Below are 57,671 nucleotides of genomic sequence, written 5' to 3'. Positions count from 1 at the left end.
CCGGTAAAGATTTCACGATCAAAAACAATCTTCCTTTCCTCGTTTTACAAGACAGTGGACGAGAAACTTACGACAAATTTGGTTGTACAGGTGTCCCAACAACTGTATTGCTTAATCAAGATCACCAAATCGTACATGTGTTCGATGACAAATCATCATTTCTTGATATCGCAAAGGCACTGCCCGACATCATGACATCAAAATAACCACACCATAAAAAAAGCCAGAGGAATCCCTCTGGCTTAAAATAATGAAAATAAAATAAATAATAGCATGTTGCGTTATTTGTCTTTTTTATCTTTCTTATCTTTCTTATCTTTCTTGTCCTTCTTGTCCTTCTTGTCTTTATCCTGCTTTTCGTCTTTCTTTTTGTCCTTTTTATCCTCTTTTTCTTGAGCTTTTTCTATTTTTTTATCCGATTTTTCCTGAGATTTCTCTATTTTCTCGTTTGCTTTTTCAGCCTTCTTTTTTTCTTTGTCTTGTTCTTTAGCTATTTTAGAATTAGCTTCGTCTTCGTTTTTCTCTATTTTATCTTTTTGCACTTTGTTGTTATCTTTAGATGCTTCAGTTTGATCTGACGGGCTAATTTCTGGTTCTGAAGTCGTGTCCTTTTGTTCTTTCTCCACATTTTCAACCTTATCAGAAGAGCTTTGCTCAGGCTCCTGAAGAACTAAATCACTATCTTCTTGATTCTGATTAGGTACCGTCTTATCGTTCAACTGGACGACAGAATCTTCTAGTTCCAAAGAGCGATCTTTCGACTTTGATTCCACTGCGGTCATGCTTTCGGTCTCTAATTCATCCATGTTTTTGACAGACAAATTCCGTACTTCCTCTATTGATAACGTAGCTCCCCGATCAACAGCAGCAAGATAAGTCATATATTTTCCTGGTGTTATCCCATTTTCTATAGCTTTTGCTCGAGTACTATAGTCAGTATCAAATATCGTTGTAATAGCAACTGCTTGATTGACTAATGCTTGATTCTGTTCTATTCCTTGAATCGTATTCTCAAGCTGATCCTTGATCGCCTGATAACGCTCTTTCTTCTCTACATTTGAGGCGACAATAAGCAGTTTTCTATCTTCTGTTAGATACCCCTCTTTGTCGAGTTTCGAGACTAGGAGCCCTCCAAATTCGCTTAGAGGCATGTTCGTTACCTCTTGATCTAAGTTTAACCCTTCACCGTCCGAATTCCACGCTTGATATTGAACAACTTCAAGGTCGGAGTTGACTCCAACCTCAATACTTGGATTGATATCAAAGCTTACATAGGCCGCAACTGCGTCATTTTGTCTAACAGGAATCACACCTGTCACGATTACAACTAATAACAAAATTGCTGCCATACCGGCCAGGGTGGGCATAGAGGGGGTAAAATAACCTTTTTTCTTGTTTAATGGTTTTGGTGTAAGTTTAATTTCAGAGCCGATTGTTAACGTATGATTTCGCTTCAAATTGATCGTAGTAAACTCCCCATCGGGTGTTAATACAACCGCTTTACGTCCACGAATGTCCATAATGACCCCATTTTTCATCCCCTGGCCCCCTTAATTCAACTACTGTATATAAGATTTCAGCGCATTAAATCCACCCAGATGAATTAACGCCACTGCTATTATATACTTTCGATTACGTTCAATCGTTTTTCGACTGCATGTAACGAGCGCTAGCAAATCTTTTATAGGGAGCTGCTTTTTTTCTAACAAATAACTTGAAAGAATGTCATCTTGAGCAATCAATTGCGCAATCATCTTTGCATTTTCTCTTGCATCAATATGTTTAGGACAGTTTTTGCTCAGAACTTTAAACGTAATGCTAAATTTCTTTAACAATTGTTCGTATTCCTCAATTTCATACATTCTTACTTCACGCTGTCTGTCCATTTCGTATACATCAAGTGCAGCTTTCTGTTCTGCAAAACTATCTTCTAGTCGGCCTTCCTCATCAAGTTCCTCAGGCTCAAGATAAATATACTTATTTTGTCTTGCTTCTTTACGGATATGGTCGATGACTCTTCTTCTAATCACCATATCAGCAAAGGTTAAAAATCTACTTCCTTGTCCTTTTCGAAACTGATCCATCGCTTCGTTAAAAGCTGAAAGTCCAATACTGAACTCATCCATCGAATGATTGATATAACGATTGCAAACTTTGGACGTGATTTTCTTAATAAACGGTTGGTAATCTTCTAATAGCTGGTTTCTTAATAACTGGTTTCCGTTTTGTATACTATCAATTTTATCTTCTAATGTAATACTATCTTTTTTATTTTCTTTATGATTTGCGAAATTTCCCATTGTGCTGATTGAAATGGTTGTCATGTTATACACCTCTCATCTTGCAGTCAATTTCTAATTGATTGCTTCTCGGGTTGGATTCTTAGATGTTTTTAGTTTGAGAATTCTAAATTAGTAATTAAAATAAAAATGCGTCACCATTCGTATCAAACATCGGAAAGGTGACTCTATTCAGTTATACCATTCAATCAGCATGAACGAAAATACAATTTTATGACAATGTTACTGTTTCTTTACTTCCTGTTATATTAATTTATCATTATTAATCTTGCTTAATTTTCAGCGAATTGCGTATTCATTCAAGCCCGTCTTGAAGCGATTTTCTAAATCCAGAAAATAACGATAAATTGGTCAAATTTCATCAAACGAATTTGTGTTCACTAAGAAATGCATCCACAGTTACGACTGATTCGAAGGCAAAAAGGGTGTTATTCCCGCCCTTCCCCCTAATAACTGTTAATGCAGGTACACTTTGTATTTTAAATGCTTCCGCTACCCAAGGAAAATAATTTAAATTACATGAGTAGATATGTGATTCAACCCCTTTAGAGCTCGAAACAATTTGTAACATTCGCTCTGCAATTTTGCACGTCTGACAAAAAGGCGTGTAAAAGAAAAAAACAGTGCCTTCCTTTTGTAAAAGTTCACTAACCATGGATTCATCGGTTATGTCTTGCATGTTTATACCCCATTCTATGTAAGAGCGAAAAGGAAGCTTCGTTAAGCTTCCTTTTCGCTCATTTCTTGATTATTGGACGGTCACTACTTTAAATTTCGCCGCCCTTAAAATCCTATTTAAATAATTTAGAGGTGTTTCTGCTACTTCACGATGAAGCATTGTAATGTAGAGATGTTCGGCATGTGGAATTTCTTGTGTAAGCTGCCGTCTTAATTTCTCTCCGGCATCATCAGCATCTACAAGAACATATACATCCTTCTCCTCAAGCTCTTCACTAAGTTCTTCTAGCCTGTCAAAACTAATCGTTCCATAAGTGCAGATAATCTCCACTTGCTCATCTAACACTCTCATTAACTGTTCCTTATCTGTCTTTCCTTCTACAATAATTACTTTATCAGTCATGGCACAACGCTCCATTTCAAGCTGTCGTATCAATTCATTTACTATAGCATATGGTAGTTGAAGCATTTCGTTTCAAGGCATATGATTTAATTTATTCATTTTGAAGTGTTAGATACAACAGCTACTCATTGAGCCAGATGAATGAAAGCTTTGTTAATCATTGCCTTGATCAGGATCGTCCTCTTCTAAATATGTTTCAGATGTTGAATTACCGTGTTCATTCTGGAGGTCATCCACTGTGCGAAGGCGATCATCGACTCTATTGCCTGACGTTTCAAATGTAGCCTCATCATCCGGTCTATTACTTTCTTTGGCCTCTTCCAATTGATCTTGTGCTTCTTTGGTGCGTATCGCATAAGGAATGGCTTCAAGACGTTCTTTATCAATTTCTTCACCAGTATCTACACAAATTCCGTAATTACCTTCTCGAATACGATCAAGTGCTGTATTTATTAAGCTTAATCGTTCTCTAGCTGCATCTTCCAGTGTAATATCTTTCTCGCGCTGATCCAATTCAGAAGCCATATCAGCGAAATGATTGTCGTACGATGTTAATTCTCCTGTTTCCTCAGATAGAGCAGCATTTTCATCTCGGTGACTTGCACCACCATCTAAAAGATCTTTCTTTTGATCTAATAATTGTTTTTTAAATTGCTGTAATTCTTGTTTCGACAAAGCCATAGTAATTCCCTCCATAGGTCATTTTCTTTTCCAGTACCTATTTTCCCTTAACCCTACTCACACTAAACCACACAATTATGTTTTATCATGCTCAACTGGTGGAAATAAATCAATAAGATTAAAGATTGGAGTGGTCATAATGGCAAAGTTAAACCTTGGACAGGAAGTACCATCCTTTTCGTTAATTAATACTGAAGGTGAACTGTTTCAATTTGAACAGCACCTTAAGGAAGACAAGCGTTGGCATATGCTCTTATTTTTCAGAGGAGAATGGTGCCCTGTATGTAATGAGCAATTAGAAGAGCTTCAAGAGCATCTAGGTGCTTTTAGAAAGTTAGACGTCCATCCAATTGCCATTGCAAAAGATAGCTTAGAATCTCTTAGAAAAATGAAAGAAAAGCATAACCTCGAGTTCCCAGTAATAAGTGACAAAGAGAATGCGGCAATTGATTCCTATGGTGTTATGATGCATCGAGAAGATGACCCCTATGAAGATCACGGTGAGCATGGAGAGCCTGCCATCTTTCTTATCGATGAGAACGGCAAATTAATGGCACAATATTTACAGTCGAGCCCATTTGGAAGACCATCAGCTGATGGTTTAATCAAAACGATTAAATATATTCGCAAAAACAAAGCATAAAAAAACCGGCCAAATGGCCGGTTTTTTATGCAGTAATAAAGTCGTTGGCGTTAGAAGAGAAGTGCTTGTCGGGCCTTAACGAGCGTATTCGCTTTTCTTATTAACACCAGCCGAGGTCGCAGTCTTCTACATACCTTCCATTTTGCTCGATTACTTGTTCGTAATGATAAATTTTGTTCTGCTCCATCTCAAATCCTTCAAGAAACTCATATTGATTTCCTTGATCTGAGAATAAGATACGGCCAATTCTTTCCTTGTCCATAAACAAGTTCATCGCTTGTTGATCAAATTTACCATATACCTTTCGAGTAACGTCGATTCTTTGCATTGGGCGAGGTGTCTCAATCATTGGTATCATCCCCTCTTTATTGTGTCATTCCGTAAAGCCATCATTGGTTCATTATATGACTGAAATTAGGAAACACATTCATTAATAAGAGTTTACGATGATGAGTGGACTTTTACGCTCATAATTCGACTAGCAATGGAGAGCTATAAAATGAATGACTGATTTATTCGTCTTCGCTTACCATTTTTTCGTATGCTTCAGCTGTCATTAGTTCTTCTACTTGAGAAGGCTCAGAAGGTTCTACAACAACCATCCATGCTTTTTCGTATGGTGAATCATTAACGAATTCAGGGCTGTCTTCTAAATCTTCATTGACAGAAAGAACTTTTCCTGAGATTGGTGCGTATAGCTCAGAAACAGTTTTTACAGATTCCACGCTACCGAAAGGCTCGTCAGATTCAATCGTGTCGCCTTCTTCTGGAAGCTCAACAAAAACGATATCTCCAAGTTCTGATTGTGCGAAGTCTGTAATACCGATGCGGATGTTTCCGTCTTCTTGTACTTGCACCCATTCGTGTTCTTCTGAGTAGCGAAAATCTTTTGGTAAGTTCATTAGTAATTCCTCCCTGAAATAATTCCTCTTAATAAAGGTTAGTAGTTAATATTATTTACAATAACTATCGTATAATAGTTATTATTAATTAAGCAACTATTTTATCGTTTCCATGTTTCCTCAAATACATCCTCTTTAAACCCAACAGTAACTTTTTCTCCGTCAGTTACGATTGGACGTTTGATTAACATCCCATCAGAAGCAAGGATTTCAAGCAATTCGTCTTGAGTCGATGTAGCGACCTTATCTTTTAATCCAAGCTCTCGATATTTCTGCCCACTCGTATTAAAGAATTTCTTAATTGGTAAGCCGCTATGATTAAGCAGGACAGCTAACTCATCTTTTGAGGGCGGATTTTCGACGATGTGTACTTCATTTACTTCAATATCGTTTTGCTCGAACCATTTCTTCGCTTTACGACATGTACCACATTTGGGATATGCATAGAATGTAATGGGCAAATCTGTTCCTCCTTAAAGACACTCAAGTGATTATAACGTTAGTTTACCACATGAGAGGAGTTGGACAAATACAGATGCACCTAAAAGTAAATTTCGTCATCTATTAACAAAATCCTTTCATTATTCCACTCACTATTTTTCCTAATTAAGAGAAAAAAATCCCCCCATTTCTGGAGGGACAATAGAGAACATGGTTTGGAAGTTAGTTTTGATCCTGCCGGTTATGACCAATTCAAATTGTTATTTTACATTAGTATAGCGATGATAGCTTATTAAACCGTAAAACGCTGTTGTCCAAGAATGCTTGCAGCGATTTCACGTTTCTTCGCAATAACATTAATTGGAGTATAACGTGATAGTTTACGAAGAGCAGATATCATCATGCGAAGTGAATCGCCTGTTTCGACGGCAACCAAAGTCTCTTTAGCATGAGCTTCAATACGGTTGAAAGCTTCCTGACAGAAAACTTGTGTTAGAAGAAGTTTATTTTGTTGCTTTTCTGCACCAGTTTTATTAATCGCTTTCTCTGTGCGAAGTACGGCTGATTCCATAGAGTAAATTTCGCTTACGATATCTGCCATGTTTGATAAAACTTCTTGTTCTTTATCAAGAGCCTTGCCATATTTTTGAACAGCTGTACCTGCAGTCATAAGCATAATCTTCTTTGCCATCTTAACGAGATGCTTTTCCTGTTCAAGTGGTGCATCACCAATTTCTTGTGGCGTTAACATCATGAGCTCTTCTTGAAGTGCAGTAGCCTTTTCAAGGAATGGAAGCTCGCCTTTCATTGTTTTACGGACAAGCGTGCCTGGAACTAGAAGGCGATTGATTTCATTCGTTCCTTCAAAAATACGATTGATACGAGAATCACGGTACATTTTCTCAACTTCATATTCAGACATAAAGCCGTATCCACCGTGAATTTGCACAGCCTCATCTACAACATAATCTAGCGCTTCTGAAGCAAACACTTTATTTAGTGAACACTCAATCGCATACTCTGCAATCGCTTCTGCGACTTTCGCTCCGTCTTTTTGTTCTTCATCCGAAAGCTTTCCTAACTTCTGCTCAAAAAGACCTCCTGTGCGGTAAGTAGAACTTTCTGTTGCGTATGTTGCTACTGCCATATTCGCCAGTTTCTCTTGTATGAGAGAGAACTTTGCAATTGGCGTGTTAAATTGCTTACGCTCTAACGCATACTTAGCGGAAAGTTCGATCGAACGCTTCATTCCACCAATTGTACCTACCGCTAGCTTATAGCGACCAACGTTCAAGATGTTAAATGCAATGATGTGCCCTTTACCTGCTTCTCCAAGTAAATTTTCTTTTGGCACGGCAACATCTTCAAGAATCAATGTTCTTGTAGAAGAGCCTTTGATTCCCATTTTCTTTTCTTCAGGACCAGTTGAAAGACCTTTGGAATCCCTCTCAACAATGAAAGCAGAGAAATGTTCGCCATCAATTTTCGCATAGACAATGAATACATCTGCGAAAGCGGAGTTCGTGATCCACTGCTTTTCACCGCTTAGAAGATAATGTGTTCCTTCAGCATTAAGCTTAGCTGTGGTTTTAGCCCCAAGAGCATCAGAACCTGAACCAGGCTCAGTCAAAGCATAAGCAGCAATTGTAGCTCCTGACGCAAGACCTGGAAGATACTTTTTCTTCTGCTCTTCGTTTCCAAAAAAGACGATAGGTAGAGAGCCGATTCCAACATGGGCGCCATAACTTAGGGAAAACGAACGAGCACGAGCGAATTTCTCAGTAATAACAGATGAACTGATTTTATCAAGGCCAAGACCGCCGTATTCTTCTGGAACGTCCGCTCCAAGAAGTCCGAGATCACCAGCTTTTTCGAGAAGCTTCCGTGAAATTTCAAATTCATGATTCTCAATTTTATCAAGTGCTGGAACGACTTCCTTTACTACAAAGTCTTCCGTCGTTTTCCCCATCATGACATGCTCATCTGAAAAATCCTCCGGTGTGAAAATATCTTCTGCCTTTTGATCCTCAATCAAGAAGCTTGCACCTTTAACCGTTTTGTTCATTGTATTAGACATGCTTGTTTTCCTCCCTTGTTTTCGTTGCCTTTAAAGAATTTCAAACACTCCGGCAGCGCCCATTCCTCCGCCAATACACATCGTCACAACACCAAATTGTTCTCCGCGGCGTTTCATCTCATGAATTAAGCTTAAGGTTAACTTCGTCCCTGTACATCCAAGTGGATGACCAAGTGCAATTGCTCCACCATTTACATTCACTTTGTCTTCATCAAGTCCAAGCTTTCTAATGACGCGAAGAGATTGCGATGCAAAAGCTTCATTTAATTCGAATAACCCAATATCAGATAGCTCAAGTCCAGCGAGTCGAAGAGCTTTAGGAATCGCTTCAATCGGTCCGACTCCCATTATTTCGGGTGCTACACCAGCAACAGCAAATGATCTGAACTTAGCCATAGGCGCTAAGCCTTCACTTTCAGCTTTTTCTCGATCCATGACGAGAACACTTGCTGCTCCGTCACTTGTTTGTGATGAATTTCCGGCGGTAACAGAGCCTCTAACATTAAATACTGGACGTAACTTACCGAGAACATCAAGTGACGTATCTGCCCGAACACCTTCATCTTGTGAGAAAAGGACTTTCTTTTCCTGTAATTTGTTTTTCTCATCAATCCATCTTTTCGTCACTTCGATCGGAACAATTTCATCCTGAAACTTCCCATCTTTGATTGCCTGAGCTGCACGCTGATGACTCCTTAGCGCAAAAGCATCCTGATCTGCTCTGCTAATCTCAAAGCGACGTGCGACTTCTTCCGCTGTGTGTCCCATTCCCATAATATATTCAGGTTTTTCTTCTACAAGAGTAGGGTTGGGCTTTATCACATGACCGCCCATCGGCACAAGGCTCATAGATTCCACTCCACCAGCCAATATGGCACCAGATTGGCCAAGCATTATGCGTTCTGAAGCATAAGCGATACTCTGTAAACCTGAAGAACAATATCGGTTGATTGTAATGGCTGGAACCGTCTCAGCAAGACCTGCTCTAGCTCCAATCATTCTAGCTACATTCAGTCCTTGTTCTGCTTCAGGAATAGCGCACCCCATAATCACATCATCTATTGCACCATCATAACCGCCGGCACGCTTTAACGTTTCCTTAACGGTAAGTGCTCCAAGATCATCTGGACGCATATTGGCAAGCGTTCCACGATTTGCTTTTCCAACAGGTGTTCTAGCACCGGATACAATAACTGCTTCTTTCATCAAACTTCCCTCCTCCATACTAGTTGCGCAGCGGTTTTCCTTTAAGTAACATATGCTGCATTCTTGCTTGCGTTTTTGGCTCTCCTAGCAGGCTGAGGAACGCTTCACGCTCAAGATCCAGAAGATACTGCTCATCGACTAATGTTCCTTCTTTTACTTTTCCGCCTGCAATGACGTGAGCAAGTTTGGTCGCAATTGTTAAATCGTGATCGGAAAGGTAACCGCTCCATTTCATCGTTTTCGCTCCCATTAGCATTGCAGCATAACCTGCTTCTCCAGCAACTGGGATCTTTTTAGCAACAGGTGGCTGATAGCCTTTTTCAGCAAGGAAGAGTACTTTTTCTTTTGCATCATGAAGAACGTGATCCGCGTTAGCACTAATACCATCTTGAGGTCGAATGAATCCTCGTTCCATTGCTTCATGTGCTGATGTTGAAACTTTCGCCATCGCAATCGTTTCAAAAACGTTGGCGGCAATATCAGTTAAGTTAACATTAACTCCTGGAGGCGTTTGCTCTAGCTGACGCATATAAAGTTCTTTATTTCCGCCTCCACCCGGAATCAAGCCAACACCTACTTCTACGAGGCCCATATATGTTTCTGAAGAAGCTTGAATGGAAGCTGCTGGCATACACACTTCTGCCCCACCACCAAGCGTCATCTGAAACGGCGCTGCTACGACTGGTTTTTGAGAGTAGCGAATACGTGCCATGGACTGTTGGAACTTCCTTGCAACCATTTCGATTTCAAAAAAATTATCATCTTGAGCTTCCATTAACATATACGCGACGTTGGCACCAACACAGAAGTTTTTGCCCTGGTTTCCAATCACGAGTCCTTCGAAGTTTTTCTCCGTTTCATCAACGGCTTCATTAATCATCTGGAGAATATCCATTCCAATTGCATTGTTTGGGGAATGGAATTCAAGTCCTGCAACCCCATCTCCAAGATCAAGAAGCGTTGCCCCGGTATTTTTCTTAATCACGCGATTTTGCGCTTTTAATCCTTTAAGGTGGATAACTTTCTTACTTTCCTCCACTACTCTTTGCTCACCATTATGGTAGAAAGATTGAGTGGCACCTTCCTGCTTATAGAAAGACGTTTGCCCTGAGGCAAGCATTTGATCAACCCATTCAGGAATCGTTTCGCCTTCTTCCTTCATTCGAGCCACTGATTTCTCAACTCCAAGAGCATCCCACGTTTCAAAAGGACCCATTTCCCATCCAAAGCCCCATTTCATGGCACGATCGACGGCGTCGATATCATCAGCAATTTCGTAGGTTTTCTTAGCAGAATAAAGCAAAACAGGCTTCATGATGTTCCAAATTAATTCACCTGCGCGGTCATTCGCATAAGCAAGCGCTTTCAGTTTATCCGCTTTTGACTTCGCTTGTTTACTTGCCTCAACAGAAGCTGTTTTTAATTTCTGTCGTGGTTCATATTCAAGCGTAGATGGATTTAACTCTAGAATTTCGCTTCCTTTTGCCCCTTTTTGTTTTATGAAAAAGCCCTGACCTGCCTTTGCTCCAATCCAGCCTTTTTCTTTCATCTGTTGCATAAATTTAGGAATCCGGAAAACTTCTTTCTCATCACCTTCAACCTGTTCAAAAACGTTGTTCGCTACGTGAATAAACGTATCAAGTCCAACTACATCAAGTGTTCGAAACGTTGCACTTTTTGGACGGCCGATTGCTGGGCCAGTTACAGAATCTACTTCTCCAACTGAAAAGCCGCGATTCATCATTTCTCTAACTGTGACAAGCAGGCCATACGTTCCAATTCGATTGGCAATGAAGTTTGGCGTGTCTTTCGTTTCTACGACACCTTTGCCGAGAATATCTTCACCAAATGTTTTCATATAAGAAAGGACGTCTGGATCCGTGTCTTTCGTTGGAATCACTTCAAGAAGCTTTAAATATCTTGGTGGGTTAAAAAAGTGCGTACCAAGGAAGTGCTTCCTAAAATCTTCTGATCTACCTTCAGCCATTGCTTCTACGGAAATACCGGAAGTATTGGAACTAACAATGGTTCCAGGTCGTCTATATTCATCTACTTTTTCATATACTTTTTTCTTGATCTCCAGGTTTTCGACAACAACTTCAATAATCCAGTCAACTTCTTGCAAGCGCTCCATATCGTCTTCCATATTTCCTGCTTCAATTAATTGAATGTGATCTTTCTTAGAAAGCGGTGCCGGTTTTTGTTTCTTAAGTTTCTCAATCGCTTCAGCCGCAAGTCTATTTCTGACAGAACGGTCAGCGAGTGTAAGCCCTTTGGCTTTTTCCTTTTCATTCGGTTCCTTTGGTGAAATATCCAATAGCAAACTTGGAATTCCTACATTCGCCAGGTGGGCGGCAATGCCTGATCCCATTACTCCTGCTCCTAATACAGCTACTTTATGAATGCTACGTGTCATAGCGAACCTCCCCTGTTGAATGAATGCTCATTCATTTTTTATTCAAAAAAAAGAGCGAGATCATTTCCTCTGTCTATACTATAAAATATATTCTGAAATTTAGCAATATATCACACGGATTTCTTTGACGAAATTTTATAAATTTAAACAAAGCTTATTTTAAAGCGGACATTCGTCCGCTTTTCACTATTTCATTATCCCTTTAAGGACGAAAGCTACGTTTGCAGGCCTCTCAGCAAGTCTTCTCATAAAATATCCATACCAGTCTTTTCCATAGGGTACGTAGACACGCATTTTGAAACCTTCTTTAAGGAGCTCATCTTGTTTATCTACACAAATACCATATAGCATTTGAAATTCAAATTGAGAACGCGGGATATTGTATTCTTCTACGAGCTTCTTTGTGTATTCAATGATGCGATCATCATGGGTAGCAATGGCTGTGTAATTTCCATTCAATAAGTGCATTTTAATGATTTTTTTGAAATTCTCGTCGACATCCTTTTTATCCGGAAATGCGACTTTTGGTGACTCTTTATAAGCACCTTTAACAAGTCTAAGATTTGGAGATAAATCGTTCAGCTTTTCTACATCTTCAGCTACACGGTATAAGTAGGCTTGAAGAACTGTACCAATGTTCGTATACTCCCTCTTTAAGTTAGTAAAAATCTGTATTGTTTTTCCGCACCTCTCGAAATCTTCCATATCAATCGTTACAAAGACATTGTGCTGATCAGCAGCTTCAAGAATTCGGCGCATATTTTTCATCGTCAGATCGTAATCAATGTCTAACCCCATTGATGTGAGTTTAAGAGAAAGCTGAGAATCAAGATTTTCTGCTGCAATTCGCTCAATTGCTTCAATACAGTGGTTTGTCATTTCGTCAGCTTCAGCGGCGTTATCTACAAACTCACCAAGATGATCGATTGTAACAGAAAGTCCCTTTTCATTTAGTTTCTTAATAGCATTTACAGAGCTATTAAGAGACGCACCGGCTACAAACCGGCTAGCTCCAAAGCGCATACCATACCGTTTCGCTACTTTTGTAGCTACTTTATTCTTCCCCATGTATAAAAAGAAATTACGCATTACTTGTTCCATCATAACCCCTCCATGTAAACGCATACAAAACGCACAAAAAAATATATATTGGAGAAAACCGGCATATAGTATCAAATACCGCCATATTTCGCCTTTAATGCTATTCTACCATGATATGCTGTCGTTTAGTCTATTTTTGATAGATTTTCTCTGTAATAAATTTTGTTAAATATTTACTTGAATTAGTATTCTATACCCCGCTCTTCACGAAAAAAACTGGAATTTAAAATAGTATATTTAAATGTTACAAAATCGGATACTTCTCTTCTCATCTATTTTCACAACCTTTTTTCTTAACAACCATCTCATTTCTCAATGGATAAGCTTCTGAAATGATACTAAATTCTATATTAGCTTAAATGGTCGATTCTCGAATAAGCTATAATCAAAAACACTTGTTAATGTAGGCAAAAAAAAAGAAACCAGGGAAGTCCTGGTTTCACTTATCTGATTCTTTCTGGCTATCCTGTTGGGCTTTACGATGCTCTTCGTTCATAGTTTTGATTTCGGTCACTAGCTCTTTCATGGCATCCTTCGCATCAGGATACGTTTGATTCCAATGTTTCGCAAGAGGTGGCATCGTTTTTGAAAGATGCGTGTACATCGCCCATAGCTTCACTTTTTCCTTCAGCTCAGGGCTCGTATCTCCAAGGAGTAGCTCGGTGTATTTATCCATCAATCCATCGACTTGTTCCTGAAGTGTTTCAAGACTCATTTCATTCACTCCAATCACTAGCAGAATATCCTGATTATAGCATAATTAATGGGATACTCGACCATTCACCTGAACTTCTCTTAACCTTCCATAATCAATGCGTTCTTGATTTTCTTTAATTGCCTTTATCAACTCTTCTATAAGTACCTTTTCATCCGTCACAATAAAGAAACGGCATGATATCATCGCGAAGTCGCCAAAAAATGCTCTGCAACCAGCATATCGTTTTGCATCACGGACTGGCTGATAAGGAAAAATAAAATTTCCACTTTGTTCAAATGCAGGATCAAGAGGATGTTCTTCAAGTTTCTTAATCAGCTCTCGAATCGTCAACTCTCGTCCATGCTCATTTGTACCTATTTCGATAATTTCAAGCAAGGTTGATTCCCCCTTCTTTACAAGATTCGAAAGCAAACTGCTCTGATAGAGGGCCGAAATTGGAATGCACTCATTTCATGCGCTTTGATCCGAATTAATAGGCTAATATACATGCATTATCTAACATAGCCAAAAAAAAAAGAGTCAGAATAAATTCTGACTCTAAAATGGGTCACAAAGAGTGAGTATATACAGAGGGGGGGACCTGACCTCACTCTTTAATTTATCTTATGTTTCTTTTAACTTTATGGCTGGACAAGTACCCCGGTACAAACATGGAAATTTATCATTTATTAAGCTACTTCTCGACACACTCATACATGATTTGCACCATCATACCTATTATAATAGATGGTATCAAGCTCTGACCATCTTGGAGGGATCATTATGGATATTGTGGTTATTGGCGGTGGCATTGGCGGACTGACTGCTGGAGCATTACTGACGAAAGAAGGCTACAACGTAACAATACTTGAAGCATCGAATGAATGGGGTGGATCAGCAGGAAAATTTAAGCGAGGTAATTTTCTCTTCCCTGTTGGAGCGACAATGGGGATGGGGTTCGAAGAAGGTGGATTACACTATCGCATTTTCCAAGAACTCGGTTTAACCTTCCCTGTTTTTTCGCTCGATGAAATTATGAGAATATACGATGGCAATCGCGTCATGCCTTACTATACAGATCGAAATCGACATTTATCAGAATGCGCTACCCAGTTTCCAGAACACTCCAAACAAATTGTTTCTTTCTATCGAGAAATATGGAAAATTGGAGCCGAAGTACGTAAGTTAATTGGACCTCTCCCTGTTGTACCTCCAGTCACCCTATCAGAATGGAAAGGGCTTCTCCTATCTCTCAAACCAGGAACTCCCGGACTGGTTCCCTACCTTCGGAAAACAATGGGAGATCTTCTAAAAAAACATCATCTTAATGATGCACTAGACTTTCAACATTTTATTGATGGCCAATTAATTGATAGCATGCAAACAACTAGTGAAGAGTGCTCAGCACTTATGGGTGCTCTTGCTCTCGATATTTATCACGAAGGGGCATATTACTCTGAAGGTGGATTGTATCGCATCGCTGAAACACTACAGCAATATATTGAACAGAACGGTGGGCGAACTTACCTGAGAAAGCAAATTCAATCGATTCGGCGTGAAAACAATCGTTGGGTAGCTGTCGATCAAAAAGGGGAGAGTTGGAGAGCTGATCACCTTATTAATAACTTACCTGTACAGGGCTTTGTTCCACTTCTTCCAGAACCACTTCAAGAACAACTCCCCACTAAGTTAAGAAAACGAAGTCAAATGACTCAGTGGGGAGCTTTTACGATGTATCTTGCTTTAGATGAAAAAATCATCCCTGAATATACGTCCCTCTTTAGTCAAGTCTTTTCGGATAATGGAAAAATGACCGAAGGAAATCATCTCTTCTTGTCACTTTCAAAATCCAATGATCTCTTTCGTGGGCCAGAGGGCTTTCGCACATTAACAGTCAGTACACATACAGAGCTTCACCATTGGGATACGAAAGAGAAATACGATCAATATAAAAAGGAGCTAACTGAGAAAATGCTCACAGGTATTGAAAGAGTGATACCTAATGTAAGAAGTGGAATCGAATTGCAAATGACAGGTGCACCACGAGCATGGGAAAGATTTACGAAAAGACCTAAAGGCATGGTTGGAGGTTTCCCACAAACGAATGAATATAGCTTGTTCAACAGTCTTTCTCACCGTACTGGTCTCAAGGGATTATGGCTTTGTGGCGACAGCGTTTTCCCTGGAGCAGGTACTATTGGGGTATCTACTAGTGGATATCATGTCTATCGCTCTATCACTAAAGAAATGGTGAAAATAAAATAAGTCATTTTAGAATAAAATCGCTTCCTTAAGGCACAATGAGACTATCATTTAATGTTGAAGGAGCGAAGCAACCGTGGATCAAAAGAATAAATTAGTTACTACTGACAGTGAAAAGTTACTTACTTCAATGCGAGAAGAAATTGCGGAAGAGTTTCTCGTTATGGAAGCTGCCACAGAACAAGTAGAAGAGAAAGATTTTTACACTTATCATCTCTTAAAAGAAGCAGAAAAACTACGTAACCTTAAGAAATAAGGTTCGATCAGAAATGACGTTCGGGGAATCATGTAGTATACTTCTAGTAATTGATCTAAAGGAATGATGCGAATCATGACAACTCATACGTTTACAGTTGGCGAGGAGCGAGCAAATTATATTACTCACGGAATTGGAGCTATCATAAGCGTTGCCGCTCTAGTCATCTTAATTGTGTTTGCGTCTCTCTATGGAACTGCCTGGCATATTGTAAGTTTTACACTTTTCGGTACAACGATGCTGATGCTTTATACGGCCTCTACACTCGTTCACAGCTTTCCACCTGGGAAAGCGAAAGACTTTTTCGAAATACTTGATCACTCTTCTATCTATTTCTTTATCGCTGGTACTTACACTCCCTTCTTGTTTATTGTAATTGAAGGTTGGCTAGGTTGGACACTATTTGGCATCGTGTGGGGACTCGCAATTATTGGAACAGTATTCAAAGCTTATTTTGTAAAAAAGTTTCTATTTATCTCAACCATTCTCTACGTCTTAATGGGCTGGCTGATCGTTCTTGCCTGGAATCCACTCACGCAGAACTTGGCTCCAAACGGAATGATGCTTCTCATTGTTGGGGGTGTTCTCTACACAATCGGAGCGGTATTCTATGTCTGGAGAGCTTTTAAATACCATCATGCAGTTTGGCATCTTTTCGTGGTAGCTGGAACACTTGCTCATTTCTTCTGTGTTCTCTTCTATGTATTACCTCTTTAAAACCAATCCTCTGCACGCATCGTGCAGAGGATTTTTGTTTACCCTAACAAAACCTTTTATCGACTATAATCGTCTTAGCCATAGAATACTAGTAAAAGGATGAACGATTTTGATTGAAGTATCTCATCTAACTAAACAGTTCAAAAAAGAGAAGATTCTACATAACCTCACTTTGTCCATCGAAGGAGGCATGGTAGGGCTTATTGGCCCAAATGGTGCTGGAAAAACAACATTTATGAGAATGCTAGCTGCGGTCTCAAAGCCTTCTTCCGGAGAAATCTATCTTAAAGGTTATTCACTTAACCGAGAAGCTTCAAATGTTCGAAAAGAAATCGGTTACCTCCCTCAACATTTCAAGCTGTATCCACAGCTTACTGCATCACAGTTTTTGGACTATGTTGGGAAGTTAAAACGAGACCACCATTATGATCATGAGCGAGAAAAAAAACGATTGCTTCATGCCCTTAATTTAGAAAAGCAACGGAATCAAAAAATCAAGACGTTCTCAAATGGAATGCAGCAACGTCTTGGCATTGCCCAGGCGCTTTATGGAGAACCCGCTGTGATGATATTCGACGAACCTTCTGCTGGACTTGATCCTGAAGAACGCTTACGCTTTCGCAACTTACTAGCTGATGTTTCTAGCCGAAAAACCGTCATTCTTTCTACGCATATTGTAGAAGACATTGAAGGAAGCTGTGATACACTGATCGTTCTAAATAAAGGGCGCATTCTTTTTCAAGGCACACCAGATGAGCTTCAACGTAAGGGGAATGGACTTATTTGGGAGTTCGACCTCTTTGATACTAACTGGGACCAATTAAATGGATTGCAAATGACGCTTACAAAACGAAAAGCAACAGGATTAAGGTGTCGAGCAATATCTCCAGTAGCACCATTTGAATTTGCCGAAGCCGTGGATCCTACCCTTGAAGAAGGGTACATGGCACTGATTGGGCGTGATGGACTATGAGAAAATGGCTTATCCAGTTTAAGCTTGAACTTTCTTTTTTGTATAAAAACTGGGTTTTCGCACCTCTTCCTTTCTTTTATTTAATCTGGTTACTTTTTAGCATGAGTGCAGATCAAAAAGGAGGACATGGCAACCTCTACAGAACAACATATGAAACAACGCACTCTCTTATATTTATTCTCGTTATTGGCTTAAGTATTCTGATTGGCGTTTATTTAATACGACGAGACGTTGGGAATGAATCATTTGAGTGGCACCAATCATTTCCCGTGTCCAATTTCGTATTCATATCAGCAAAATTGATGTCCGCGCTCATCTATATGACGATATATACGGTCCTGATGAGTGGAACCTACTTTATCTTTGCTATGAGAGATAACATTCCGGTGGAAGAAACGTTCACAATTCTGCGTTTCTATGGGACTCAATACGAAGTAGCGTTCTTTATTAGTTTAACTCTTGGCATGCTTTTATCGGTACTTATTAAAAATCGCTTTGTTTACTTAATCGCCTTCTGCGCCTGGATGTTTGGTACGCTATTCATGGAAATTTTCATTATTGATCAAGGCGGACACTTTTATCTTAAAGCGTTCCATCTAACCTACTTATTTGTCGATTCTGTTCTTGTTAATGGCACCTGGGGAATTGAATTAATGAAAGAAGAACTACAGTTACAGCGCATTTTTGTTTTAACGGTTTCTTCCTTTCTCCTGGTACTCATCATTTTCATTCTCAATAAACGCAGACCTCATCCATATACGTGGCTGTGGAAGGTTGCACTCATGATCAGTATAGGAATTGTCGTGATCTCGTATCTTCCATATGCTTCTTTCTGGAAGGAGCGAACTGATGAATTTAGTAAGATTAAACAAGAATCTCCATTGATAACAGACGAACAAAACGGTCAAGCTAGTTACATGTCTTTCCCTTCCCTTTCTTCTCCTAATACTCTTATGAAAGAGGAAGAAGAGCTCTATCAACCAGAACGATTTGAAATAAAACAGTTTGACTTATCCATTCAGCATGAAGATCAATCACTTTTCATTGATGCATCTCTCACTCTACCATCAGCAGAATTTCAAACAAAAGAGTTTATGAAATTCACATTGAATCAGACATTTTCAGTTAACCAGGTCACGATTGATCAACATCCAATTCCATTTACTCAAGAGAATGATTTTCTGACCGTTACTTTACCTGAAAATATGAAAGAACCTGTTATTCGTATTCAATATGAAGGACCATACAAACTATGGGCATCTAATAATGGTCAGGAATACTATCCGGGCCATGTAGGAAATGATCAAATGATTATGCCTTCTCAAACAGCCTGGTATCCATTGCCAGGGCATCAATATTTATATGACATGAACGGAGAATCACAAACGAATATTGGAATTTCGAATAGAGCCACTTTTAATGTCGAAGTTTCAGGTATGGCACTACCCTTATATGGCACAATCGACGAACGTAATACAAATGTTGAAACCTATAAACTTCAAGGGGAAACTTCTAAATTAGACCTTTATGCTGGAGATCTGACTGAAGTTGATTCTACTTATTATCCAATGTCAATCGTAACGGACAGTTACAATCGGGATCGCGCTGTTGAGCTCATGAAGGAATTGGACAAACGCCTTCTATACACCAACCACTATTTAGCGAAAAAAATAGAGCCTATGCGTCATTTTTTTATCGTTCCTGTAGAGAATATTCGCTGGGCCAATTACGTGAGACAACAAGGTTTTATTGATCAAAACTATATCCTAAGCGAATCCACTTTCTATCAAATGGATGAAACTTATCTTATGAAATTGCTCTTTCAAGTGAGTCTATTCCATGATGGAACTGAGATTTATGGGTATGAGGAAGGCGAGCTAGTAACAAGTGCCATCCAAAGTGCTTATACGTACATTTATGAATTAGAAAATGGAAATAAAAAAAAGGCCAGTCAAATCCGCGACCTTGTTATCCCGATTCAAGATGATATCCCACTGGAAGACTACAGTGAGGAAGAAATCAAAGCTAACCAGATTTTCACAATGATCAACGAAGCCATCGCTGATGGAGATAGTAAGCAAGTGAAAGAAGTCCTAGATCGAATATATAGTGAACGCTGGGTAGACCCGGGATTCGCAGCAGATTTCACCTTATTTCGAGAACCTTCTACTCTCATTCTTTACGAAGAATGGCAGAAAATATGGGATGAAGTGATGCAAGATCATCAGACTAGAAAGGAGGATGGTTTATGACAGATGAGGAACTAGTAGTCGCTATGGCACGTGGAAATCAGGCTGCTTTCGAAGCCCTTATTCATCGTTATCATGCTCCGCTTCTTGGTTATCTAGAACGGATGTTACGTGATAGAAGAAAGGCCGAAGATGTTGTCCAAGAAACCTTCCTGAAATTAATTAAACAACTAAAAACAAAGAAAACCCCAGAAAAGATCAAGCCCTGGCTTTACCAGGTGGCCACAAATCAATGCCGAGATTATTGGAAAAGTGCAGGATTTAGGTCAGAAAAGCAAATTCTCGACTTCATTCCAGATCAAGCTGATCAAGAACCATCAGTAGTGGAACTATTTGAAAGGCAAGAATCACGTGTGGAGTTTCTCAAGCAGCTCGATACGCTTTCTGAGACGCAAAGAGAAATTGTGTATTTACGGTTTTACCAGGAATTAAAGTATCAAGAAATTGCCGAAGCTCTGGAACTTCCACTCGGTACAGTAAAGTCGAACTTATTTCACGCCTTGAAGAAACTAAAAGCTTCAATAGAACGAAAGGAGGAAGTTAGCCATGCAAGACATCGATCTTGAATTAGAAAAGTTAGAAGAAGATCTAGAGCAGCCGATCAAGTCATATCTGGCAACGTCACCCCGTTCAGAGGATACACAGAAGCTGCTTCTTTCGTTACAGGATTCTTTCGATGAACTTAAACCTTCTCAAATCGAATTTGATTTCGATGAAAAACCTGAGCCTGCAAGACCGTCACTAACAAAGCAATGCCTTAATCAGTTCCGTTCTTATCACTGGGCCTACTGGCTGATTAGCGTATTGATTTTTGCAATGTTAACGATGATTTCGGCTGGAAGCATGGAAGCAGACAGTTTATTTCCTATCGTTGTTCCCATTTATCTATTATTTGGTGTGCTTTATAGTTATAAAACTTGGAACAAAGAAATGCGGATGGTCGAATCGATTACACCTTTCCCTCCAGCACTTCTTCTCTTAAGTAAATTGCTTGTTGTCTTAGTCGTAAACATTGGTTTGGCCCTGTTATCTACCTTATATATTGTGAAAGATAATACGATGGTTAACCCCGCTACGTTTCTTTTGCATTGGTTTGCGCCACTTCTCTTTCTGACAGGTTTGCTTGCCTTTGTCATGTTCCATAAAGGGGTAATTGCCGGATTTATCGCCTCACTTGCTGGATGGGCGCTTACTTTTCTTGTGTTACCTTATACTGTTTTCGAACTATCTGGTGAAGCACTTCAACAAGACTTACTCTTTGTTGTCTCCTACCTTATTATACTTGGACTTGGAGTTGCCATGCTCTTCTTATCGTATCGGAAGAGTTTGCATCTTCAATATTTGTGAGATTAGGCGATGATTCAACTACAAAACATCAAATATACTCGAAAACAGTTCACACTTGCTATTCCCGAATTAACACTTGGTTCTGGGATCACCATTCTAGTTGGTAAGAACGGCGCTGGTAAATCTACCTTGCTTCAACTTCTAGCGACAGCAATAAGGCCCCAAAGAGGCATCATTGAATATGGTGGGAGAACAGTGGAAACCTCCCTCCCCTTTATTCGTAAGAATATCGGCTTTCTTCCAACAGGTATCGAATTATATGAAGAGATGAGAATGAAGAGGTTTCTTAGGTATATGTGTGAATTAAAAGGGGTCATTTATCAAGATGCCGTTGATCAAACGATGGAAGCCCTTCATATTCACAAATGTAAAAGAAAGAAAATAAAAGCTCTCTCTCAAGGAGTGAAGCAGCGTGTCGGTATTGCACAAGCCATTCTTGACTGTCCTCCTATTTTGTTACTTGATGAACCATTAAACTACCTCGATAGTCGTGAACGAAAAAACGTCGTCTCCCTTCTATCAAGATATGCCGAAAAAAGACTTGTTCTTATTGCGACACATGAGTTAAATGAATGGGAAGATATTGCTGACGATTTAATCTGGCTTCATGAAGGAGAAGTTCTTTTTCATGGGTCCATTTCTCTTTGGAAAAGAGAGCTTCCTTTACGTGTGTGGCAAGGGAAAATCCTTCTTAACGAAATCGCTCAACTTGAGCAGGAGCGGATTATTCACATGAAACGATTAAATAAACAGTACATGATTAAATACATTGATATCACAAAACCCTTCGATCATTTTCATGAAACGGAAGCAACCATTGAAGATGCCTACTTCATTCGCAAGAAATCCTGGGATGGAGACCTCATCCCAATCTAAAGTTCTTTCGCTTTTATCAAAGAAGCTTAACTTCAGTCCCCCAATTTATGGAGGACTTCTTTTTTTTGCAGGGTGATTCTTCTTGATAGCGAAATAGTGATAAATAGACAAAGAAGGTGATCCATTGCAAAAGCAATCTCTAGGAATGATTTATGAATTTGTACTCGCCCTTCTCCTTATTTTTTCACTCGTCATTGATTTACCCGATCGCGAAGGCACTGCGCTCGATTTTTTTATTTGGCTCTTATTCTTACTTGATTATGCAACGCGACTTTTTTTAAGTGATCACAAATGGACTTTTATCAAACAGCATCCGCTGGATTTGATTGCTATTATTCCGCTCGATCAATTGTTTCGGACCGCAAGACTTGTCCGCTTTATACGGGTGATACGATTAGTCGCACTCATTAATCACCGCACGTCTGTTTTTGAACTCTTTCTAACGAAATATAAAATTGATCGTGCGTTTATCTATGTTATTTCACTCCTCTTCATTTCAGCGCTTTCGATGAAATGGATTGAACCAGAATTTGAGACATATGGTGATGCCCTTTGGTGGGCAGTTGTGACTACCACTACGGTGGGGTATGGAGATCTCTATCCTGAAACAGCTGCAGGCAAACTGGTTGCCGCGGTATTAATGATGGTCGGGATTGGAACGATCGGTGTTATTACAGGAACCGTTGCGGCTATGTTTTCAAATAACAATCGAAATAAACTCCCAACTGAGTTAGATGACATTAAAAGAAAAATCAATCATTACCCTAATATTAGCCAGCTAGATTACAAGCATATGATCGAACAACTTGAAAAAATAAAGATACAAGAAGCAAATAGAACGACTGACGCACAAAACACGGAAGAAAATGATGATTTCTTTTGAAGTTATACATACAATTAGCACAAATATGATTTCACCTCAGAAGAGCTAATGTTTTTTAAGCTCTTCTGAGGTGAAAAATTTCTGTTAACCAATTCGAACCCTAACCAAACTACGACCGTAGAGCACCTTGTTCATTTTTTTAAGCTATTTCTACATATTGTTGCTTTGTTGAAGAAGTTTGGACTGTCCAGTTCGCTCCCAATCTTCCACTATTTCATAGGCTTTTTCAGGAGAGTAACCCTTTCCAACAAGCACTCCCATTAGAATAAACTCTTGAAGAATGTGTGTTGCATTTATGCCTCTGTCGACATCTTCCAACCCTTCATTTACTAAGAATTCCGTGTATTTCACCCATTCATCTGGCGTTTTGCCAAACACAGTTGAGTTTCGATTATGCTCACCTTCTTCCGCCGCTATAGCCTCCTCTTTTGTCTCATGAACCGTTCCAAAAGGATGATTAGGTGGAGCATAGATCGAGTAAAGCTTAATCGGTACATCTCCAGTATTTGTTAGATTGTGCCATGTACCAGCGGGTATAAATACAGCATAATCATCATAAACCTCTCGTTCATAATTCAAGGAATCTTTGCGTTTCCCCATTTGCACCTTTCCCTGTCCTTGTTCAATTCGCAAAAATTGGTCAACGTTTGGGTGCATTTCCAATCCAATGTCTTCACCAACATCGATACTCATTAACGTTAATTGTAAATGTTCACCTGTCCATAAAGCTGTACGAAAAGTATCGTTTTGCTTCGTTGCTTCATTAATATTAGCGACAAATGGTTTCGGTCCATAATCTTTAAATTCCCTACTTCCAGCATTATTGGAAGATCGAGATGTAAACCCCTGCTTTGTCACTTGAGGCAAAGGTTCGTATCCAGGCTGTCTCTCCTCGTTATAAGTTGGCGGACGTTGATAGTGATGATAAGGATGCATAGAAGGATCATAGTACATAGTTTCTCAATCCCTTCACAATGTATAAATTATCCTATGCATCTATCATGGGTGTGTACTTAAAATGTATTAAGTAAATAACACCTAACCTTATGAAGATCCTCCCAGCTCACATTAAAAATGAATGCTTTGTTGCATAGTGAATCCTTTTACATACTTTTTCTCAAGTCCACTTCTTTTGAACCTGATTCACCACCTTAGATTGGTTTTGTCATGCATCAACATATTTATATAACACAAAAATCGTAGTGCGAATCTTAATTCGCACTACGATTTTTGATGTAAATGATAATATTGATTTCACTTTACTTGTGAAGTTATTTCGTTACTTTTTCTGATTTCACTTCTGTTTGATCCCACGCGGTTGTATAAATATTAAAGAGCGATTCGAGCTGATTCATAAAATTTAAAGCGAGAAGGCCATTTCCTTCAGCTTGCTTTGTACAACCGATTGGCACGGTTCTCTTGATAAGCTGTGAATAAATTTCAGCTTCACTAAGCGTGCGCTTAAATTCCTTCTCAGAAACATTCATGAGAAGCGCCAGTGCCCCCGATACGTGCGGAGCAGCCATTGAGGTTCCAGAAAGAACAGCATATTCACTACCCGGATAAGTTGAAAGAATATCTACACCTGGTGCAATTAAGTCAATCTCATTATTGGTATTGGAAAATGGAGCGAGCGTGCGTTGGAAAGAGGCCGCTCCTACTTCAATTACCTCATTATAGGCACCAGGATAAGCGAATTCAGATGTGTCTTCTCTATCGTCTCCTTCATTACCAGCGGCGCACACAACTGAAATATTTTGATTCACGGCATCTTTAATAACATCGTGAAGTTCTGGTACATCAGATGGTCCACCGAGCGACATCGAGATCACATTTACCCGTTCGCCTTCTGTCCCCTTCCAATCGATGGCATACCGAATCCCATTGATGATAGATTGATATGAACCACTTCCGGATTCATTCAGTACTTTAACGATCAAGAGCTTTGAATCTGGGGCAACACCTTGAACCCCTTTTTCTCCGTTCGTTGCTGCAATCGTTCCGGCGACATGCGTACCGTGGCCATTATTATCATCATAACGATCTGCATCTCCACCGAAATCTTGCGTAAAGTTCTTACCTCCAATAATACGTGATTGAAGATCAGGATGATCAATTTGACAACCTGTGTCTATTACCGCAATGATTCGTCCTTTCCCTTTTTCAGATTCTTCCCATACCGCTGGTGCTTGAATCATTTCAATCCCATCTGGAAGAATTCCTGCTTCTTGAACGACTGCATTAACCTCGAATGGTATTAATCTAACATCACTCATGTTTAGCGCCCCTCTCTTTTAACTGAATTATCTGATAAAAAAGATCAGTTTGTCTAGTTCCATATGGTCTAATTTCCCATTTTATTTCATGAGAATATCGTCCCTTCGTACTACTTAAAGAAATCGAGCAGCTTTTTCAGCAAGCTTACTTCGCTCTGTACTCGTTAAGTGGACAATCCCTACCTCATCTTCCTGCTTTAACCGTTCAACAGCGTACGTTAAACCATTGTTCACTGAATCAAGGTAAGGATGGTCAATCTGTTCGGGGTCCCCGATTAGAACAATCTTCGTTCCCTCGCCTACTCTTGTTATAATCGTTTTCACTTCATGAGGAGATAAGTTTTGAACTTCATCAATAATCACAAATTGACGAGGTATACTCCTCCCTCTTATGTACGTTAACGCATCGACTTTTAGCGTCCTCAAGCCAGTTAAAATGTTTGTTAACTCTTCTTCATTACTGGCATCAAATAAAAATTCTAGATTATCATAGATTGGTTGAATCCAGGGTCTAATCTTCTCTTCTTTCTCTCCAGGCAAAAAGCCGATATCATTTCCAACTGGTACCACAGGCTTTGAAACAAGTAGTTTTTGATAATGTTGCTCGTCTTCCGTCTGACTAAGTCCTGCAGCAAGCGCAAGAAGCGTTTTCCCCGTTCCCGCCTTTCCAGTTGCACAAACAAGTGAAACACTTTTATCCATCAACAGCTCCATTAACATACGCTGCTGGACGTTTTTCGGTAGGACTCCCCAAATATGTTCACTCTCTCGGTTCAGCCCTTGGATTACTACTTTCTGATTTCGAAATAGTACTCTTCCAATCCCAGAATGACTACTTCCAAAAATATCTTTTAACAGGATAAAATCCTGACTATAAACTTCTGTGTTCATATACTCACGCAGAATATTCATAGAGAGTTCGCCGCTCTTATAAAGAGAGTCAATGATTTCAGGAGGCACTAGAATTTCATGATAGCCTCTGTGAAGACGATCGACGTGCTCAATAAGACGATCATTCTCATATAGTTCAGGAAAAAAAGCTGGTAACTCAAGTGATTTTTTTAAGGCATCTGCTTTCGCAATCATTAACATATCATTTGAAACAAGAACGACATCTCCTGTATCATCCGTGCTTAAATTAATCGATACTGCAATAATGCGGTTATCATTGGAATCTTCACTAAACTCATTTCTTAGTTTATCAAAAGAGCGATGATTTAACTCAATTCGAAATGTTCCTCCAGATTCAAGTGGAATTGGTTCATCGAGCTTGACTTTGTTTTTATCTCGCAGTTTTTTGTACATTCTGCTAAATTCTCGTGCATTACGACCTACCTCATTCATCAACCGCTTCTTAGAATCGATTTCTTCAATCACAATCGCTGGAACCACAACGTGATTGTCACCAAATCGAAAAAGGAAGTGAGCATCATGCAAGAGAATATTGGTGTCTAGAACAAAGGTTTTCAACAACAGAACAGCTCCTTTTTAACAAAAGTTTAAGAAGGTGAAGGATTAACCCTTCACCTTGGAGTGTTCCAGATTCTATATTCGCAATCCTACCTTTTTACAGAAACACAATGAGATTTACAGCATCTTCATAAAAGATTGGCTACTGTTTGCGCTTCTATTCTCGGATATATTGCTTATACTCCGCATACTCCCTAAACCCCAGCTTTCGTAAAATAGGTTCAGAAGTACCGACTCTCGCTTGCGTCACCGCTATCTCGCATCCTCTTTGACTCGCTTTATATAAACGTGCCTTCAGCATGTTTTTGTAAATCCCTTTCCCTCTATATTCAGGCAGAACCGCTGCTCCATTTAAATAAAGAGTTTTCCCATCCTTACTATAGCGATAATTCGAATAACCGATTGGATACTTTCCGTCTAGCAAGAGCGTATAGCCTCCTCTTCGCTCAGAGAACTGAAGATAAGAAGCTCTTTCATTAATAGCAGCTTTCATCGCCTGATTGTCATAACCCCAAACCTTCCCTGCGATCTCTACATGCTCAAGAACGTCTTCTTTCGTTGTCACTTCTTTATGGATATATTCTGATGATGACGGAATTTCTTCTGTTACTTCCTTTGCTAATCCAACGTATGTATCTGCGTGCTTCATCCCCAATTTAATAAGCTGTTTTTCAAGTTCACTAGACTCAGAATTTGTTTGAATCCACCAGGAGAAGGGGCTGTTTTGAAAATACGCTATCGCTTCTTCAACCTTGTTAAGAGTTTGACTGAAGCGAACAACCTTATTCGCATAGACACTTGCTGATTTATCATTTTTGATCATCACTAGGTCATCTTTTTGAATATAGTGAATAGATTCAGGTACAAGAGCTTCTTCGTAATCCCATTGAATGGCTTCAATTGCACAAATAATTTGCTCCTTATTCATTGCTCATCACCTCATTTCTATAAAAAGCTTCACTTCTGTATAAGGCGCTCTACGAATCCTACTGGTCCTTTGTCCAATCTGTCACATCTAATTTTGATTAAAATGCATAGCCCCAGGACATACTGGGAATAAAAAATCGTTAAGGAGGGTGTGCTCATGGAAACCAATCAGCTCAGAAAAGCACTAGAGCAACGTAGAAATTACTACATTTCGAAGCTTATTGAGGCAGGAGCCTATTCCACCGCTGACCACCATCTGTATCAATGTACACTGACGGACCTTCAGAAAGAGTACAAACAACTATCCAACTATTAATATCCTATAATCAACGGAGATTCGTTAAGAGTCTCTTTTTTATATTCTTTTATTCATGATGTATAAATCACTGATGTACTGGCGAAAATAGTGCCATAGCATTGAAACTAGCAAATTTAGAAAGGATGAAACATAATGAATAAAGCGGAACTTCTAACGACAGTTGCGGAAAGATCGGAAATGTCAAAGAAAGATACTGCGAGAGTGGTAGACACGTTAATGGATACGATTGCTGAGGCACTTGCGAAAGGGGAAAAAGTACAGCTTGTGGGATTTGGTAATTTTGAAGTAAGGGAACGCTCTGCCAGAAAAGGACGAAACCCGCAAACTGGTGAAGAAATTCTCATCCAAGCTTCAAAGACACCCGCTTTTAAACCTGGGAAAGCATTAAAAGAAAAAGTTGTTTAACATTCAGATAAGCTGGATCCCCTCGGTTCCAGCTTTTATTTTAGGAGAAATCAATGGAACTGATGCAGATTGTTAAATACACCGTTACATTCGTTACAATCATTATGCTGATCGTCTTTTATTATCGTATGGCTAAAAAATAATGGCGCGCAACTTAAAGCGCGCTCAACTGTTTACTTAGCTTGTTATACCAGTTTTCATTCAGTTCTTTTGCAAGTAATACCTTTTCGAGACCAGCGCGATCTTTTCGATCATTGTACGTAACGCGATTGACTAAAGCAACAGTTACATCATGATCTGGACGACTCTCAAGGGTTATTTCATCCCCAGCTTTAACTTCTCCCTCTTCTAACACTCGGAGATAATAACCACTATACCCATTTTCCATCACAAATAAGTGCATGTTATCAACTTCAAATTTCTTTGCAAGTTTAAAGCATGGCTGCCTTGGTAAGCTAACCTGTACTTGAATCTCACCAATTCGATAAATATCACCGATACGTGCTTCTGTCTCATCCATTTCAGCTACTGTAAAATTCTCACCAAATGCACCAGCCTTCAGTTCACATCTTAAACGTTCTTCCCAATAGGCATAATGCTCCATTGGGTAAACACAAATGGCTTTCTCTGATCCTCCGTGATGAACAAGATCCGCTTGTCCATCTCCTTCTACTTGTAATTTAGATACATAAACTGATTCAATCACTGGTTGTTTGTAGATACCTGTAGAGATCAACTTCCCTTTGTAGCTCGTTTCAATAGGTTTCCCTACATTCAAACTTACTAATTTCGACATTCGATCGCCTCCTTTCTATAGTTTAGCACAGGGAGAAACAACAAATATGAGCCTAATTTATGCAAAAAAAACAGTCGCTTGACGACTGTTTCCTTTGAATTAAACGTGTCTGTTATCAATACGTTTTTCTATTTCAGCTAGTTCTTTTTCATTTTTAAGTAGTTCTGCTTTATTTTGATCAACGAGCTGTTTAAAGGTTAACTTTTTCAGCTTTTTCAACAAAATTCACCAACTTTCCCTCTGTATGGCTTCATTATACAACAGGTGTGTGTTAGATAAATTAACAAACTATTAAAATTTTGTGAAAATTTACACACATTTCAGTTTATGAATGATTATTCAGATTCATTCCTACTAGAAACTGGACCACCACTTAAACCATAAAAGAATAGTTGAAGAACATCGTCGAGAAAGTCCTTTCGCTCTGACCATGTTTCGGCTGGAATACGCTGCACCTCTGTCTTTAAGGCATTGAGATATAGCATAATCGACTCCATCGAAAGTGAAGCATTAATTTCTCCTCGTTCACGTGCCTTTTCTAAGAGTTGTACAAACAATGGAAGTGTCTGAGTTCGATAAAAACGTTCTACGTAATCCTTTAGCTCTTCATCTGTCGTTAACATTTCTGCTAGAAGCGATGGATTAAGGCTTTGGACTGCCTTATGCTTTTCAAAAATAATCAATTCAATCACTTCAGCGAAAGAATGATCCTGCTGAACAATCTCTTTAAAGGCTTTAAATTGATTGTTCATATAGTCTTTTAGCACTGCTCTTACAAGCACTTCCTTACTCGTAAAATGATTATAAATCGTGACCTGAGAGACATTAGCAAATCGAGCAATGTCACTAATCTTCACCTTTTTTATACCTTCTTTGTTAAATAACGTAAAAGCTGACGCCATTATATCTTTACGCTTCTGTTGTTTACGTAATTCAAATCCATTCATTCTCATCACCATCATTAGTATATCATTTATTGAACTTTTTATTAAATATGAGTTCAATAAATGTTGCTTATTATCATAGAGTCATTTATGATAATAATGAAATATATAATAAGATATAGTTCAAAAATTAACTGAGGGGGACACCTCAATGATCGAATTAAACGGGTTAACAAAACAATTTCCAAACGGAAAAGGGATTTTCGATGTTACGTTCTCCATTCCTAGAGGGGAAGTATTTGGATTTCTCGGCCCGAACGGTGCTGGTAAATCGACAACGATACGTCACTTAATGGGATTCATGAAGCCTTCAAAAGGCACGGCAATGATAGATGGAATGGATACGTGGAAAGATGCTGCCAAAATCCAGAGGAAGATCGGATACCTCCCTGGTGAAATAGCCTTTCTTGATGGAATGGATGGCATCGGTTTCCTTCAATTAGTTGGCGGAATGAGAGATCTAAAAAACACCGCATACCGTGATCAGCTAATTGATAGGCTTCAATTCGATGCAAAAACTCCTATTCGTAAAATGTCCAAAGGAATGAAACAAAAAGTGGGGATCGTAGCTGCTTTTATGCATGAACCTGAAGTTATTATATTAGACGAACCAACCTCTGGTCTTGACCCGCTCATGCAGCGAATTTTCATTGAAATTGTAATGGAGCAGAAAGAGAAAGGCACTACATTCCTAATGTCTTCTCATAGCTTCTCTGAAATTGAACGAACGTGTGATAGAGCTGCAATCATTAAAGATGGAAAAATTGTTGTCGTCGAGAATATTCATGATCTGCAGCAAAAGCAGCGTCGTCTTTTTGATGTTACGTTTGCTACTGAAGCGGAAGCAAAGCGTATCAAAGAAAGTAACCTCGAGGTCATATCAGTCATAGATAACCGCGCAGAAATAGCGGTTCAAGGTGACTACAATCAATTTATTACTGCTTTAGGAGATTATCAGATTCGGAACATTGATATTCATGAACAAAACCTTGAAGAAGTCTTTCTTACTTATTACGACAGGGAGGCAGAGAAATCATGAATATGACACTCTATGCTAGGATGCTAAAAGGCCATGCCAAGTCCATCTCTAGCTATGCAATTGGCTCTGCTCTTTACCTGCTTCTTATCATCGGCATCTATCCTTCGATTGCAGATGCACCTGGTTTGAATGAATTAATGGAGTCTATGCCCGAAAGCTTTCTAGCTGCATTTGGAATGGAAGGTGGATTTCAGCATGTAAGTGACTTTATTGCAGGGGAATATTATGGATTGCTGTATATAGTCATTTTATCGATTTTTTGCTTAATGACAGCTTCACAGCTAATGGCTCGTCACATTGAAAGAGGCTCAATGGCTTACATTCTCGCAACACCAAACTCACGAAAAAAAATTGCCTTCACTCAAGCTCTTGTGCTGCTCACCGGACTTCTTATTATCGGATTAACAACTGCTCTTGCAGGAGTCATTGGAACAGAAATATTAATTGATGATAAGCCGTTTGAAGCCATGACGTTTATGAAGGTTAATCTCGTCGGTATTCTTTTGTTCTACGTCATCTCAGCCTACTCGTTTCTATTCTCTTCCTTATTAAATGATGAGCGACAAGCACTTGGACTTTCTGGATTACTCACCATCGTCTTCTATGGAATGGATTTAATCGGGAAAATGAGCGATAAACTCGATTGGATGGTAAATCTCTCTCTCTTTTCAACATTTCGGCCAGTTGAGATTGCCAGAGGTTCTGTAGAAATCTGGCCATCAATGACGTTCCTTTTCTTACTAGGTACCGTCCTTTATGCCCTTGCCATCATGATCTTCGCTAAAAGAGATCTTCCTTTATAATAAGAAGAAAAGGAGCGATAGGCATGAATTATGTGAAGGAATTGCGTGACGTTGTTGGTCATCGGCCACTGATCTTAGTCGGGGCCGTCGCAATAATCTTAAACGAAAATGGAGAAATTCTACTCCAACAACGTAACGAAAAACAAAAACGCTGGGGGTTACCTGGTGGATTGATGGAACCAGGAGAATCAACGGAAGAAACAGCCGTAAGAGAGTCTTTTGAAGAAACGGGTTTAACAATCCAAAAGCTCACTCTTTTTAAACTCTATTCTGGTGAAGAATTTTTCACGAAAGCAGATAACGGTGATGAATTCTACTCTGTCACAACGGCTTATGTTACAAACGAGTATGCTGGAGATCTCACCCACACAGAAGAAAGTATAGCTTTGGGATACTTTTCTTCAGACCATCTTCCAGAGCTGATGGTTGGAAGCCACAGACGAATGATACGAGATTATATTAGAAATAAAACACAATAAATACCCAAAAAGCAGTGGAACTCGTTCCACTGCTTTTTGACATTTCAACGCATTTTCCAAAACAGCACTGACTTTTCAATCAATTGTTAATAAAGGGTTTACATAATATGTACCTTTTCTTATACTTAATGAGTGATAATGATTATCATTACTATCCAAAAGGGGTTGCTCGAATTGATACATAAAAAAAAGACGATTTCTGCTATATTAGCTTCAACGCTTTTAATTGCTGGCTGTTCTTCTACTACGAGTGAAGAATCAAGTAGCTCAAAGAAAGAAGAAGAAAAGAAATTAGCTTATAATGTTGAAGTAGCTGATTATCATTTTGATACATTCGGAAATATGTTTGCTTATGCGGAGTTTGAACTTTCAGGTGAACCGCTAGCTGAAAGCCTGGGACTTGATCTTGATGTTCTTGACTCTAAGAATATCGATAGTCCCACTCCCTTCGATTATACAGCCGGAATTGAATCATATGAGTATTCTGAGGAAGCGATGTATGAAGTGGTTGAAAAATCCGGGCTTGGTCTCCACCTGATAAATGGTCCAGTCGTAAAATCAGCCTCAAAGGAAACGAATCAAAAACCTGAAGAATGGCTTTCAGAAAGATTCCTTTCTCTAGCAGACTCAGTAGGCTATCCACAGGATGAAATTTTCCGCAATATGTATCCGACTACGATTGAATACTCTAGCGGAGATCCGCATTATGTTGAACAAGTGGATACAGAAGAATACGCATCTGGCGATGATGATACGTATGTTCCAAACTATCAGGTGAACTTTGACTCTCTCCGCTGGGCTCGCGATGGAATGGATAAAGTCTTGACTCCTTCTGCATACGGCGCTACTTTCCTGAAGCAGACTCTATGGGCCGGTGATTTTCTTGGTGGATTCCACACAGTTGATGGTGATGAAGAACTTGCTGGTGAAACAGCGAAGGATGACGATGATGAGAATATTGCTCTTGGTGTAAGTTCCGCTGATGGCATGCAGGGGATGATCTTAACAGAAGAAATCTGGAATAAGATCAATTTTATCCATGACGATTTATTCTATGATTCTACTAATAACGAAGCATCTTCAGATATCAGTAACTACGATCCAACAAATGGTTTTGTATACTTACCTCACGAAGTTAGCGTAACTGAAAACACTGAAGGTGTTGCTCCTGATGCAGAGAGCCTTGAAGTAACCGATACAAACTCTCTATTGGAAGACCAATGGGCGATGCTATGGCCAACTTCTGAATTCTTTGGTATGACCGATCAGCGTTCAGAAAACAAGCAGGTTGCTCCATCTTTCCAGGCACTGTTTGACGGAGAACCATTTACATCTGCACCTGAAGCAAACCTTGATGCCGATCCAGCTAATGATGAGGATTCGAATGATGCTTATACCGTGAATCGCGATATTATGCTTGCAGTCTTTCATAATATTGACGCCATGCATTTTAATCAAGAAGTCGGTACCTTTGTAAGTGAAAACAACGGTCAAGACCAAGGAAAGACGATGAACACTTTCGATGCAGGCTATACAGTTGAATCCCTGCGTATTTTCCAAAGAGCAATTGATGGTCTTCCAGTCGGCTATGCAAGCGGAGAAGACGCGGAAGGTTTAGGAACAGATGAAGGAAAACGTGCGATTGAGATGATTACGAAGCAAGCAGACTTCATTATGAAAGAGCTTATCCTGGACTCAGGACTTGCAGCAGCAAGTTATGACCTCAATGAAAAGAAAGCAAGTAACAACACGACTCTTGAAGCTAACCTTGGTGCGATTCGCGGCTTAACAGCGGCCTACCTTGCAACAGATGATGCGAAATACCGTGACGCAGCGAGACAGCTATACGTCACAATGGATAATGAACTATGGAATGACGAAGCAAAAGCGTACTATACATCTGATGACGCTATGTCATATAACCCAAAAACAGCCGGCGCCGTATCAGCAGTCTTGAGAAACGCTTTATTAACTCTAAATAATACAGGATCTGATCAGGATGCTCCTGAAAATCTCGAACGTGAAATTATCACCCAGCGCTATACTGATTTCTACAATCAAGTCATTGACGGTCCAGCCCTTGATCAAGGAATGCAGGCAAGTGAGTTCTGGGATACTGGAGACTTCTATAAGAAGGATGATGATTCAGGAAATACAGATGGTGACATGGTTCCACAAATTCAAGCAGGTCACGGAGAATACGGCATTTCCCCAGTCCTAGTACCGGTGGAAATTAGCAAATCAAATTAGGGTGTATGTGATGATGAAAAAGCTCTTCTTCCCACTCTCATTTATCCTCCTTCTGATCCTCACTGCGTGCAGTGAGGATCCTGAAGTGATAAGGGAGCAAACAAGTACAAGTACAAATACGCTTCTTGATGAAAGTGGCGAAGTTCTTTATATTGCCAACATAGATGTCAATACCGTTTCGATTGTCGATCCATCAACGAAGGAAGTCATGGACGAAATTCCTGTTGGGAAAGAACCAAGACAGCTCGCATTAAGTCCTGATGGAAAAACGCTCTATGTTAGTACGATGTACAGCAATCAGATCGATGTCATTGATCTGAAGAAAAAGAAAGTGACAGACTCGATTCCAACAGCTAATGAGCCATTTGGATTAGTTACAAGTCCTGACGGCACAACATTATATGTTGCAAATTACCGCTCTTCTTCTGTCTCTGTCATTGATTTACAGGAAGAGAAAACAACAAAGACCATTCAAGTGGATGAACGTCCTCGTACGCTCACAATGACAAAAGACGGGCAGAAAATTTACGTTCCTCACTATTTGTCAGGAAAAATAAGTGTGATTGAAACGAATGAAGATGCCGTTACTTCCATCATCAAACTAGTAGATTCACCAGATCAGAACGATCCTAAAGTGAGTCAAGGAATCCCAAACAAGTTAGAACAGTTTGTCATAGCGCCAGACGGCAAAACCGCATGGGTTCCCCATCTTGTGACAAATGTGGATACACCGATCAATTTTGAAGAAACCGTCTTTCCAGCGATCTCGGTCATTGATCTCGAAGAAGATAAAGAGCTTGTGGATCAACGGAAAGAGCTTTTTGATGAAATAAATGTGTTAGACGTGGATAATGAAACGTTAATTGTATCTAATCCATACGATGTTGCATTTGACCCAGAAGGTAAAAAAGCATACGTCGTTATGGCAGGTAGTGAGGACCTCGTTGTATTTGATCTTACGCGTGGCGGTAATGCGACTCAAGTATTAAGAAGAATTCCTGGTGATAATCCAAGAGGAATCGCCATCTCCCCGGATGGAAGTGAGCTTTACGTTCACAATGCGATGAGCCATGATCTCACAACAATCAATACTGGTGGCGATAGCGCTTATGCTCGTGCGAAACTATCTGGTGATAATCTAGCACTAATCAAAGAGGACCCCCTCTCCCCTCTTGAGAGAGAAGGAAAACAAATTTTTTATAGTGGGAATAGCGATGATTATGCGACAGATATCACAGGAAACAACTGGATGAGCTGCGCTTCTTGTCATGCTGATGGCGATATTAATGGGTTAACATTAACGACACCGAAAGGACCTCGTAACGTGCCCAGTAATGTGAAAGCAACCGAAACCGGTTTGTTCCTATGGGATGGAAGTCGAGATGATTTCACGGATTATATCTTAACGATTCAGGGAGAAATGGGCGGTATGCTTGATTACGATGCTGGAGAAGAGCTTCCTGACGACGTGCAGCATATGTTTGATGCGCTCTTCGCTTACCTGGATCAGCCAGAATCATTTCCCGTTCCAGAAAGTCCTTATCGAGCTGATGATGGTAGTTTAACGGATCAAGCTGAACTCGGGAAAGAACTTTTTGAAGGTGCTGGTAACTGTCTTTCTTGCCATGGCGGATCGCAATTTACAAATAGTGCGAATGCTCTAGATGCAAACGGAAAGTTATCAACTGATAACACCGATTTCCTCTATGATATTGGAACAGCGAATGAAACAGATCAACCATCTGATGGCGATGCAAGAGCTCACTTCCAAAATCCTAGAACACCTTCTCAGTTTGATGTTCCGACGCTACTTGGCGTCTTTGCGACAGCACCTTATTTACACGATGGAAGTGCTGAAACCATCGACGACGCCATTGAGCGCCATGAATATGAAGCAAAGCCTCAATTCGAAGAAGGCGAAGTTGCCGCAATCGCTGAGTACGTCCGTTCCATTGACTAAATTGAATGAACCTCTACATGTAAAATTGTTTCACCTGCCAATATTACTTTAAAGCTGCCATCTCTTTAAAAGGACGGCAGCTTTTCTTTGTAGACGATCGCTTTTGAAATGAAATATAGTACTGATTACCTCATTTTACCTTATTACCCGTCTATTCGTTCGGTTTTACTCGGGATGTGTTAGAATGAGAGGGTCGTTTTGACAAAACTATGAATCTCATTAACTTACATAAGGAAGTGAACATCATGAGGAAGCTATTCCTTTTCCTTCTCGTTGCTTTAGTGGCTTTAGTTGCCGCTTGTTCGAACACCGCATCAACAAACGAGCAAACTGACGAAAAAACTGATCAGCAAGCAACGAATGAAGATGAAAGCAAAGAAAACGAAGACAAGACGGAACAAAAAGAAGAGACCACTCAACCTTTCGAAGCCATGGAGCCTTCTGAGAACGCTAAACCGCTTGAGGAAACCATGACTGAAGAAGAATTAGCGAAAATGCCTGTCGTTGAAGCCCACGGTGAAGATCGCACAAGAAAAACACCTGTTGGAGAAACATTAATGGAAGGCACAACTGATGAAACGGATGGTATTCTAAAAGATTACCGCCTTGTTGCTTACTATGGTCAACCGAACTCCACTCAAATGGGTATTCTCGGTGAGATGGAACCTGAAGCCCTGATGAAGAAATTAAAAGAACAAACACAAGCTTATTCCGATGCTGATCCAAACCGCCCAGCGATTCCAACAATTGAGTTAATCACAACGATTGCTCAGCGCGATCCAGGACCGAATGGTAAATATTATCACATGACCTCAGAAGAGGATATTGACGAATACGCAGAGCTTGCTAAGAAACATAATGCCATTTTAATGCTAGATGTTCAGCTGGGTCGTGACACTGCTCTTCATCAAGTGAAGCTTCTTGAAAAATGGCTTAAGCTTCCTTACGTTCACGTTGCTATTGATACGGAGTTCCATGTAGAAGAAGGTCAAACACCAGGTATCGATCTAGGTAGTGTGGATGGCTCAGAAGTACAGGAAGTTGTCGACTATGTATCTAAATTTGTTGAAGATAATGATTTACCCGATAAGATTGTTCTCGTCCACCAGTTCACTGATCACGCTGTGACGAACAAACAGGCAATCAAGCCAACAGATAACGTAGAGGTTGCTCTAAACTTTGACGGATATGGCGACTATGGAACGAAAATGTCGCTTTACCGTAAATTTGTTCGAAATGAGCCTGTTCAATACGGCGGATTTAAAATTTTCTATAACAAAGATAAACCGGTTCTAACTCCATCCGAAGTGTTGCAACTTGATCCAAATCCAGCAATCATTAATTATCAATAATGGATCTCCCCAAAAGCGCCTCACCCTTTTCTATAAGGGCGAGGCACTTTTTTAATCTTAGTTGTTTATAAAACAAGTCTCACAAATGAACGTACCTTTGTTTTTCAGAAATAGTGGTTATCCGGCTCATTTAAGAGGTATACTTTTTCCATGATTAGCCAACCTATTCAGTGGAGGTGAATATCATGGACAAAAAGACACCAAGCAAAGAAGAAATAAATCAAAACAATAGGAACAAATTCACGAATGAATATGGTGCGGATTTAGATGAACAGGCGATGAATGGCGATTACGGCATGCTCGAAACAGAGGAAGAAGATCGAGCGAACAAAAAAGCGAAGAACTGATTAGAAAGGGGGCATCTTATCAAATTAGAAGGTGACCCCTTTCTTTTTAAAAAGAGTTCTGTATTTTATGTACGTTTCTATTCACCTTTGAATGGGCCCATCACAAGCGTATTTTTATTACTCCTCCATCAAAAACAGGCTATTGTTGCAACCCTATAAACGCATTCTATATTAATCCGGTTGCTTCCGATACATCAAAGTAATCATATACGGAAAGAGGAAGAACAATAATAGTAAGAAAACGACACAACCTCCAATAAACAAAGACACCGTGAATTTCTCACTATAAAAAATAAAGAAGATTAAATAAATGTGAAAAAGAATAAAGAAAGGAATATAGCGAGATTTTCTTAATTGAGAATAATGAGGTTCCTGACAGTTTGGACATGTTATTCCTGAAATAAACTGTTTCATTCCAATTGTTTTCTTTGTCATCACCATCCACTCAGATTGGTAACCTCAATTTTTACATTTCGGCATGCTCCATTCCTTCTCTATTTAACATTCATTTATAGCATCATCTACCCTTGTTAAGCTATAAATGAACTACTCAAGATAAGATTAAAATCTGCTAATCTACTTCTTTTATTTTGTTTTTAATCTCTCTTAATAACACGTTTTGCACCTGTAGTTGATCCGTTATTTTCGTCCCAACTTTTTCTAAATTGTTCGGTAAGGACCAGTGTGAAATGAAATTAAAAACAATCATGGCTCTTTCCGCCCACTCTCTTTAGCTTATTTACCTCAGTTTTATTGTTCCATAACTTGCTCGCCCTGATTAAACGGTTGTAGAAAATCTTTTCTTACATATATGGTATAAACGAATACAACCACTGAAAAAAGCATATTCCCCAAAAAGGGTTGCTGAGATTGATTCGAAACAAGGATTGAACTAATGAATCCGAAAACAACGGAATAAGTGATCATCATCCAGAATCCCCACTTTTTCAGCCTCATATATCCATAAATCATCCCTAAAGTAAGAAAAGCGGTACATACTCTCACTAACCTTTCCGGTGCATCCGGCAGTCCAAATCGATCTGCTATTCCGATAGAATTCGCATTCGGATCATAAAAAACTGACGTTAACAGTAAAACAACAGCTCCAAATAAATAGAAATAACTTATGAGTGAAACGCCTATAGGTCTCCTCAACGATCTCCTCCTTGCTCGTTAACTGTAAAACGGTTAAAATTCTTCATCATCTTCTACTTCCTGTTCTGGGTTTTGATTGTAAGTTCTCTTCTTTTCATCTTCTCTTATAAAAATAACTAGGTGCAACGCGATACCAAATACAATAATGCTAATACCTAGCTCGTCAAACCAAGTCACATAAAACCCATCAAAATAAGCAAACGAAAATAATAAAAACCCTAACGTTACATAAATCGCTGCTACAATATGTCCCACTATGATATAACCTCCGCACATTTTGTCCTCACTCCCAATTATTTCAAAACAGTATCTTGCTGGCAATCATTTTTTTAGCAGCATGAATTTTTCTTTGTCACCTCCGTCATTGCTACGTAACAGAAACGTCGCCAGATGCATCTTATCCTGAAGATATGACCACTTACCTTCATTCTAATGACATTCATCTTTTCCAGATCTATACTAAACCATAAGAAGGACGCGAAAGAAAGGATGTGAATAAGTGAAAATTTCACTCGACGTTGACGGGAAGTATCGAGAAACTAGCGTTACGATTCACTGCAAAGAAGTGGATGATTCAATTAAAGAGATTCTCGATTATCTTAATGCACAAAGAACAGAGTTCATTGTAGGTAAAAAAGGCGAGCAGCAGCACATTATAAAACCAAACGATGTGCACTACTTCCATTCAGAGGGGGATCAGGTCATGGCGACAACTTCCGATGGTGTTTTTAAAGTAAAGGAGAAATTATATAAGCTAGAAGAGAGTCTTCCATTTAATACATTTATACGCCTCTCCAAATCCGTTATTGCTAATCTGCACGAAATCAATCATTTTGAGCCATCTTTTAACGGAACACTTGCTGTACACTTCCACTCTGGCAAAAAAGAATATGCTTCAAGACACTATGTAGGAAAATTGAAAGACGTTCTAAAAATGAATAGGAGGAACAAATAAATGAAAACATTTCTATTTAGAAGTATGATAGGGCTATTTTTCGGGGGATTCCTGGCTGTTTTGCTGACGTACGCTGTGATCTTTTTCGGAGAACAAACGACACTTGATTCAAGTCTTTTTGTGACAAACTCCTTAGGTGCCATTTTCTGTGGATGGTTATTTACCGTGACACCCCTATACTTTGAAATTCGTTCACTAAAACTTCCACAGCAAACGGCTTTACATTTTTGCACAGTAACGGTCGTTTACTTTATTCTAGCGTATGGAATCGGTTGGATCGAAGGTGGAGCAATAAACATTCTTATATTCCTCATTATATCATCCGTTTTTTATAGCGTGATGTGGATAGCTTTCTATCTCTACTTCAAGCATGAATCAAAGAAATTAAATGATGACCTTCAACATATTAAATAACCTTCCTATTTATCTCCATCCATAAAAACTGAAAAGGTGATCAAGCGCTTTTTACAATGCTTGATCACCCTTTTTATTTTTTTATATTTAAATACACTTTAAAAGTAGCTCCTTCGCCGACTGAACTCTCCACTTCAACTGAGCCTTTATGAGATTCCACTATTGATTTCGTAATAGAAAGACCTAATCCGGCTCCACCATATTTCCGCGTTCTAGAGTCATCTACACGATAGAAACGATCAAATACATGGGCAAGATTATCTTTATTTATTCCTGGTCCGTTATCTTTTATACTTATAAGAGCTTTATCTTTTTCTACTATTAGTGATAACTGAATGCTTCCATCACTATGATCTGTATGATGAACGGCGTTATGAAAGATATTTAATATAACCTGCTTGATTTTATCAGGGTCCGCCATTACTTTTAACCCTTCTGTAAGATCGAAATGAACGGTTCGCTTGTCAGCTAGTAAAGTTAGGTTAGGAATCATATTCCGCACGAGCTTTGTTAAATTGGTCTCTTTTAAGTGAAGTTCAGGAGCTCGATCTAACTTGGCTAATAATAAAAGTTCTTCAACAAGAGTAATCACTCTTTTCGTTTCACCATGCATGCTATTTAGAATTATAGCTAACTGTTCAGGCTTCTCAGAAGCTCCTCTTAAAAGAACTTCAATGTAACCATAAATGGATGTTAGAGGGGTTCTTAATTCATGGGAAGCGTCCGCAATAAATTGTCTCATTTGGTCTTTTAATTCTTTCTCATGTTCAAAAGAGATGTCTAATCGCTCTAACATCTCATTAAAAGACCTACTTAAGCGATCTATTTCTTCTTGCCCTTGATAATCAGGGACTCTATTCGTAAGATTTGACGCACTAATACTCTTCACTTGATCAACAATTGTCGAAAGAGGGTTAAGTGTTTTACGAATGACAGATAAGTAAATACCGAGCCCCGCAAGTAATGCAACTAATGAAAGCACCATAAACGTTAGAAGCTGCCTCCACAAGATTAGTTGAAGTGAAGCAGTACTAATCCCCATTTGCAAAAATCCATCCTTATTAGTAGGAAAATCAGGAGGAATTGGTCTAAATACGACTATCTGCTCTGTTCCATTCGAATCCTCAACGAGAAGCGGGTCACTTGGCAGATGACTATCAAAATCGTTCCGGAGCTTCATACGCTCACTTTCTGAGATTTCTGGTACCGCTAGTCCCTCTTCTGATAACAAATCGGTATATTCCTCATCTAATATAGCTAATGAAAACTCTTCTCTTGAAAGGAAACCAGGATCACCAGCATTAGGGGGTTTTGTAAGAATATCTTCTGTTAATAGGGCTTCAATAGGAATGGTCATTAGCTTTGATCGTAAACTTGCCGCTTCATTTTCATAGAGAAAATCCTTCATGATAATAAACTGGAGTAAACCAATGACCATTAAAATAAACGATAGTATAAACAACATTCTTATTAATAGCTGATACCTTAACGATTGCGGCGCAAATAATCGTTTAAAAAATTGGCCATTAACCTTCTTCATTGGATATCCAACCTATACCCTGACCCTCTTATCGTCCGAATCAGCTTGTGTTCTTTATCTTGAAGCTTATCTCTTAGTGCTCTAATATAAACTTCTACAATATTATCCTCGCCTTGAAAAGTATATCCCCATACTTTATCTAGAATCATAAGTTTACTAAGAACCATGCCATGATTAAGAATAAGGTATTTTAGTAATTCATATTCAGTGGGTGAAAGCCCCAAAAGTGTGTTCTGATAAAATAATTCCTTACGACGATCATCAATCTTAAAAGAACCATAAACCACTTCGCCAAATAGATCAGGAAACTGATTACGAAGTCGTGCCTGAATTCTCGCCAATAGCTCTTCGAAACTAAATGGTTTAACTACGTAATCATCTGCGCCTAGACTTAAACCTTTCACACGATCTTCCACTTCATCTCTTGCAGTTAACATAATAACTGACGTTTGAACACCGCTTTTGCGAATCATCTTGCATACCTCGAATCCACCGATACCTGGCATCATGACATCAAGAATCGTGATATGTGGTTTGAACTCCTTCACCAACGTCACCGCACTCATTCCTTCGGCAGCTGTCTTCACCTCATATCCTTCGTTCGTAAGACCCATTTCTAAAAACTGCAAAATATGTTTTTCATCATCAACTAATAAGACTCTAATGGCAGTTACATTCATTTTGTTACCTACTTTCTAGACAGAAATCATAGAACTCATTCTTTGTTTTTCATTATAAGGTCTTTACTTAAAAAGAAATACAGCTTTCAGCTAACTTTCAGCTAGTTTTAAAGTCTACATCAGTTTCATCATGCACAATACATTTATAGCTACAAACAACGAATGAATAAAAAATGGAGTGATAAACGTTGATAAACAAATTAAGATCTCGATTGGATGTACCCCTTGTCTTTATCTTCATACTATCGGCATTTCTAAACGCTTTTAATATTTGGAAGGATGAATATGTTAATACCTATTACACTATGACTGTGGGAAGTATGATGGAAAGCTTCCATAATTTCTTCTTTGCTTCACTTGATTCTGCCGGATCAGTAACCGTAGATAAACCACCATTGACATTCTGGATCCAAACGGTGAGCGCGGAGATTTTTGGATTACATGGTTGGAGCGTGATTCTTCCACAGGCGCTTGCTGGGGTTGGATCAGTCCTTCTGCTTTATTTTCTCATTAAACCTTCTTATGGAACGACAGCAGCTCGACTATCAGCCCTAGCGATGGCAACAACCCCTATTGCAGTTGCTGTTAGTCGAACAAACAATATTGATAGCATGCTTGTTTTTACTCTTTTACTTGCAACTTATTTCTTATTTAAAGGGGTGAAAAATAATAGCACATGGAGCTTGATCGGTGCATTTGCAATTATTGGTATCGGTTTTAATATGAAAATGCTTCAAGCTTATATGGTATTGCCTGCTTTTTACCTCTTCTATCTCCTAGCAGCCAAAACCAATTGGAAGAAAAAAGCAAAAGTTCTTGCAAGTGCAACAGCCATATTACTTGCTGTTTCGCTCTCATGGGCCGTCATTGTTGATGCGATTCCCGAAGATGAGCGACCTTACATTGGAAGTAGTGATACAAACTCTGTACTAGAACTGGCATTTGGATATAACGGGCTCTCTAGACTAACAGGTGACCAGAATGGGACGCCTGGCGATGGTGGCACCACCGGAAATAATACGCCTACAGGATTGAATGCTCCAGAGGGTGCTAGTGATCAGGTTATCGTCAACAATGGTAGAATCCAACAAGGCCCTCCATCTAACCAGAATGGAAATCAAGGAGATGCTGCGCAAGCAACACAAGGTGGTCAACCCGGAGGCTCACAAGGAAATATGTTTGGAACTGGTGAAGAAGGTCCACTACGACTCTTCCAATCTGAACTGTCTGGTCAAGCTAGTTGGCTACTACCGTATGCAATTCTATCTAGCATCGGTTTATTGATTGGTTTCCGATTGAGAGAGACAACTATGAAGCAGATTGAAACAATCTTTTGGTTATCATGGCTCATCCCAGTCGGTATTTTCTTTAGCATAGCAGGCTTTTTCCACCAGTATTATCTCATAATGTTAGCTCCACCGATTGCAGCTCTCTTCGGTACTGGCGGGGTTCAACTCTTTGAATATTATCGCAATGAAAGCAACTGGAAAGCTTGGCTTCTACCAATTTCTATTGGACTCACCTCACTATTCCAATGGGTTATTATGAAGCCTTATGATGAGGTTATTGGTGCAGGATGGTCATTAAGTGTTCTTATTTTAGGCATACTTTCCACTCTCCTATTAACCATTTTGAAATACCGTAAATCGCTTCATACATCAGCTATCAGTATTGCCATGTTGCTTATATTATTCATTGGTCCATTGTATTGGGCAACAACACCAATTGTATATGGTGGAAATAGCGCGCTACCCGAAGCTGGACCTAACACAGAGCAAAGTGTTGGAGATGGAGTAGCCGCTCAGAGTCACATTCAGCTTGATGAGTCTCTCCAAGATTCGGCACAGGATAATCGTCCCCAAATGGGCTCTCCTGGAGGAATGGAGGACATCGAGATTGACGAAAAAACTCTTACTTATTTAAGATCAGAAAATACAAGTGAAACATATTTATTTGCTACAACTAGTTATCAAGTGGCAGCTCCTTACATTATTGACGAAGAAGAAGCCGTCATTACTACAGGCGGATTCTCTGGAACAGATCCTGTATATTCTGTCGATGAAATGAAAGAATTAATCTCAAACGGAGAAGTCAGCTTCTTCTTACTATCAGATCAAGGAGGAAGAGGCGGAAGTTCTGAACTCGCAGAATGGATTACTACGAATGGAGAAGAGATTCCTGAAGAAGAATGGAATTCAACTGTTTTGAACGATGGGAACACAAACAGCGGTCCTCGGGGTGGCTCAACAAAGTTGTATAAACTAACAGCTTCTGAAGGAGGAAATACAAATGAATAAACCTATAAGATATTCGATTATTATTCCGATGTATAACGAAGAAGAAGTCATCGTCGAGGCCTACAGAAGACTGAAGAAAGTAATGAATGAGATTGGAGAATCTTACGAGCTTATATTTGTAAATGATGGGAGTCAGGATCGTAGTCTTGAGATTGTGAAAGATTATAGTGAGTGGGATAAAAAGGTGAAAGTAATCGATCTTTCTCGTAACTTTGGTCATCAAATAGCAATTACTGCTGGCATGGATTATGCTAGCGGTGACGCAGTTGTCGTCATTGATGCGGATTTACAGGATCCACCTGAGCTTATTAAGCAGATGATTCATAAATGGAAAGAAGGATATGAAGTCGTCTATGCAAAAAGAACAAAACGGAAAGGCGAAACGTTCTTTAAACGAGTAACAGCTTCTCTATTCTATCGTACGTTACGTAGTTTAACGGACGTTGATATTCCAGTAGATACAGGAGATTTTCGTTTAATTGATCGTAGGGTATGCGACCAAATGAATCAGCTCCATGAAAAAAATCGATTTGTTAGGGGACTTGTTAGCTGGGTGGGGTTTAAACAAACAGCTGTTGAGTATGAACGGGATGAACGGGTATACGGAGAATCAAAGTACCCTCTAAAAAAGATGTTAAAGCTTTCATTAGATGGGATCACGTCCTTTTCTTATAAGCCATTGAAATTAGCCACATATGCTGGTGTTCTTCTATCCATTACTGGTTTCCTCTATATGTTCCTTGTTATCTATCAAAAGCTATTTACTGAGTCTACGGTTATGGGATGGTCCTCCTTAATCGTGATCCAGTTAATCTTCTTCGGATTCGTTCTCATGATATTAGGTGTGATGGGAGAATACATTGGGCGTATATATGAAGAAGCAAAAGATCGCCCGGTTTACATCGTACGTGAAATGTACGGAAGAAAGGAACAGCTTCGAAATGCTGATCAAGCCGTTATTACCCAAAAATAAGTCAAATAAACTCGTGAAATTTGGAATTACTGGGATCATCAACACTTTCGTCGATCTAATTGTTTTTTTCTTATTCTCAAGTATCGGAATGACTTATTGGATTGCTCAAAGCATTTCATACAGTTCAGGTGTCGTGAACAGCTATATGGTTAATCGCAAGTGGACTTTTCAACAAACTGGTAAAAGAAATAGAAAGGAATTCAGTCGTTTTGTAGCGGTGAACCTTATAACGATCGTATTTTCAACGCTCGTTATAAAAGTTGGACTGCAACAGCTAAACTTGTCCCTCTTCAACGCCAAATTGATTGCTACTCTATTCGGTATGGGAATTAACTATAGTCTTTTGAACACATGGGTCTTTACAGCACCTTCTATGAAAAACGAGTGATAAAAGCGGATGCCATCGGCACCCGCTTTTTTAGAATTTCTATAATAATACTTTTTGCTTAACTTCCGAACCAATTAAATTACCCTCCAATATAAACGCTGCCACATGTTCCAGGTGCTGGTTCATAATAACAATGATTTTTATATTGACCAGCGAAAGGCTGACCGTACCATGTAGGAGGACATGGACCATATGGATTGAAATACCATAGAGAATATTTCCCTGGGTGTTCTCTCCAATAATCCAAATTCTTTTTCGCTAACCTTTTCTCAGCCGATCTTGCTCTGTTATAGAAGACATTCCCCTTTTGAACTGCTTCAAAAGAATAATTCCCTCCCTGGACTTGATAAATAACTTGAGGAATAGTTCTCACATCTTGGAAATCTAAACAATTCGCTTTTGCACGATTCACAATGACATTCCCTACATATAGCATGCCTTGCTTTCCTTCACCCTCGGCTTCTGCTCTCATCATCCTTGCCATTAAGTCAATGTCTTTACTTGTGTATTTCACTCTTGGCATTTTTCCCACCCCAAAAGTATTGTATGAAAGAAGGCTGGTTTGATGTCATTATATTTATATATTGCTGAATAAAAGAAGAAATGAATCATTGCTTTTAAGATGAAAATGCTAACTTGAAAAATCATTAAAATGGCACTTATGCCCATTCGCTCAATATTAAGTAAGCTCTTTTAGATGACCTTCTGGTGCTACGTTATCAAGATATTGATTTTCAATCAGAATTGTTTTTCCTAATAAAAATCCCTTCCAAATGGAATGAGCTTCTCAGAAATACTTCGTATAGAAATCGTACCGTAATTTCCCACTAAGCTGGGCGTACAATTTGGTTGTTTCACTTTTCTCGTGCCCCATCAAACTCTGGATTACCTCAAGAGGAGCACCGTTGTTAATCATATGCGTCGCGTAGCTATGTCTCAATTGATGAGGGTGAATCTCTTTTTTTAACCCTGCATTTCTAGAAATTCGTTTAATGATGTAGCGAATAAGGTCAATACTCATCCGTCTTTTTGGCCTTCTCTCAGTTATAAATAAGCAAGGTTCAAAATCATCACGCTCATCAAGATAGCGTTTCAACCAGATTGAGCAGCGAGTGTTAAAATACACTTCTCTCTCCTTATCCCCTTTTCCATGAACAATGACTGAATTAGTATGAAGGTTAATATCTTCGCGATTGAGCTTCACAACTTCACCAATACGACAACCAGTTGAGTAAAAGAATTCAAACAAAGCTTTTTCCATCGTGTTCTGACAACCCTCTCTCAAGAGTTCAATTTCTATTTCAGTAAGAAACTTTGGTATCCTTTTACCAAGCTTAGGTTCTTTCAATTTAGCAGCTGGATTTTTCTGAATAAATCCCTCATCATAAGTCCATTTAAACAACGATCGTATACACCGGATACGATGCCCTAAGCTAGAAGGCTTTAAATGACTCCCCATTTTCAATAAATATGATTTAAGCTGATCTGTCGTAATCACATTCATATCAACATTACCAAAGTGACATAAGAGCTGATTGTACTGAAAATAGTAAGTCTTGAGCGTTAATGGAGAATATCCTTCAATTTTCTTATCAAGATTATACTTTTCCCAAACAAGCGATAACAACATTCTCTTCACTCCCCCAAGTTACGAATCTAGTAATCTTGATTTTATTATGTCCAGGAAATAGGAAGTTTATGCTAGAGTTATTCAACAATCCGCTCCGAGTTTGTGGAAGTCTTGATATCAAAATATATTTTTTAGATAAACGTTGCTACCAATATTCCAAAAACCTTTAAAGACATAAATACAAAAAATCACTACGAGAACTTTTGCATTTTTTCATCAGAAAAAGAGCTGTCTAAAACAGCTCAGTAATGTTTTATTAATTATTCTTCTTAACGGGAATCCAAATCTCACTTTTTACAGAGGTAGAAGTTAAATCTTTGCTTTTAATCGACACGATTTCGGGTCCTTCTGTTACTTGATAGGTGGAAGATGGAAACCAGTCTGAATAAATCTTTCCCCATGTTTCTTGTAATGTATTAGGGAATGGTCCGGTTGATTCAAATATCGCCCAGGTTAATGCAGTTACTTCAAGTTTAGTAAAATTTCCGGGGCATTCTTGGGTTGTTGCTACTCCTATATATTGATCAAGTTCCCCTTTTTCTTCCATACGCCCTTCTGAAAAGTTACTTGATGCTTGAATCATCCCTTTAGGTTCAACATTTGATAGTTTTTTTAATAGTTCTATTTTATCCATAGTCAAGGATTGCCACATCCCAGCTATTTCCGGATTTTCTCCTTCAAAAACAATTGGAACTCGTTTCATAATACCAACGATGTTAAATGCTTCTTGTTGTTCGATTCGATAATTCATTTCAGTTCCTCCTCTAATTGATAATTGGAAGGTCATAAATGGATATGCTTTTAAATGCTGACCTTTGTTTCTTGCTTCTGTTGGTGTGACGCCATGTAAATTGAGAAAAGCTCTCGTGAAGGAGTCCGGTGATTTGTATCCATATTTCATCGCAACATCAATTACTTTTACATTACTATTTTGAAGCTCAAATGCTGCCAAACTAAGTCGTCTACGGCGTATATATTCTGATAACGTCATTCCTGCAAGAAAAGAAAACATTCTCTTAAAATGATATTCGGAACAATAAGCTAAACTTGCCACTACTTTGTAGTCTATTTCGTTAGTAAGGTTATCTTCAATATACTTCATTGCAGTATTCATGTCCTTAAGCAAATCCATTAATATGACCTCCTTTCATCAATAGAATAACAGGAGTTTACTCTAATCATCCGACATTCTGTGCACCATTTTGTAGGGTTATTTAACCGAAACTGCTCCGTTAGTTCAATTCTTTCATCCGCATAGTTACACAGCATTGTTTATGAATAGCTCCGATTTAAAGGAATAATCCTTCTAAGAGTTATCTCCTTTTTCTCATTATAAGAAGTATGGCAACTACTATTAGAATGATTGGAACTAGAGAAATTAATGCTATGGTCATTCCGCCCATCCCCATATTATCCCTCCTATCAATACCGCACGCCCTGCACTATCTGTATAGAGCGCTTACCTTATCTTCAGCAAAAGCTCCGAGTTTGTGGAAGGTTTAAATTCAAGATAATCGGAATAAATATGAACGGTTCTTCTTTTTCTCTAATTATTCTTTCCTTTAGACCACTCTTTCTCTAAGATACTCATCTCCCACAAACTCCAGTATTCTTCACCAATTTTTCTCGAATCTCTTATTAAGCCTTCTTTTATAAATCCAGCTTTTTCATAACAAGCAATTGCAGATGAATTAAAGTCGAACACACCAAGACTCACTCTATGTAATTGTAGTTCATCAAATGCTACTTTAAGGATTTCAGTCATCATTTGTTTGCCTATCCCTTTTCCTCTTACATTCTTATCTCCGACTAATACTTTTCCAACTCTTGCTGACTTATTTTCTCTATCGATCTTACCCAATGATATATGTCCGATTACTGTTTCAGTATCTTTATCAATAACACTATAAATCAGTACATTAGAGTCGCCAGTATTAGCGTTCTTCAAATAAGCTTCAAGCTGATCTGCATCTAAAGGAAAAGCGAAGTTTGGACCTCCCCATTGTAGTAGGAACTCAGGAGAATCAATCCAGTTTATAAGTTTATTAAAGTCAGCACGTTCAAAAGGTTTTAGTTCAATCATTAAAAAAGCTCCTCTTTTCATTTCTAATCTGTTTAGTCACCTATAAAAAAAACACTTATTAATCTATTCTTACTTTGCTCCCGTTTGCTGAAGTATTGAAATCATGATATCAACTGTTGTGAACCACGTGCCCTCTTAAAATATAAGGTACAGTGTTGTTTAATAGACCTTTTAATCCCTCAGGTAAATGCAAAAATTTTTCTGCCAACTCTAACTCCATCCAAGTAATTTCTTCAATTTCATCAGGAAATGAGATGTTTATTTCTCCACCAACTATAGTCCCTTGAAAAGTGAAAAAGACTGCGTGATGGTCCCTTTCTTCAAAGAAACCTTCCATGACTGAAAAAACACCATTTACCTCAACATCTAATCCAGTTTCTTCTTTTACTTCACGAATAGCAGCATCTTGCATTGTTTCCCCATGCTCTACTGCACCTCCAGGAAGTGTGTAGTATGAGGCATTTACACCGGTATTTTTGACCATTAATATTTTTTCACTCTTTTCATCAAGCAATAAAACATACGCAACATCTACTCTTTTCAAAGCATTATCCCCCTTATATTAAGGTTTATTTGTTTGTGGCGACACTTCTCTTTTATGTAATTAGTAGGATCCCCTAGTAGAGCAATCGCTCCGAGATTATGGAACATTATGCAAATAGTTATTTCGAGCTACTGCTTAATAAATAATCCCAATAATTAGCGCTATCGCCATACAAATAATTGCTGCAAATTTAGATTGCTTGATTATACGCTCATCACCTTTTCGCAAGGATTCAAAAAATGTGAGTGTAAAGTAAAAACATAACACTATTAGTAAAACAAAAATGATGCTCATCCCAATTCCTTCTCTAGATACTTCCATACGTTACATCAAACCGCCAATCTTTTTTTTTGCAACTTACCCCTTTGAAAGAGTTAATATAATCCACCTTTCCTAACCAATAGAAAAGAAAATCAAAAAACATAAAGATAAAATTGCTGCTATCTTTGCATCCTTCCTAATTGTTGTTCTTATTGTGGGTAACCACCTTATATTTCCAGACAGGCTAATCAATCTAGCAATCAGAAACATAATAAGAAAATACATAAAGAATAAACCAATCATAAAATCACCCTTACCGCATTGTAGATAAATATAAAATAAATAGAATTGGTTTTAATTCAAACTGCTTCTTAAGCACAATATGCCATAGTAAAATTGCAGCTATCGCTCCGATATAGCTGAATACTCAATGAAGTAATAAACACTAGAATATCCTTTGGTTATTTTTTTCTATTATTCCGTAAGGTGATAAACAATTGTGATGCAAGGATAACTGTTATTATGCCTAGCAAAATATTAGTTACACTTAATGTTCCATTCAAATCGTTTAACACGCCAGCGATTGACTCGAGTCTTATTTCCAAGGTATTCCCTCCCTTTCCAGTTCAACATTGTTCCAATTATTTCAAAACCCACTCACTTACTCAACCTTTTCTTTAAAGAAAAAGACGTAATTCCGTAGTACGGAATCACGCCCTATTAATCAAGATCATTCTTTAACATACCCTGATATGATATTACAGAATTGCTCCGAAATACTGGAAGATGGTAAATAAAGATCCTGCTACCTTAAGGTTAAGACTTTTCTTCTTTTGATAACAGTCCAACAATGAACATGACAATAGCATATATAATAATCGTAGTTATTAATAAAGTTAACGGATTAAAATGATCATGCAAAAATGGGGACAAAACTATTACTATCACCAATAGTATTACACCAGCTATTTTTTTGTTTTTCTTCTTTTTTGCAACTTCCATTTTCAATGATAACCTCCCTTTATTCCTGGGTTGCTCTTAAATAATGAAGTAGCTGCAAAGACACCTTACTCAACTTTCGCTCTCTTATAACGCAATAACATCTGTCTAAATAACAAGATTTTTTTAACAGCGTAGGATACAAGTAACGGGATACCGATTAAATATAAAAAAATAGAAGGATAAAAGACATTTGAATCGTACGAACTAAAACTTAAGGGGAGAATGCCACTTGAATTATGATCTAAAATAATATAACCAACCACATTAATTAGTAACAATTTAATAAAGGAAAATAGAAAAACCAATCCTGGGTGTTTTTCTTCTCTCACTAAATCGTAGAACATCACGATAAACATAGCGAGTAACAACAAACTAAAGTTCGTGTAACTCCCCATTAAAAACATAGAGAGAAAGAATATTGCTATACAATAACAGATAAGGGCAATGCGAATTTTACTATTGAACAATGTTTTTGTTGATAGAATAATACGTGAAATAATCACATCCCCCTTTCATTTTCTTCCTCAATACCACCATTGAACGCTTATATTATATTCTGTGTTCGCTCCGAGATAATGGAAGAAATACTTTCTACATCTACTTTAATCACGCTGCCTTTTACCTATGTTATAACCAGTAATAATCCCTACTATTGTAAGAAATAAAATATCCTCTTCAAAGTCATTGAAAAATACCCCATATAATGCCCAAACTATTATAAAAGTAAATATTGAAATAAATAATCCTTTCATCTTCATTCCACCTTTTATACCTTCAATTCAATATCTAAAACTCTATTCCAATTGTTTCAAAGGAGCGTAAATAACTCAATCATTTATTTTACAAAAAAAAAGCCTATCCTATTACAGATAAGCTCCGAGATTATGGAGTAAATGTAACCTTTTCGAAGGACTAATTTTTAAGAATCTCGCTAAAATCACTCCCACGAACAATTTCTTCTCCGCTCTTCATTGTCCAGTCTTTTATAGATAGTTCAGGGTGATTAGTTATATAGCTTTCAGTTATTTTAAATCCAATTTTATAATTGGACCACCTAGGAATATCCTTATTAACGTTTCCATCCTGAAACTGGCTGTATATGTCAGCACTTCTGGAATCAACATTACTTTTAACTTCTTCTAGAACCACCTTTTCTTCTTCTGAAGACAGGGGTTCTGACCAGGGCGCGCTAATATCTGGGTATAAGCGTGAGGCAAAAGACTCTGCTTTCCCCTCGAAAATAATACCGTTTAGTAGCGAGTAATCATTTTTGCTATCCTCAAAAAATATTGAGTGATGGTACTCGTGTGCAACAGCATATTTTAACATCTCTTTTTCGAAGGAAGGATCAAGCATTATTACTATGGCATCTTTGCTCAATGTTATCGCAGCTACACCATTCATCCGTTTAATGATAGAAGCTTGAGGGTCAATGGGTCTCACAAAAATCGTTTTTTTACCACCAGGTAGTTTAGTTGCTGCCTTTACAAGAGACTCTTTTATTATGTTGTTTATCTCATTTTGTTGCATTAAAAGTTCATTTGTATTTTCTTTTAAAGCTTGAGCATTCCCTGTGGGATTAAAATATTGAGAATAGTCTAACCCTCCACTAAGAATTGCATTTTCTTCAGAGGCAGATTTAAGAAATGGTTGAGTTACTTTACTATAAAACTCACCTTTGTTATTCTTCGAAGAATCTTCTGTCGCCTCATTAGCATAATCAAGAAACTCTTCATATAATGGAATGACTTTAAAACCTTGTCCATTTTTTTCGAATTCGATTGTCGATTGAGAAGGTATCTTATCTTCTTCACTAGAACAACCTGTTATCACAACTAATGCAACAATAAAAGTAAATAACATTTTTATAAACGAATTCATAAATCCCCCTTATTATAAGATGTAAGAAAAAGAAGGTTTCAAATAAACATCAAAATCAATTATCCTCCCTAAGCCTAAAAAAAAGCGCTTACTTTTTACTACACAAACGCTCCGATATAACGGAATATCTAGTAAGTTGAGGTCTCCTTCGTCTAAATTACCTATATTTCCACTCTGAATAAATCCGTTTGCTTTAACTTTTGCAATAAGAGAATGATTGAGTTTCGTTTGGATAAGAAGAGTGATGTGAAAAGAAACTCCCTTTATTTTCTATTGGAATATACACAGAATATTGTCCATGGATTTGGAAAGCCTTATATTAAGTATATTAAAAAAGTCTAACCAAAGGACGGTGTTTTTTATGAAACGTATATTTATACTTGGCATTCTATCCTTATGTTTAATTATTGGTGTTGCTTTTGCAGCTTCCAATGGATCAGACCAAGTTCAAGCCCAAAATTATACAAAGGACCAAAAACAACCTTTAGAGCAACTCTTATTAACTCTTTTTAACCAAAAGATTGATGAAGCAGTTGCTAATTATTATAATGATGACTCGCTATACATTCAATGGGTCAAAGATAATGTTGTAGAAGTAGACCAATCCGAGAAAGGTCATACGTTAGAATACACTCACAATGGAAAAAAGCAACAATTTGGATATGTGGTAAAGTTTACAGTTCGCCCTCAGAAAGACAAAATATTAGGAACCGACACAATAACCTTTGGAGTCCAACCAGGTGCCGGTGTAGAACCTACAATAGAAATGATAAGTTATGATCATAATGATGATTAAAGACACTGTACAAATTTTCAAAATTAGTTACAGAGAGTATACATGGGACACCCTAAGCTTGTAGAGGAACTCCAAACCTGGAGTTCCTTCTTTTTCCTTCAACAAACGCTCCGATTATATTGAATAACATCAATGGATTACTTTTGGTTAAAACATTCCTCGCAAATGAACTTACCTTCATTATTCAAGTATGCTTTTATCTCTGTCATACCTTTTCTCTCAGGATATCGCATCTTTATGTAAACAACATCATTTCCTTTTATTTCTCCCCCGCAATTTGAACATTTTGGTGTATTTCCAAACATCTCTTTCACTCCCCATAAAAGCTTAGTTTACTGTTATTACGATGAATCTGTAATAAAGTTTCGGTATTGAATAAAAAATAGGTAACGCTTACTTTTGAATAGCTCCGATTTTACGGAACTAGAATAAAAATGATATATTAGTTTTCGTTATTCAATCCTTTAGGTCGTTGATACATAAACACGAAAGTCAATATAGTAAGTAATGAAAATAAAGATATTCCTATGCTCACGAAAGTGTCATTATATAAAAGTGCACACAGAGTTGTCCAAATTATTACACCTATTACAAAAGAAGTTCTTGGATAAAAAACTTTGATTGCAACTAAATTAAATATAGTCAAAAAAAGAACTAATGTGAAACCATTGTAATACCAAAACTCGATATCCTTTATATCATAAATAAAAAAAGAGAAAAAAAACGGAAATGCCAATATAACTAACAATTTACTTTTATTATCTTTGGTCATATTAATCCCTTCTGATTCCATATAGGTAAAAGTTTGGTTTTAGTTCCAAGACTCTCAATTATGTCGAATTCAATCCTTTCATTACACTGCCCAGTTACTAGCAAAAAATAGAGCATAATCGTTTTAGAGTAAAGCTCCGAGATTGTTGAATGAATCAATCAGCAGACGTAACTGTACCAAAAGGAACGCGTTCCCCATTTTGAAAAGCAACCAGAGTATCATATTTCTTATCTAAAACCACTTTATATAAAAGTTGATGATTCAACTCTTTATTTGAATAATCTTCAGTTTTATTTTGGGTGTAAGAAAGCTCTAATGCATCGTTCTCCTCATCAACATTTAAATTAAAGTCTTCAAAGTAAATGGCTTCATCACCTTGGGTTACATTTATCCCATTCAGAAATACATAGACTACTTGATCATTTTTATAATACAAATGGGTTCCATTGAGATCTTCAGTCTCTTTAATAAATTCCCTAACTTTCTCTTTTGCATCTTTAATATTAATTTCAGTGTAAGAAAGCTCTTTTTCTGAACACCCCATCAAAAGCAACAATAAAATAGACATTATTGAAACTATTATCCTGCTCAATAAATAGCCTCCCCAGATTTTTCATACCCTTATTATTGCTCTGATTCTATAAAGAGCGTTTACTTTTCGCTAAGCAAAGCTCCGAGATTATGGAATACCGTTATGCTTCTAATATTTGGTGCTGATCAACCTTTAAATTCGATTATAGAAAATACACTAAGGCACAACCGAACCCAGTGACGAAGTAAGTTATTAATCCTCTGACCCTATGTTTCTTTTCCACACCTGTTCTCTTCTCTAACCCTCGTATGTAGTCATAAATAACCATAAGACAAACTAGAATGGCAATACCAAAAAAATCATCACCTTCAACTATTAACACCATAGCAAAAACAGTAGATATAGCAAAGGCAATATTGGTAACTATTGTTTTAATGGTAACCCTCCTCCCAATCCCACATAGTCCATTTTCTTTATCTGATCTAAGCACCTACACTTTATTAAGTAAACGCTCCGAGATTGTAGAGTAAAAATACCTTGATGGATTCTTATTATTACAACTACCTACTCAGATTTATTTTTTTCTTTTTTAGTAACTAAATTATATAAGCTGTTGTGTTTATAATTGTAAGCAAACATAGAAATTAATAATGCGACCAAAATAGTAGATAAAACAATCTTAATTACCCCATATTTAGCATAAGCCCCAAAAAGCAAACCAAAAATTAAAGGATAACCAAACCACTTAGAAGAAAAAATCTCTCTAATAGAATTGATAATAAGAACCTCCAAATCCTAATGACATCATCCTGCAACCTTTTACAGATAAGCTCCGAGATTGCTTAGTACCAAATGTATTCAGCAGTATATTTTATTCTTTAGGTTTTACTTCTCGATACACGCCAACTACTCCTGAGATTGTAAATAGTAATAGTGCCCAGGATGTAATATTCATACCATTTTCGTACTGGATTGCATTTATGAAAAGATAAACAGCAGCAATTATAAAAATCAGCACATTGAATGTAATTAGAGCCCTCTTTTTAATAAAACTCACACCTTTGTTCAAGTAATTAAGAATTTCTCAAAAAGTCTAAACCAATTATTTCAAAATCACACATATATAACAACCTAATTTTGTAAAAAAAAGAGCCTACACTATTCGTGATAAGCTCCGAGATTATGGAACACCTCACAAACTAATTCATTTTTCAAATTCGATGTTTGGTAGAAGCGTAACATTATCTTGTTGGTTTAAAATATTTGTTACATCTTTTACCGAACCTTCATCCA

Annotated in this window: 64 protein-coding genes (1 of these 64 running past the window's edge); 26 read left to right on the top strand and 38 right to left on the bottom strand. The window is 38.3% G+C overall.

Going from position 1 to position 57,671, the window contains the following annotated elements; genetic code table 11:
- A protein-coding gene (locus tag ABVF21_RS17375; RefSeq protein ID WP_303535500.1) for a TlpA disulfide reductase family protein crosses the window boundary here: on the top strand, positions 1–206 show its end. Its footprint begins 220 nt before the window's first position; only the last 206 of its 426 coding nucleotides appear in the window; the start codon falls outside the window, past its left edge; its stop codon occupies positions 204–206.
- Between the two features lie 75 nt (positions 207–281).
- Here the strand turns inward: ABVF21_RS17375 and ABVF21_RS17370 are convergent, their stop codons facing one another.
- From ABVF21_RS17370 to ABVF21_RS17350, 5 genes are all read right to left on the bottom strand, one after another.
- On the bottom strand, positions 282–1,538 hold the full coding sequence (locus tag ABVF21_RS17370; RefSeq protein WP_371018677.1) for an anti-sigma factor domain-containing protein: 1,257 nt from the start codon (positions 1,536–1,538) through the stop codon (positions 282–284).
- A gap of 21 nt (positions 1,539–1,559) precedes the next feature.
- A complete protein-coding gene (gene sigI / locus ABVF21_RS17365; RefSeq protein WP_303535496.1) occupies positions 1,560–2,324 on the bottom strand; it encodes an RNA polymerase sigma-I factor in 765 nt (254 codons plus the stop codon).
- Between the two features lie 337 nt (positions 2,325–2,661).
- The gene (locus tag ABVF21_RS17360) at positions 2,662–2,979 is read right to left on the bottom strand and encodes a thioredoxin family protein (protein ID WP_371018676.1); all 318 of its coding nucleotides are present in this window, start codon (positions 2,977–2,979) and stop codon (positions 2,662–2,664) included.
- Between the two features lie 69 nt (positions 2,980–3,048).
- A complete protein-coding gene (locus ABVF21_RS17355) occupies positions 3,049–3,381 on the bottom strand; it encodes a toprim domain-containing protein (RefSeq protein ID WP_303535493.1) in 333 nt (110 codons plus the stop codon).
- Between the two features lie 153 nt (positions 3,382–3,534).
- Positions 3,535–4,062: a TraR/DksA C4-type zinc finger protein gene (locus ABVF21_RS17350; RefSeq protein ID WP_303535492.1), complete on the bottom strand. Its 528-nt coding sequence runs from the start codon at positions 4,060–4,062 to the stop codon at positions 3,535–3,537.
- 139 nt (positions 4,063–4,201) lie between these two features.
- Here ABVF21_RS17350 and ABVF21_RS17345 point away from each other — a divergent pair, with 139 nt between their 5' ends.
- The gene (locus tag ABVF21_RS17345) at positions 4,202–4,705 is read left to right on the top strand and encodes a peroxiredoxin family protein (protein ID WP_303535490.1); all 504 of its coding nucleotides are present in this window, start codon (positions 4,202–4,204) and stop codon (positions 4,703–4,705) included.
- Positions 4,706–4,805: 100 nt separating this feature from the next.
- Here ABVF21_RS17345 and ABVF21_RS17340 read toward each other — a convergent pair whose 3' ends face one another.
- The 9 genes from ABVF21_RS17340 to ABVF21_RS17300 all read right to left on the bottom strand — a co-directional run bounded on the left by ABVF21_RS17340 (position 4,806) and on the right by ABVF21_RS17300 (position 13,941).
- Positions 4,806–5,054 (bottom strand): YusG family protein, encoded by a 249-nt coding sequence (locus ABVF21_RS17340; protein WP_194218963.1) that lies wholly within the window; start codon positions 5,052–5,054, stop codon positions 4,806–4,808.
- 163 nt (positions 5,055–5,217) lie between these two features.
- Positions 5,218–5,607, bottom strand: a complete 390-nt coding sequence (gcvH, locus tag ABVF21_RS17335) for a glycine cleavage system protein GcvH (RefSeq protein ID WP_194218962.1) — start codon at positions 5,605–5,607, stop codon at positions 5,218–5,220.
- Positions 5,608–5,708: 101 nt separating this feature from the next.
- Positions 5,709–6,068, bottom strand: coding sequence for an arsenate reductase family protein (locus ABVF21_RS17330; protein WP_194218961.1), 360 nt, complete (start codon positions 6,066–6,068; stop codon positions 5,709–5,711).
- Between the two features lie 272 nt (positions 6,069–6,340).
- Positions 6,341–8,125: an acyl-CoA dehydrogenase family protein gene (locus tag ABVF21_RS17325; protein WP_371018675.1), complete on the bottom strand. Its 1,785-nt coding sequence runs from the start codon at positions 8,123–8,125 to the stop codon at positions 6,341–6,343.
- 30 nt (positions 8,126–8,155) lie between these two features.
- Complete coding sequence (locus ABVF21_RS17320; protein WP_303535484.1) at positions 8,156–9,331, bottom strand: acetyl-CoA C-acetyltransferase; 1,176 nt, start codon at positions 9,329–9,331, stop codon at positions 8,156–8,158.
- Positions 9,332–9,350: 19 nt separating this feature from the next.
- Entirely contained in the window at positions 9,351–11,747 is a 2,397-nt protein-coding gene (locus ABVF21_RS17315) for a 3-hydroxyacyl-CoA dehydrogenase/enoyl-CoA hydratase family protein (RefSeq protein WP_371018674.1), read from the bottom strand.
- 186 nt (positions 11,748–11,933) lie between these two features.
- The gene (locus ABVF21_RS17310) at positions 11,934–12,848 is read right to left on the bottom strand and encodes a proline dehydrogenase (protein WP_303535482.1); all 915 of its coding nucleotides are present in this window, start codon (positions 12,846–12,848) and stop codon (positions 11,934–11,936) included.
- 439 nt (positions 12,849–13,287) lie between these two features.
- Positions 13,288–13,563, bottom strand: a complete 276-nt coding sequence (locus ABVF21_RS17305; protein WP_303535480.1) for a YusU family protein — start codon at positions 13,561–13,563, stop codon at positions 13,288–13,290.
- Between the two features lie 45 nt (positions 13,564–13,608).
- Positions 13,609–13,941, bottom strand: a complete 333-nt coding sequence (locus tag ABVF21_RS17300) for a hypothetical protein (protein WP_194218955.1) — start codon at positions 13,939–13,941, stop codon at positions 13,609–13,611.
- A 387-nt stretch (positions 13,942–14,328) separates the two neighbouring features.
- Here ABVF21_RS17300 and ABVF21_RS17295 point away from each other — a divergent pair, with 387 nt between their 5' ends.
- The 9 genes from ABVF21_RS17295 (at position 14,329) to ABVF21_RS17255 (ending at position 23,108) form a co-directional block, all read left to right on the top strand.
- Positions 14,329–15,810 (top strand): FAD-dependent oxidoreductase, encoded by a 1,482-nt coding sequence (locus tag ABVF21_RS17295; RefSeq protein ID WP_303535478.1) that lies wholly within the window; start codon positions 14,329–14,331, stop codon positions 15,808–15,810.
- Positions 15,811–15,883: 73 nt separating this feature from the next.
- Positions 15,884–16,063 (top strand): hypothetical protein, encoded by a 180-nt coding sequence (locus ABVF21_RS17290; protein ID WP_194218954.1) that lies wholly within the window; start codon positions 15,884–15,886, stop codon positions 16,061–16,063.
- Between the two features lie 72 nt (positions 16,064–16,135).
- Positions 16,136–16,780 (top strand): PAQR family membrane homeostasis protein TrhA, encoded by a 645-nt coding sequence (gene trhA, locus ABVF21_RS17285; RefSeq protein ID WP_194219595.1) that lies wholly within the window; start codon positions 16,136–16,138, stop codon positions 16,778–16,780.
- Positions 16,781–16,889: 109 nt separating this feature from the next.
- The gene (locus ABVF21_RS17280; protein WP_303535477.1) at positions 16,890–17,753 is read left to right on the top strand and encodes an ATP-binding cassette domain-containing protein; all 864 of its coding nucleotides are present in this window, start codon (positions 16,890–16,892) and stop codon (positions 17,751–17,753) included.
- The gene (locus ABVF21_RS17275) at positions 17,750–20,005 is read left to right on the top strand and encodes an ABC transporter permease/M1 family aminopeptidase (protein ID WP_303535475.1); all 2,256 of its coding nucleotides are present in this window, start codon (positions 17,750–17,752) and stop codon (positions 20,003–20,005) included. Before ABVF21_RS17280 ends, ABVF21_RS17275 begins: the two co-directional genes overlap by 4 nt.
- Positions 20,002–20,568 (top strand): RNA polymerase sigma factor, encoded by a 567-nt coding sequence (locus tag ABVF21_RS17270; protein WP_303535474.1) that lies wholly within the window; start codon positions 20,002–20,004, stop codon positions 20,566–20,568. The genes ABVF21_RS17275 and ABVF21_RS17270 overlap by 4 nt, the downstream gene beginning before the upstream one ends.
- A complete protein-coding gene (locus ABVF21_RS17265) occupies positions 20,549–21,349 on the top strand; it encodes a hypothetical protein (RefSeq protein WP_303535472.1) in 801 nt (266 codons plus the stop codon). Before ABVF21_RS17270 ends, ABVF21_RS17265 begins: the two co-directional genes overlap by 20 nt.
- Positions 21,350–21,358: 9 nt before the next feature.
- Positions 21,359–22,225 (top strand): ATP-binding cassette domain-containing protein, encoded by an 867-nt coding sequence (locus ABVF21_RS17260; protein WP_303535470.1) that lies wholly within the window; start codon positions 21,359–21,361, stop codon positions 22,223–22,225.
- A 124-nt stretch (positions 22,226–22,349) separates the two neighbouring features.
- A complete protein-coding gene (locus ABVF21_RS17255) occupies positions 22,350–23,108 on the top strand; it encodes a potassium channel family protein (RefSeq protein WP_303535468.1) in 759 nt (252 codons plus the stop codon).
- A 150-nt stretch (positions 23,109–23,258) separates the two neighbouring features.
- Here the strand turns inward: ABVF21_RS17255 and ABVF21_RS17250 are convergent, their stop codons facing one another.
- The 4 genes from ABVF21_RS17250 to ABVF21_RS17235 all read right to left on the bottom strand — a co-directional run bounded on the left by ABVF21_RS17250 (position 23,259) and on the right by ABVF21_RS17235 (position 27,782).
- On the bottom strand, positions 23,259–24,062 hold the full coding sequence (locus tag ABVF21_RS17250; RefSeq protein ID WP_303535467.1) for a cupin domain-containing protein: 804 nt from the start codon (positions 24,060–24,062) through the stop codon (positions 23,259–23,261).
- A gap of 317 nt (positions 24,063–24,379) precedes the next feature.
- Positions 24,380–25,384, bottom strand: a complete 1,005-nt coding sequence (locus ABVF21_RS17245) for a S8 family peptidase (RefSeq protein ID WP_303535465.1) — start codon at positions 25,382–25,384, stop codon at positions 24,380–24,382.
- Between the two features lie 114 nt (positions 25,385–25,498).
- Positions 25,499–26,860 carry a PhoH family protein gene (locus ABVF21_RS17240; protein WP_371018699.1) on the bottom strand — a complete coding sequence of 454 codons (1,362 nt, stop codon included), beginning with the start codon at positions 26,858–26,860 and terminating at the stop codon, positions 25,499–25,501.
- Between the two features lie 151 nt (positions 26,861–27,011).
- Positions 27,012–27,782 carry a GNAT family N-acetyltransferase gene (locus ABVF21_RS17235; RefSeq protein ID WP_303535463.1) on the bottom strand — a complete coding sequence of 257 codons (771 nt, stop codon included), beginning with the start codon at positions 27,780–27,782 and terminating at the stop codon, positions 27,012–27,014.
- Between the two features lie 156 nt (positions 27,783–27,938).
- Between ABVF21_RS17235 and ABVF21_RS17230 the strand changes: the two genes are divergently transcribed.
- Together ABVF21_RS17230 and ABVF21_RS17225 are read left to right on the top strand one after the other, a co-directional pair.
- Complete coding sequence (locus tag ABVF21_RS17230) at positions 27,939–28,097, top strand: Fur-regulated basic protein FbpA (protein WP_194218945.1); 159 nt, start codon at positions 27,939–27,941, stop codon at positions 28,095–28,097.
- 135 nt (positions 28,098–28,232) lie between these two features.
- A complete protein-coding gene (locus ABVF21_RS17225) occupies positions 28,233–28,505 on the top strand; it encodes an HU family DNA-binding protein (RefSeq protein ID WP_226615133.1) in 273 nt (90 codons plus the stop codon).
- 154 nt (positions 28,506–28,659) lie between these two features.
- Here ABVF21_RS17225 and ABVF21_RS17220 read toward each other — a convergent pair whose 3' ends face one another.
- The 3 genes from ABVF21_RS17220 to ABVF21_RS17210 all read right to left on the bottom strand — a co-directional run bounded on the left by ABVF21_RS17220 (position 28,660) and on the right by ABVF21_RS17210 (position 30,248).
- A complete protein-coding gene (locus ABVF21_RS17220) occupies positions 28,660–29,301 on the bottom strand; it encodes an MOSC domain-containing protein (protein WP_371018672.1) in 642 nt (213 codons plus the stop codon).
- 99 nt (positions 29,302–29,400) lie between these two features.
- On the bottom strand, positions 29,401–29,520 hold the full coding sequence (locus ABVF21_RS17215; protein ID WP_370314259.1) for an FbpB family small basic protein: 120 nt from the start codon (positions 29,518–29,520) through the stop codon (positions 29,401–29,403).
- Between the two features lie 116 nt (positions 29,521–29,636).
- A complete protein-coding gene (locus ABVF21_RS17210; RefSeq protein ID WP_303535460.1) occupies positions 29,637–30,248 on the bottom strand; it encodes a TetR/AcrR family transcriptional regulator in 612 nt (203 codons plus the stop codon).
- A 148-nt stretch (positions 30,249–30,396) separates the two neighbouring features.
- Here ABVF21_RS17210 and ABVF21_RS17205 point away from each other — a divergent pair, with 148 nt between their 5' ends.
- The 7 genes from ABVF21_RS17205 (at position 30,397) to ABVF21_RS17175 (ending at position 38,475) form a co-directional block, all read left to right on the top strand.
- Entirely contained in the window at positions 30,397–31,284 is an 888-nt protein-coding gene (locus ABVF21_RS17205) for an ABC transporter ATP-binding protein (RefSeq protein WP_303535459.1), read from the top strand.
- Positions 31,281–32,087, top strand: a complete 807-nt coding sequence (locus tag ABVF21_RS17200; protein WP_371018671.1) for an ABC transporter permease subunit — start codon at positions 31,281–31,283, stop codon at positions 32,085–32,087. Before ABVF21_RS17205 ends, ABVF21_RS17200 begins: the two co-directional genes overlap by 4 nt.
- 23 nt (positions 32,088–32,110) lie before the next feature.
- Positions 32,111–32,566 carry an NUDIX hydrolase gene (locus ABVF21_RS17195; protein ID WP_226615137.1) on the top strand — a complete coding sequence of 152 codons (456 nt, stop codon included), beginning with the start codon at positions 32,111–32,113 and terminating at the stop codon, positions 32,564–32,566.
- 138 nt (positions 32,567–32,704) lie between these two features.
- Entirely contained in the window at positions 32,705–34,816 is a 2,112-nt protein-coding gene (locus ABVF21_RS17190) for a hypothetical protein (RefSeq protein WP_371018670.1), read from the top strand.
- 13 nt (positions 34,817–34,829) lie between these two features.
- Positions 34,830–36,776 (top strand): beta-propeller fold lactonase family protein, encoded by a 1,947-nt coding sequence (locus tag ABVF21_RS17185; RefSeq protein WP_371018698.1) that lies wholly within the window; start codon positions 34,830–34,832, stop codon positions 36,774–36,776.
- Positions 36,777–37,021: 245 nt separating this feature from the next.
- On the top strand, positions 37,022–38,128 hold the full coding sequence (locus ABVF21_RS17180) for a hypothetical protein (protein ID WP_303535456.1): 1,107 nt from the start codon (positions 37,022–37,024) through the stop codon (positions 38,126–38,128).
- Positions 38,129–38,313: 185 nt separating this feature from the next.
- Positions 38,314–38,475, top strand: coding sequence for a DUF4021 domain-containing protein (locus ABVF21_RS17175; RefSeq protein ID WP_303535455.1), 162 nt, complete (start codon positions 38,314–38,316; stop codon positions 38,473–38,475).
- A gap of 171 nt (positions 38,476–38,646) precedes the next feature.
- On the opposite strand, the gene ABVF21_RS17170 is transcribed toward ABVF21_RS17175, so the two are convergent.
- From ABVF21_RS17170 to ABVF21_RS17155, 4 genes are all read right to left on the bottom strand, one after another.
- Positions 38,647–38,910, bottom strand: a complete 264-nt coding sequence (locus ABVF21_RS17170; protein ID WP_303535454.1) for a hypothetical protein — start codon at positions 38,908–38,910, stop codon at positions 38,647–38,649.
- 136 nt (positions 38,911–39,046) lie between these two features.
- Positions 39,047–39,184: a hypothetical protein gene (locus ABVF21_RS17165; protein ID WP_371018669.1), complete on the bottom strand. Its 138-nt coding sequence runs from the start codon at positions 39,182–39,184 to the stop codon at positions 39,047–39,049.
- 41 nt (positions 39,185–39,225) lie between these two features.
- Entirely contained in the window at positions 39,226–39,630 is a 405-nt protein-coding gene (locus ABVF21_RS17160) for a hypothetical protein (RefSeq protein ID WP_371018668.1), read from the bottom strand.
- A 33-nt stretch (positions 39,631–39,663) separates the two neighbouring features.
- The gene (locus ABVF21_RS17155) at positions 39,664–39,885 is read right to left on the bottom strand and encodes a hypothetical protein (RefSeq protein WP_303535449.1); all 222 of its coding nucleotides are present in this window, start codon (positions 39,883–39,885) and stop codon (positions 39,664–39,666) included.
- Between the two features lie 244 nt (positions 39,886–40,129).
- Here ABVF21_RS17155 and ABVF21_RS17150 point away from each other — a divergent pair, with 244 nt between their 5' ends.
- A complete protein-coding gene (locus tag ABVF21_RS17150; protein ID WP_303535447.1) occupies positions 40,130–40,585 on the top strand; it encodes a LytTR family DNA-binding domain-containing protein in 456 nt (151 codons plus the stop codon).
- On the top strand, positions 40,586–40,999 hold the full coding sequence (locus ABVF21_RS17145) for a DUF3021 domain-containing protein (RefSeq protein WP_303535445.1): 414 nt from the start codon (positions 40,586–40,588) through the stop codon (positions 40,997–40,999). It abuts the gene before it with no gap.
- 73 nt (positions 41,000–41,072) lie between these two features.
- Here the strand turns inward: ABVF21_RS17145 and ABVF21_RS17140 are convergent, their stop codons facing one another.
- Positions 41,073–42,539, bottom strand: coding sequence for a sensor histidine kinase (locus tag ABVF21_RS17140; RefSeq protein WP_371018667.1), 1,467 nt, complete (start codon positions 42,537–42,539; stop codon positions 41,073–41,075).
- Positions 42,536–43,219, bottom strand: coding sequence for a response regulator transcription factor (locus ABVF21_RS17135; protein WP_371018666.1), 684 nt, complete (start codon positions 43,217–43,219; stop codon positions 42,536–42,538). The genes ABVF21_RS17140 and ABVF21_RS17135 overlap by 4 nt, the downstream gene beginning before the upstream one ends.
- Positions 43,220–43,407: 188 nt before the next feature.
- On the opposite strand from ABVF21_RS17135, the gene ABVF21_RS17130 reads away from it, so the two are divergent.
- The 3 genes from ABVF21_RS17130 to ABVF21_RS17120 are packed head-to-tail and all read left to right on the top strand — an operon-like array spanning position 43,408 to position 46,877.
- Positions 43,408–45,516, top strand: a complete 2,109-nt coding sequence (locus ABVF21_RS17130; protein ID WP_371018665.1) for a glycosyltransferase family 39 protein — start codon at positions 43,408–43,410, stop codon at positions 45,514–45,516.
- Positions 45,509–46,489: a glycosyltransferase family 2 protein gene (locus tag ABVF21_RS17125; RefSeq protein ID WP_371018664.1), complete on the top strand. Its 981-nt coding sequence runs from the start codon at positions 45,509–45,511 to the stop codon at positions 46,487–46,489. Before ABVF21_RS17130 ends, ABVF21_RS17125 begins: the two co-directional genes overlap by 8 nt.
- Positions 46,458–46,877, top strand: coding sequence for a GtrA family protein (locus ABVF21_RS17120; protein WP_371018663.1), 420 nt, complete (start codon positions 46,458–46,460; stop codon positions 46,875–46,877). The genes ABVF21_RS17125 and ABVF21_RS17120 overlap by 32 nt, the downstream gene beginning before the upstream one ends.
- A gap of 79 nt (positions 46,878–46,956) precedes the next feature.
- Here the strand turns inward: ABVF21_RS17120 and ABVF21_RS17115 are convergent, their stop codons facing one another.
- From ABVF21_RS17115 to ABVF21_RS17080, 8 genes are all read right to left on the bottom strand, one after another.
- Positions 46,957–47,400, bottom strand: a complete 444-nt coding sequence (locus tag ABVF21_RS17115) for a cell wall hydrolase (RefSeq protein ID WP_194218924.1) — start codon at positions 47,398–47,400, stop codon at positions 46,957–46,959.
- A 264-nt stretch (positions 47,401–47,664) separates the two neighbouring features.
- A complete protein-coding gene (locus tag ABVF21_RS17110; protein ID WP_303535438.1) occupies positions 47,665–48,507 on the bottom strand; it encodes a tyrosine-type recombinase/integrase in 843 nt (280 codons plus the stop codon).
- A gap of 256 nt (positions 48,508–48,763) precedes the next feature.
- A complete protein-coding gene (locus ABVF21_RS17105; protein ID WP_371018661.1) occupies positions 48,764–49,639 on the bottom strand; it encodes an AraC family transcriptional regulator in 876 nt (291 codons plus the stop codon).
- 414 nt (positions 49,640–50,053) lie between these two features.
- On the bottom strand, positions 50,054–50,590 hold the full coding sequence (locus tag ABVF21_RS17100) for a GNAT family N-acetyltransferase (protein WP_371018660.1): 537 nt from the start codon (positions 50,588–50,590) through the stop codon (positions 50,054–50,056).
- A gap of 109 nt (positions 50,591–50,699) precedes the next feature.
- On the bottom strand, positions 50,700–51,134 hold the full coding sequence (locus tag ABVF21_RS17095) for an NUDIX hydrolase (RefSeq protein ID WP_371018658.1): 435 nt from the start codon (positions 51,132–51,134) through the stop codon (positions 50,700–50,702).
- A 1,077-nt stretch (positions 51,135–52,211) separates the two neighbouring features.
- Entirely contained in the window at positions 52,212–52,403 is a 192-nt protein-coding gene (locus ABVF21_RS17090; protein ID WP_371018657.1) for a hypothetical protein, read from the bottom strand.
- Positions 52,404–52,999: 596 nt separating this feature from the next.
- Positions 53,000–53,149, bottom strand: a complete 150-nt coding sequence (locus tag ABVF21_RS17085; RefSeq protein ID WP_194218895.1) for a hypothetical protein — start codon at positions 53,147–53,149, stop codon at positions 53,000–53,002.
- 160 nt (positions 53,150–53,309) lie between these two features.
- A complete protein-coding gene (locus ABVF21_RS17080) occupies positions 53,310–54,278 on the bottom strand; it encodes a DUF2268 domain-containing protein (protein ID WP_371018656.1) in 969 nt (322 codons plus the stop codon).
- Between the two features lie 361 nt (positions 54,279–54,639).
- Here ABVF21_RS17080 and ABVF21_RS17075 point away from each other — a divergent pair, with 361 nt between their 5' ends.
- The gene (locus ABVF21_RS17075; RefSeq protein WP_371018655.1) at positions 54,640–55,074 is read left to right on the top strand and encodes a DUF3888 domain-containing protein; all 435 of its coding nucleotides are present in this window, start codon (positions 54,640–54,642) and stop codon (positions 55,072–55,074) included.
- Between the two features lie 137 nt (positions 55,075–55,211).
- On the opposite strand, the gene ABVF21_RS17070 is transcribed toward ABVF21_RS17075, so the two are convergent.
- The 3 genes from ABVF21_RS17070 to ABVF21_RS17060 form a co-directional block, all read right to left on the bottom strand.
- Positions 55,212–55,379 carry a Fe3+ hydroxamate ABC transporter substrate-binding protein gene (locus tag ABVF21_RS17070; protein ID WP_305911335.1) on the bottom strand — a complete coding sequence of 56 codons (168 nt, stop codon included), beginning with the start codon at positions 55,377–55,379 and terminating at the stop codon, positions 55,212–55,214.
- Positions 55,380–56,000: 621 nt separating this feature from the next.
- Entirely contained in the window at positions 56,001–56,438 is a 438-nt protein-coding gene (locus ABVF21_RS17065) for a hypothetical protein (RefSeq protein ID WP_371018654.1), read from the bottom strand.
- A gap of 504 nt (positions 56,439–56,942) precedes the next feature.
- Entirely contained in the window at positions 56,943–57,170 is a 228-nt protein-coding gene (locus ABVF21_RS17060; RefSeq protein WP_371018653.1) for a hypothetical protein, read from the bottom strand.
- Between the last annotated feature and the right edge of the window lie 501 nt (positions 57,171–57,671).

Source organism: Pseudalkalibacillus sp. JSM 102089, from assembly GCF_041366475.1.
Lineage (GTDB): Bacteria > Bacillota > Bacilli > Bacillales > Guptibacillaceae > Guptibacillus > Guptibacillus hwajinpoensis_B.
The sequence above is the reverse complement of the archived record's forward strand: the minus strand, read 5'-3'. Positions and strand labels throughout refer to the sequence as shown.

Bases quoted from the DNA above. Each gene is read 5' to 3' on its own strand.
- ABVF21_RS17225 (WP_226615133.1), top strand. From the start codon at position 28,233: ATGAATAAAGCGGAACTTCTAACGACAGTTGCGGAAAGATCGGAAATG.
- ABVF21_RS17070 (WP_305911335.1), bottom strand. From the start codon at position 55,379: ATGTTTGGAAATACACCAAAATGTTCAAATTGCGGGGGAGAAATAAAA.
- ABVF21_RS17310 (WP_303535482.1), bottom strand. From the start codon at position 12,848: ATGGAACAAGTAATGCGTAATTTCTTTTTATACATGGGGAAGAATAAA.
- ABVF21_RS17355 (WP_303535493.1), bottom strand. From the start codon at position 3,381: ATGACTGATAAAGTAATTATTGTAGAAGGAAAGACAGATAAGGAACAG.
- ABVF21_RS17185 (WP_371018698.1), top strand. From the start codon at position 34,830: ATGAAAAAGCTCTTCTTCCCACTCTCATTTATCCTCCTTCTGATCCTC.
- ABVF21_RS17125 (WP_371018664.1), top strand. From the start codon at position 45,509: ATGAATAAACCTATAAGATATTCGATTATTATTCCGATGTATAACGAA.
- ABVF21_RS17165 (WP_371018669.1), bottom strand. From the start codon at position 39,184: ATGATTGTTTTTAATTTCATTTCACACTGGTCCTTACCGAACAATTTA.
- ABVF21_RS17265 (WP_303535472.1), top strand. From the start codon at position 20,549: ATGCAAGACATCGATCTTGAATTAGAAAAGTTAGAAGAAGATCTAGAG.
- ABVF21_RS17170 (WP_303535454.1), bottom strand. From the start codon at position 38,910: ATGACAAAGAAAACAATTGGAATGAAACAGTTTATTTCAGGAATAACA.
- ABVF21_RS17275 (WP_303535475.1), top strand. From the start codon at position 17,750: ATGAGAAAATGGCTTATCCAGTTTAAGCTTGAACTTTCTTTTTTGTAT.
- ABVF21_RS17360 (WP_371018676.1), bottom strand. From the start codon at position 2,979: ATGCAAGACATAACCGATGAATCCATGGTTAGTGAACTTTTACAAAAG.
- gcvH (WP_194218962.1), bottom strand. From the start codon at position 5,607: ATGAACTTACCAAAAGATTTTCGCTACTCAGAAGAACACGAATGGGTG.
- ABVF21_RS17085 (WP_194218895.1), bottom strand. From the start codon at position 53,149: ATGAAAGGATTATTTATTTCAATATTTACTTTTATAATAGTTTGGGCA.
- ABVF21_RS17340 (WP_194218963.1), bottom strand. From the start codon at position 5,054: ATGATTGAGACACCTCGCCCAATGCAAAGAATCGACGTTACTCGAAAG.
- ABVF21_RS17350 (WP_303535492.1), bottom strand. From the start codon at position 4,062: ATGGCTTTGTCGAAACAAGAATTACAGCAATTTAAAAAACAATTATTA.
- ABVF21_RS17250 (WP_303535467.1), bottom strand. From the start codon at position 24,062: ATGTACTATGATCCTTCTATGCATCCTTATCATCACTATCAACGTCCG.
- ABVF21_RS17115 (WP_194218924.1), bottom strand. From the start codon at position 47,400: ATGCCAAGAGTGAAATACACAAGTAAAGACATTGACTTAATGGCAAGG.
- ABVF21_RS17110 (WP_303535438.1), bottom strand. From the start codon at position 48,507: ATGTTGTTATCGCTTGTTTGGGAAAAGTATAATCTTGATAAGAAAATT.
- ABVF21_RS17200 (WP_371018671.1), top strand. From the start codon at position 31,281: ATGAATATGACACTCTATGCTAGGATGCTAAAAGGCCATGCCAAGTCC.
- ABVF21_RS17145 (WP_303535445.1), top strand. From the start codon at position 40,586: ATGAAAACATTTCTATTTAGAAGTATGATAGGGCTATTTTTCGGGGGA.
- ABVF21_RS17120 (WP_371018663.1), top strand. From the start codon at position 46,458: ATGCTGATCAAGCCGTTATTACCCAAAAATAAGTCAAATAAACTCGTG.
- ABVF21_RS17105 (WP_371018661.1), bottom strand. From the start codon at position 49,639: ATGGATTTGCTTAAGGACATGAATACTGCAATGAAGTATATTGAAGAT.
- ABVF21_RS17245 (WP_303535465.1), bottom strand. From the start codon at position 25,384: ATGAGTGATGTTAGATTAATACCATTCGAGGTTAATGCAGTCGTTCAA.
- ABVF21_RS17080 (WP_371018656.1), bottom strand. From the start codon at position 54,278: ATGAATTCGTTTATAAAAATGTTATTTACTTTTATTGTTGCATTAGTT.
- ABVF21_RS17260 (WP_303535470.1), top strand. From the start codon at position 21,359: ATGATTCAACTACAAAACATCAAATATACTCGAAAACAGTTCACACTT.
- ABVF21_RS17295 (WP_303535478.1), top strand. From the start codon at position 14,329: ATGGATATTGTGGTTATTGGCGGTGGCATTGGCGGACTGACTGCTGGA.
- ABVF21_RS17100 (WP_371018660.1), bottom strand. From the start codon at position 50,590: ATGATTGAACTAAAACCTTTTGAACGTGCTGACTTTAATAAACTTATA.
- sigI (WP_303535496.1), bottom strand. From the start codon at position 2,324: ATGACAACCATTTCAATCAGCACAATGGGAAATTTCGCAAATCATAAA.
- ABVF21_RS17235 (WP_303535463.1), bottom strand. From the start codon at position 27,782: ATGAATAAGGAGCAAATTATTTGTGCAATTGAAGCCATTCAATGGGAT.
- ABVF21_RS17220 (WP_371018672.1), bottom strand. From the start codon at position 29,301: ATGTCGAAATTAGTAAGTTTGAATGTAGGGAAACCTATTGAAACGAGC.
- ABVF21_RS17210 (WP_303535460.1), bottom strand. From the start codon at position 30,248: ATGAATGGATTTGAATTACGTAAACAACAGAAGCGTAAAGATATAATG.
- ABVF21_RS17320 (WP_303535484.1), bottom strand. From the start codon at position 9,331: ATGAAAGAAGCAGTTATTGTATCCGGTGCTAGAACACCTGTTGGAAAA.
- ABVF21_RS17140 (WP_371018667.1), bottom strand. From the start codon at position 42,539: ATGAAGAAGGTTAATGGCCAATTTTTTAAACGATTATTTGCGCCGCAA.
- ABVF21_RS17175 (WP_303535455.1), top strand. From the start codon at position 38,314: ATGGACAAAAAGACACCAAGCAAAGAAGAAATAAATCAAAACAATAGG.
- ABVF21_RS17315 (WP_371018674.1), bottom strand. From the start codon at position 11,747: ATGACACGTAGCATTCATAAAGTAGCTGTATTAGGAGCAGGAGTAATG.
- ABVF21_RS17325 (WP_371018675.1), bottom strand. From the start codon at position 8,125: ATGTCTAATACAATGAACAAAACGGTTAAAGGTGCAAGCTTCTTGATT.
- ABVF21_RS17270 (WP_303535474.1), top strand. From the start codon at position 20,002: ATGACAGATGAGGAACTAGTAGTCGCTATGGCACGTGGAAATCAGGCT.
- ABVF21_RS17305 (WP_303535480.1), bottom strand. From the start codon at position 13,563: ATGAGTCTTGAAACACTTCAGGAACAAGTCGATGGATTGATGGATAAA.
- ABVF21_RS17075 (WP_371018655.1), top strand. From the start codon at position 54,640: ATGAAACGTATATTTATACTTGGCATTCTATCCTTATGTTTAATTATT.
- ABVF21_RS17230 (WP_194218945.1), top strand. From the start codon at position 27,939: ATGGAAACCAATCAGCTCAGAAAAGCACTAGAGCAACGTAGAAATTAC.
- ABVF21_RS17205 (WP_303535459.1), top strand. From the start codon at position 30,397: ATGATCGAATTAAACGGGTTAACAAAACAATTTCCAAACGGAAAAGGG.
- ABVF21_RS17135 (WP_371018666.1), bottom strand. From the start codon at position 43,219: ATGAATGTAACTGCCATTAGAGTCTTATTAGTTGATGATGAAAAACAT.
- ABVF21_RS17370 (WP_371018677.1), bottom strand. From the start codon at position 1,538: ATGAAAAATGGGGTCATTATGGACATTCGTGGACGTAAAGCGGTTGTA.
- ABVF21_RS17195 (WP_226615137.1), top strand. From the start codon at position 32,111: ATGAATTATGTGAAGGAATTGCGTGACGTTGTTGGTCATCGGCCACTG.
- ABVF21_RS17180 (WP_303535456.1), top strand. From the start codon at position 37,022: ATGAGGAAGCTATTCCTTTTCCTTCTCGTTGCTTTAGTGGCTTTAGTT.
- ABVF21_RS17345 (WP_303535490.1), top strand. From the start codon at position 4,202: ATGGCAAAGTTAAACCTTGGACAGGAAGTACCATCCTTTTCGTTAATT.
- ABVF21_RS17190 (WP_371018670.1), top strand. From the start codon at position 32,705: ATGATTATCATTACTATCCAAAAGGGGTTGCTCGAATTGATACATAAA.